Origin of the sequence: Streptomyces sp. NPDC088812 (genome assembly GCF_044750285.1) — a bacterium.
GTDB lineage: Bacteria > Actinomycetota > Actinomycetes > Streptomycetales > Streptomycetaceae > Streptomyces.
Window position 1 is genome coordinate 115,344 of the sequence record NZ_JBIVJP010000020.1, and the last position, 57,671, is coordinate 173,014.

Here is a 57,671-nt window from a genome sequence, read left to right on the forward strand (position 1 = left end):
CGGACTGCCGTCCGTCTCCGCCGCGGCGGCCTGGGCCCAGGACACCGACCTCGCGTCCCGCGCCTTCACCCACCCCGGACTGCTGCACAGCGCCGCCGACCTCGCCCGGACGAAGGCCGCGGTCGCCGCCCAGGAAACCCCCATCCACGACGGTTACCTGGTGTTCTCCGCCCACGCCCGCTCGAAGTCGACGTACCCGGTCCAGAACACCGGGCAGATCACCTCCTGGGGCCGCGGCCCCACCAACTTCATGAACCAGGCCGTCGCGGACTCGGCCGCCGCCTACCAGAACGCCCTCATGTGGGCCGTCACCGGCAACCGGGCGCACGCGGACAAGGCCCGGGACATCCCCAACGCCTGGTCGGCCTCGCTGACCATGGTCACCGGTGCCGACGGCCCGCTCGGCGCGGGACTTCAGGCCTTCAAGCTCGTCAACGCCGCCGAACTGCTGCGCCACACCGGCTACGACGGCTGGAACGCGGGGGACATCGCCCGCTGCGAGGCGTCCTTCCTCGATGTCTGGTATCCGGCGATCTCCGGCTACATGCTCTACGCCGACGGCAACTGGGACCTGGCGGCCATTCAGTCCGTCCTCGCCATCGGCGTGTTCTGCGAGGAGCCCACCCTCTTCGAGGACGCCCTGCGGTTCGTGGCCGCCGGTGCCGGCAACGGCAGTGTCCGCAACCGGGTCGTCAGCGACGACGGCCAGGGGCAGGAGTCCGGCCGCGACCAGGGCCACGAGCAGCTCGCCGCCGGCCTGATGGGCGACGCCGCCCAGGTCGCCTGGAACCAGGGCGTCGACTTGTGGGGCTTCGCCGGCCACCGCATCCTCGCCGACGCCGAGTACGCGGCGCGGTACAACCTCGGCGGCGACGTCCCCTTCACCCCGACCTCGACCGCACCGGCAAGTACATCAAGACGACCGTCTCCGACGGCCCGCGGCACACTGCCGACGATCTACGAGATGTACTACGCCCACTACGCGGTGTCCGTGGCCTCGACACCTCGTACACCAAGGCGGCCGTCTTCCGCGGCACCGAAGGCGCCCGCGTCGTCGAGGGCGGCAACGACGACCTGCCGGGCTTCGGCACCTTCGCCTACGCGTGCACCGAGGCCCGTCGCCGACCGTGCCGACGGCACCGGCGGGAGTCACCGCGGCGCGCGACGGCAAGAGCGTCACGGTGTCCTGGCTGCCCTCCGCGTGGGCGACGACGTACACCGTCCGCCGGGCGACCCGCCCCGAGGGACCGTACGAGGAGATCGCGGCGGCCGTCGAGGGGGCGACCTGCACAGACGCCGACGCGCAGGGCGGGCGAACCTACTACTACACCGCAACCGCCGCCAACTCCCAGGGATGTAGCGCCGATTCGGGTCTCGCCGCAGCCTCCGCCGAACTGCCCGAACCGTGGTCCACGCGGGACGTCGGTGACGTGAGAGTCCCCCCTGGCGGCGCCGCCTTCGACGGTGAGCGGTTCGTGCTGGAGGCGTCCGGCACCGCCGACGCCTACCGGATCGCCCACCTGCCGCTGCCGGGGGACGGCAGCTCACCGGTCTCCTCGACGCTGCACTCACACATCGATGCATCTCCCCTAGCTTGCTCGAGCTTGCTTGTCGGTGGCTTGCCCGTCGGTCTGATACAGGCGGAGGCTCCACCTCCCTCGCCCGCCGGCGGGGCCGCGCGGAGCACGGCGGCTTATGGTCCCGCTTCGCCGCCGTGCGTGTCCGCCACGTTCCACACAGACCTGATGGAGTCCTACTGGCCGATCACGGTCAGAGGGCGAGTCAGGCTCATCAGCAGAACCACCAATCACATGATCACTGTCAGAGGGTGATGACGTCCAGGTCCGAGGGGGCGATGATCGAGCCCCGGTAGCCGATCGCGTCGGCTGCCGCCTGTGCCTTCGCGGCGAACACCGAGGGGGCCTGCGGGATCGGCGTGTAGTGGCAGAAGACGAGTCGCTGCGCACCGGCGGCCTTCGCCACAGCGGGCAGGTCCGACACGTCGGAGTGGGCCTGGATCATGTGGGTGCGCAGTTCCTCGGCCTGGGCCTGCGGCAGCGAGGCGGTGATCTTGTCGATGAGAGAGGTGTCCATCGCCTCGTGCACGAGGACATCGCTGTTGCGCGCGAGGCGGATGAGGTTGGCGTCGGGGGCGGCGGTGTCACCGGAGAAGACGACGGTCTTGCCGCTCGCCTTGATGGTGAAGCGGTAGGCGTAGGCGTCCTTCACCTCCGAGCCGTGGAAGACACGGGTCGCGTCCACGATGACGTTGTCGTCCTCCATGATCCGGACGATCGCGGAGGAGCCCGCCACCTTCACGTCGTGTGCACGCAGGGTGGGGTAGTCGGCGAAGCCGCCGCCGGCTTCGTAGAGCCGCACGTCCTGGCCGAACATGGTCTGCAGTCCCGTGACCTTCTGCTTGGTGCCGGGCGGCCCCCACAGGGTGAGTCCTGCGAGGGCGCTGCGCGCGTAGGTCCAGCCGTGCAGGACCAGGTCGGGGAGGCCGGAGGTGTGGTCGACGTGCTGGTGGGTGAGGAACAGGTGCTTGACGTTCGCGAAGCCCAGGCCCGACGCCACCAGCTGCCGGGCCGTGTCGAGTCCGCAGTCCACGAGGTAGACGCTGCCGCCGGCCACCAGGGCCAGGGCGGGCTTGGCGTGTCCGGCGTTGATGGCGGGCCCGCCGTCGACGCCGAGCATGACGAGCCGGTCGGCGCCGGAGTCGGCGGTTGCCGCCGTTTGGGCCGCGGCGGGCGCCGCCGCCCACAGACCGGACGCCGTCAGGCCGCCGGCCACCACCAGGCCCGTCTGCACGAGTCGGCGCCTGGACACCGTTGACGCGTCGGCTCCGGTGCTCGTGCCGTCGGGTGACGTTTCGGACGGCGCGGTGTGGCGGGACGGGTCATTGCACATGTCGGCTCTTCTTCCTTGGGCCGTCTTCGACGGCGGGGACGATGCGGGGGCGGTCGGTCCCGGGCAGGGCGCGGCGAGAGCCCTCGGCTGGGCAGGGGGCGGCTCCGCCGGTCGCGGACACCACCGCTTCAACGGGCGGGGGCTTCCGGCGGCGCTGTGAGGGACTGCCCGTCAGTACGAAGGATCTCGGCGGCTCCGCTTTTCCCGCCCCGGTTCATTTTGCGTTGGAATGCCAGGAGACCGAGGAATCCTGCGAGGAATCCGCTGATCAGTCCGGAGACGGCGTGATTGGCCGCGTTGGCTGCTGGGCTGGAGGGCAGGCCGACGACGATGTAGTTGGCCAGTGCGCTCATGACCGCACCTATGACGCCTCCGATCAGGCCACTGGTCAGCGCAGCGGATGTCGGCCTCGTCCGGTGCCCGGCACGCAGGTGCGCGGCGTCGGCGCAGGGCGCGGGTTCGGAGCGTGGCGGCTCGAAGGCGGAGGCAGACGTTTCGTCGGGCGGGATCATCGTTGATTCCTTGGGTGTGCGGGTGTATCTCGGAGCCGGGCCGCGCCACCGTCGCCGTGGCGGCGCGGCTGCCGAGGCCACCGTCCGGGGGTGGGCATGGTGACCGAACGCTCAACGGTGGGCTTCCGGCAGCGCCGGACGCTCGCGTGCGGTCAGGCTGATGTCGAACCACGGCAGACAACCGTTGCGGGAGCCGCCACGGTGGGTGGTGGCTACGGCGGCGGCAGGGGGTGGTGCGCCGCGTGTGCTCCCGGCCCTTCGGCGGGCTGCAATGTCAGCAAGACTGACATGGCTTTCGGTGCTTCGACAAGATGTGCGGCGAACGAAGTCCCAGTTTCTGCGCTCGCACGGCGGCCCGCACGGGGCCGGGTGGCGTACCGCGTGCTGACCTGGTGGCTGCTGGCAGGGCTGCGCCGCGAACGACGTCCGCCTGCGCCTGGGCGCCTCCGGTGATCGTCGGTGGGACGGGCCCCAGGCGTTGTGTGCGCAGGACCGCACCCGCCGCCTCCGCAGGCCGCGCCGGCGCATCCCGTCCACCCAGGAGGACTCCGGACCCGCGACGTACGTCACCACCCGGTGCCCGAGCGCGGGCAGGTGGTCCACGGTCAGGCGCGCGCCGTGCAGGTTGTCGGTGACGATGCTCGACACGTCGGTGATGTCCCGGTTGAGTACGACCGTGGGCCCTCTGTTCGGCGACCATCCGGATCGCCGAGTCCGACATCCGGGTGCCGGCCGGCGCGATGCCTTCGACGCTCAGTAGCGCTCGTTCGATGTTCTTGCGCTCGATCCGGTCGTCCTCCTGGGCGTCGATGAGCAGGATCGTGTTGTCCGCCTCGGCGACTGCGGCTTCCGCCCCGCGGATGATCTCGGCGTAGGAGGGGTTGGTGACGTCGGAGGTCACCAGTGCCGGCATCGAGGTGCGGCCGGTGGGCAGCGCACGGGCCAGACAGTTGGTGCGGTAGCCCATTTCGGCCGCGACGGCACGTATCCGTTCGGCTGTCTCGGCGTTCACACGGCCGGGGCGGGAGAACGCCCGGGAGACTACGAGGAGCGCAAGCTGCGGCCGGCTGCTCAACGGCGGCCGTTCGCTGCTGGCCTACGCCGGATCCGGTGGGTGACCAGCCGAGGCACACCGCGTCGGCCAGGAAGAACACCGGCAGGCCCTGCAGCGCCTCAGCCCCGGCTCGTTCCTCCCCCCTGACCCGGCGACCGCCGCCGACGAATCCGCCGAGCCTGGGCGAGACCGAGCCTCGCCCAGTTGTCCTGGGTCTCCGCGACCTCACGACGGACGATCTCGATGGTGCGGCCGCCGTTCCACCCTAGCCACTCGCCCACCGTCTGGTCCGCGCTCCACAGCGTCAGCGCCGTGCCGTCCCAGCCGTACGCACGGCAGTAGCCGATCCGGTGCAGTACTAGGCCGTACGCAGCGCCTCGGTGGGTTGCATGCGGGCCGCGCGGAGGGCGGGGAGCAGACCGGCGACCGCGCCGATGACGACCGCCGCAATGAGTCCGCCGCCCCAGGCGAGCGGTGGAACGACCGTGGTCCAGCCCTTGATCTGGGCGTAGACGATCGTGGACGCGGCGCCGAGTGCGACGCCTGCCAGGCCGCCCAGGGCGGACAGCAGCACCGCCTCGGACAGGAACTGCAGGCGGATATGTCCCTTGGTGGCGCCGAGGGCTCGCCGTAGTCCGATCTCCGAGCGGCGTTCGAGGACGGAGATGACCATGGTGTTGGCCACTCCGATCCCGCCGACGAGCAGGGCGACGGCACCGAGGCCCAGGAAGAGGCCGTTGAGCGCGGACTCGGCGGCGGCGCGCGCTTCGAGCGCGGCGGAGGGCTGAGTGACGCTGACCTCGCCGGGAGCTGTCGGGTTGGTCGTCGCGGCCAGCAGCTTCTGGACGTCGGCGACGTGGTCGGTCGCGGCCCGTACATAGATCGTGGTCGGGTAGCCGTCGAAGTTCAGCCACTTGCGGGCGGCCTGGTAGCCCACCAGTACCGAGGAGTTGATCTCGGGCGTGAGTGCCGCCGGCTCAAGGATGCCCACGACGTAGAACCACTGTCCGCCGACCCGGATCCGCGTACCGGGGTGGACCCGGGAGAAGCCGAGCCGGCTGGCGGCGGCCGAGCCGAGGACGGCCACGGGCTGCTCGGAGGTGGCGGCGTTGAGATACCGGCCCTCGGCAATGCCGGTGCGCACCGCCTCGGGCAGCTCGAGGCTGGCCGCGGTGACGGTGAGCGCGTTGGTGTTGACGGCCGGGATGTCCTGGTTGCGGTATGCCTGAGCCTCGGTCGCCCCGGTGCTCTGCACCATCTCGACCTCGTCCAGCCGGTCGATCATCGAGGGGGCCTTGGTCGGAAGCTTGGCGTCCTCGCCGCTCAGTGTCTGGCCCGGCGTCACCTTGAGCAGGTTGGTACCGAGTTTGTCGATCTCGGACAGCAGGCCCGCCTGGGAGGAGGAGGACAGTCCGAGCACCGCCACCATGGCCGCCACGCCGATGGCGATGCCCAGCGCCGACAACGCGGCCCGCATCCGCCGGGTACGCAGTCCCACGCCGGCCGTGCGGGCGAGGTCGCTGGGGTGCATCCGGACGGCGGGACGAGGCGTGGCCGTAGTCATGACAGTCCCTTCTCGGAGGAGGCGAGACCGTCCGGCTCGCTGATGTCGGAGACGATGCGACCGTCGAGCACCTCGATACGGCGTGGCAACTGCGTGGCCAGTCCGCGGTCGTGGGTGATCACGACGATGGTGGCTCCTTCGGTGTTCAGTTCTTTGATCAGCTTGAAGATCGCGGCACCGTTGACGCTGTCGAGGTTGCCGGTGGGCTCGTCGGCCAGCACGATCGCCGGGTTGCCGGCGAGGGCTCGGGCGATCGCGACCCGCTGCCGTTCACCGCCGGACAGCTGGGTCGGGCGGTGGTCGATCCGGTGTCCGAGTCCGACGCGCTCCAGCGCCCGGGCCGCGGCCTTCATCCGGTCCTTGTGGCGGACGCCCGAGTAGAGCAGTCCGTCGGCGACGTTCTCCAGGGCGGTGGCGTGCTGCGCCAGGAAGAACTGTTGGAACACGAAGCCGATCCGGGTGGCCCGCATCACCGCCAGGGCCCGGTCCGGCATGTCGGCGACGTTCTGGCCAACGATGCGGACGGTTCCCGACGAGGGCCGGTCGAGGCTTCCCATCACCTGCAGGAGCGTCGACTTGCCGGAGCCCGACGGGCCCACGATGGCCACCAGTTCGCCCCGGTGAATGGTGAAGGTGGCCTTGTTCAGCGCCACCACCGGTGTCGCTCCGGGATAGACCTTGGTGACCTCGCTCAGTTGCATGACCGGTTCACCGCTGTGCCGGCCGGACGTCACCCTTGTGTCCGTATATGCCTCTGTCATGAGCCCGGCACCACGACCTTCTGCCCGGCACTCAGACCGCTGCCCGAGACTTCGACGGTGCCGGCGCTGTCGTCGAACAGCCCGGTCTTCACCGGGACCAGGCGGTGCACGCCCTCGCCGTCGACGACCTCGACGGCGTAGCCGCCGCCGGCCCGGGCCAGCAGCGCCTCCACCGGGACCGACAGCACGTCCTCGGTGGTGTCGCTGACGATGGCCACCTGCACCGGCGCCTGGTCGAGCTCGCCGGTCTCCTCTGGCCTCAGTGGCTTGATCTTGACCTCGACGGTGATGTTGTTCTCGTCCTTCGTGGCCACCTTGCCCACCGAGGACACCGTGCCCGCGGTGGTCTTTCCGTTGGGCAGGGTGATGGTCACCTCGTCGCCGACGGCCACCTGTGACTGCCGGGAGGCGTTGAGGGCGACGGTGACCTGCCGGCCGGTCGAGGACGCGGACAGGACGGCCTGTCCCGGCACCGCCCTGCCTCCTCGCACGCCGTCCACCTTGGTGACCCTGATCTCATCGGTGGAGAGGAACACCGCGTCGCCCAGGGCCAGTCTGCCGGTCTCCTCCAGCCCCAGGTCGTCCTGGAGCTCCATCAGGGCCCAGCGGGTCTGCCGGCTGAAGTAGTCCGAGTCGGGGTCGATCTCGGACTTCTCGGCGTATCCGAGAGCGACGAGCGCGGCGTTCAGCTGCCGGACGTCGGCTCCTTCCAGGCCGCGCGATAGTTCGCGGTAGAGCGGGACGGAGCCCTTCAGCAGGAACACCGGCTTTCCGTCCACCCGGTACAGCACGTCGCCCTGACGGATGACCTCGCCCACGGACGGCAGATGCGTGAGCGTGCCGCTGCTGTTGCCGACGACGTCGTACGAGCCCGAGTAGCCCAGCGTTCCGTTCTCCTGGGTGCGCTCGGAGAGGCTGCCCCGGACGACCTCGGCGAGCGAGGTCGACGTCTCGGTGTCCGCGATGGCGGTGTTGTCCTGGGCCCGCCCCTCGAAGGGGTCCGTGACGGCCACCGCGGTCGCGCCGCCCGCCGCGATCAACGCCACGGTGACCGCGGCGATCCGGCCCCGGCGGATCCGGCGCGGGCGCCGCCGCCGCTGCTCTTCCCCGACCTCGGGGGGCTCCGCCCTCATCTCCGGCACGGGAACCCGCGTCGCGGTCAATTCGACCCTCCGCCCTGCTTGTTGGGAACCTGGTTCTGCATGCCCTGGGGCTGGTACTTCGCGCACTTCTCGGCTGCCTTCTTGAACGCGGACGAGTCGGGGTCGACACCGGAACCCTGGCCGATGACGCTGCCCTTGCCGTTGGGGTCGGGGTCCGGGAACTTCGGCACGCCGTTCTCCCGCATGCACTCGGCGTACTTGACCTGGTCCTCGGAGGACCAGCCGCTGTTGCCGCCCGAGCCGGCCGACCCCGTGTCCGGCCGGTACTCGGCACACGCCTTGTCGGCCTTCTTGTAGGCGTCGGAGTTCGGGTCGACTCCGGCCGGCACCACGAGTCCGCCGTTGGAGTCCGGGTCCGGGAAGTCGGAGATCCCGTTCTTCCGCATGCACTTCGCATAGGCCACCAGGTCGCCTTCCCCGCTGCTGGCGGAGGAGAAGGACGCCGAGGCTTCGTCGTCACCGCCGGAACAAGCACCGGCGAAGACGGCGACGGCCGCCAGCAGTACGGCCATGGTGGTGCCGCGGCGTCGCTTCACGGCACGGACCGGATTCCGGTCCGCGGGACGGCTGTCGATCACGGGGATTCACCCTTCACTGGTCATGCGGTACTGGTCATGTGATGCCGGCAGGGCCATGTCTACGGGTGAGGTGGTTTCGGCAGGGTTTCGCTGCACGCGGAGACCGGAGACGTTCGCCGGACGGGCGTCGAAAGGCCGCCAGGTGTTCCTCCCGTACGGCCGCGCGTGCGGGCGTACCGGGACCGTGGACCGGACGAGCCGCATCGTCCGGCTCTCCCTCTCCCTACTGACGCCGAACGCCCCTCGGACGACCGCGCGCATCCGCCGGGGCGCAGCCGCGGAGAGTGACTGGCGCACTGCCTTGGGCTGGGCGGCGCCCCGGTGCGGGCCCGTACGGGGCCCGGGACGTCGTGCGCGACGAAACTTTGTGGAAACCGGCGGAGAGGGAAGATCCTTGCTGCAGTGTCGGGGTGCGGGGCGAGTATGCGGAGAGCGAGGCACAGGGTGCGGGTACTCGTGATCGAGGACGACGAGGAGATGGCGCAGACGGTCGCGATCGGTCTGCGGCGGGCGCAGATGGCCGTGGACGTGGCTTTCGACGGTCAGGACGGACTGGCGCGGGCGCTGCTCAGCGACTACGACGTGGTCGTGCTCGACCGGGACCTGCCCCGGATGCACGGAGACGACGTGTGCGCGGAACTGATTGCGGCGGGATGCCGCTGCCGGACGCTGATGCTGACCGCCGCGGCCAGCGCCGACGATCTCGTCGACGGGCTGAGCCTGGGAGCAGACGACTACTTGCCCAAGCCCTTCGACTTCCCCGTGCTCGTCGCGCGGATCCGGGCGCTGGGACGGCGCGCGCATCCCGCCGTGCCGCCGGTGCTGCGGCACGGGGACCTCGTGGTCGACACGGCGCGGCGCCGGGCGGGCCGCGGGGAGCGGCCGCTGGAGCTGTCGCCCAAGGAGTTCGGGGTCCTGGAGTCGCTGCTGACCGCCGAGGGGCGGGTCGTGTCAGCCGAGGAACTGCTCGAACGCGTCTGGGACGAAGCAGCCGACCCCTTCACCAGCGCGGTGAAGATCACAGTCAGCAGGCTGCGGGCCAAGCTCGGTGATCCGCCGGTCATCGAGACCGTGCCCAAGCGCGGCTACCGGATCTGAGGACGCCCATGTCGCTGTTGTCCGCCCGGCTCACCCGCCGCATCGTCCGTCCGCGGCTGCCGCGCCGTTCCCTGCGCCTCCGGCTGACCCTTGTCTACAGCGGCCTGTTCCTGCTCTCGGGGGCCGCGCTGCTGACGGTGACCTGGTTCCTGCTGGGGGACGCCATCAGCGGATCGCTGGCCAAGGACATCATCCCCGCTCCCGGGTCCCCGACCGCGGAGGCGTCCGCCCACCCCCCGCCGGGTACACCGCCCGGCGGGCAGCGGCAGGTGAAGGTGCTCTCCGAGCAACAGCGGCAGACGCTGCTGCGTCAGAAGTCCGCCGTCATGGACCAGTTGGTGGTCCAGTCCTGCACCGCGCTCGGACTCATGCTCGTGCTCTCGATCGTCCTCGGCTGGGTGGTCGCCGGCCGGATCCTGCGTCCGGTGCGCATGATCACGTCGGCGGCGAGGGAGATCTCCGCGACGAACCTGCACCGCAGACTGGATCTCGACGGCCCGGCCGACGAACTCAAGGAACTCGGCGACACCTTCGACAGCCTCCTCGGCCGACTGGAAGCGTCCTTCCAGGCACAGCGCCGTTTCGTCGCCAACGCCTCCCACGAGTTGCGCACCCCCCTGGCGCGGCAGCGGACCCTCGGACAGGTCGCACTGGGCGACCCGAACGCGACCGTGGACTCGCTGCGGTCGGCGCACCAGCGGATCCTCGCCGGCGGCGTGCAACAGGAACGGCTCATCGAGGCCCTGCTCACCCTCGCGCGCAGCCAGGGAGGCATCGACGTACGAGAGCCGCTCGACCTGACGCGGCTGGCCGGGGAGGCAGTGGACCCGCGCCGGGCCGAGGCACGGGACCGGCAGGTGACGTTCCACCTGGCGACCGGTCCGGCGCTCGCCCTGGGCCACCGCAGCCTCGCCGAACGGCTGGTGGTGAACCTGGTGGACAACGCGCTGCGCTACAACGTGCCCGGCGGCCGGGTCGAGGTGGCCACCGGCACGGACGGCGACAAGGCGACGATCACCGTGTCCAACACCGGTCCGGCGGTTCCGCAGGAAGAGGTGGAGCGGCTGTTCCAGCCCTTCCAACGGCTGGAGGACACCCGTGCCGCGCGACGCGAGGGGCTGGGGCTCGGCCTGTCGATCGTGCGGGCCGTCGCAGAGGCCCACGACGCCGCGATCGACACACGGGTACGAGCGGGCGGCGGCCTGCGTGTCACGGTCGCGTTCCCCGCAGCAGCCCACAGTACCGGAACGCGAAGCGCTTGATCTCCTGCACCACATGGTGCACCCATGGTGGGACACGACACGACCCCAGGAGCGCGATGCTGATCGTCAGCGCCCGGGGTGAGCATGGCCCGGGTCCGGGGTGCGGGTTGCGGGGGTCAGGGAGCAGTCGGGATGGCTTCGTACCGGCGGACGCGTACGTCGCCCTCGCGGGCATACACGCCGGCGACGCGACCGGTGAACGACTCGGTGGTCTCGAAGCAACCGCCCGTCAAGCTCGACGAGCGCGACGCGGCCGGCGGACGTCTCGGCCGAGAGCGCTATGCGATCGCCTCTGACCGAAGGTGCGCCGTTTCCGGCATGGCCGGTGGGCGGCGTGCTGAACCGTGCAATGAGGCGCAGGTTGTCGCCGACGATGCTGGCCGCCCATACCCGCTCGAGTCCGGTGAGGGAGGCACGGGCGGTCAGATGCCTGCTTCCCCGCGCCTGCCGGCCTCGATCGCGATCCAGTGCTTCTCCGAGTGGCGGATGACGAGCCCGCCGGCGCCTCCGCTGACGTCGACCGACACGGCCACGGTGCAGTCGTGGGCTGTGAGTCGACGGGCGATCAGCGGGGTGCCGAGATCGGTGAGCTCTGCCCCCGCGCGGGGAGGAGCGGCTGCCGGGGTTCGCTGCTCATCGCGTTTCCTCGCAGGCCAGGCGTATGCCGTGCCCCAGCCTGAACAGGGGGTTCTCGGTCGCTGCGCCGACATCGGGCAGGCTGGCGTCGACTGCTTCCTCGCTGCGCGGCACCTCGATCGGGAGGGTCCCGGCCGGCGCTGCTTCGCTCAATACGGCGTCGAGCCATGCGGCGTCCGAGGTGCCCCAGTTCGCCGTGACCGCGGCGGCCTCGGCGGTGATCGCCTCGAGCATCGCTGGACGGTCGAGGTACACGTCCACGATCGTCGGCAGCGTGCTCGCCACGGCAAGGACGTGCTCCTGCAGCTCCTTGTCGAAGGTGAGCGTGCCCGCGTGGAAGAACGCCTCGAGCGCGTAGTCGTCGCGGGGGGTGTACGGCGCGCTCAGGCGTACCAGGGCGAAGTCCGCATCCTGCGGGGACCGCACGCAGACGAGGCCGCGATCGCGCAATGCGCTCTCGTCCATGCCCTCGGTGTAGACCTTCTGGCCAGGAGTCGGACGAAGGGGCAGAACCGGCGCGGATTCAGCCGTGTCCGCCCGGTTGGTGAGGACGGTCACGGATCTGGACTGGGCCCTCAGTCCCGCACGCAGGAATTCTTCCCGCCCCACGATGCGGGCTGCGGCATCGACGTCGACGTACGGGTCGTCGAACAGCCCCAGCTCGAACTTCACTTTCAGAAGCCGCAGTACCGACTCGTCCAGCCGGGCTTCGCAGACCTGCCCCTCCTGGACCAGTTCCAGAAGCAGTTCGGTGCAGTGCTCGCCGCCGATCTGGTCCACTCCAGCATCCAGCAGGCGCTTGACGCGGTCGCGGTACGAGAGGTGCTCCACACCCCAGGCTCGGCCGATGGACCGGCGGCCGAACATGATGCCGTCGGTGACCACGGTGAAGTCCGTGAGTACGACCCCCTCGAAGCCGAGTTCGTCGCGCAGCAGGTCGCGGAGGATGGCCTCGTTGAAGGCGAAGCCGACTTCCGGCACCGGTTTGCCGTGCCGGGACAGGCCGACCGGCATGCCGTAGTACGGCATGATGCCGCTCGTTCCGGCGGCGATGGCTGCACGGAACGGTGCGAGGTGGTCCTCGAATCGTCCGCCCGGGTAGACCTGCTCGCGACCGTAGACGAAGTGCGGGTCCTCGCCGTCCTTCTGCGCGCCTCCGCCGGGGAAATGCTTGGTTGTGCACGCGACGCTGTCAGGTCCCAGCGCCGCCGAGCGCTGGAACCCGTCCAGGTAGGCGACGACCAGGCGCGATGCCAGCTCCGGGTCCGTGCCCAGGGTGTTGTACTGGCGCGCCCAGCGCGGGTGCGTGGGCAGGTCGACCTGCGGGTGAAGCGCCGCGCGGATGCCCGTTGCCACGTACTCCTGCCTGGCGATGTCCGCGTAGCAGCGAACTGTCTCCTCGTCTCGTAGAGCAGCCAGCCCCAGCGTTTCCGGCCACATCGAGAAACCGCGCGACCGCATACCCGCACCGGGGTTCGAGCCGAACGAGTTGCGCGGATCGGTCGACACCGTCACCGGAATGCCCAGACGGGTCGAAGCCGCGACGTCCTGGAGGCGGTTGTTCCAGGCCGCTCCGATCTCCGGGCTCGCGAAGTCGAAGGTGTAGAGGTGGTTGATATGGCGGTCGACGATGAAGGCGGCCGTGTCGACGTCGCCGGCCGGAGTCGGCCCGGTGACCAGATCGCCCTCCGGTCCTGCGGGGACGGGAGCCTGGAAGAGAAGCCCGACCTTCTCCTCGACCGTCATACGCCCGGTGAGGTCCGCTGCGCGGGCAGCCGCATCGAGCCGCGGATCCTCGTACGGCTCCATCGTGCCGTTGTGGTTGAGATCGCGGAACTCCACGCCCTCTGCCGTCTTCAGCTTCTTTGCCACCATGTAACCGAGCCTTTCGTTCGACGTCCTCGTCGATGCGGACCATAGAAGCACCGACCACTTGTAAGATCAATGCCTTACGCGTGGTCTGTGAAAAGGAGCCGGAGATGCCCTTGACCGAAGATGTGCCCGTCCGACGCCGCCGCAGCGTCCAGGAAGAGGCATCCGAGCGTCGGCGCGCGCAGATCCTCCTCGCCGCAGCCGAGGCGTTCGCCGAGCGAGGGTTCAATGCGACCTCGCTCCGCGACGTGGCAGGCCGCGCACAGATCTCGCACACCGGACTCCTGCATCACTACCCGCACAAGAACGCATTGCTCGAGGCTCTGCTCGACGACCGGATCAAGGGAGCCGGTTACCTCTACGGGCTCGACAGCCGCGACGGCGTGGCCTTCATACGGGGGCTCGCGGCGATCGCCGACCGCGACGAGCAGCAGCCGGACAACGTCCGCCTCCTGACGACCCTCACCGCGGAGGCCATCAGTCCCACGCACCCAGCTCACGGCTACTTCCGGAGGTGGCATGCCGAACTCCAGGAACTTGTCACCCAGGCACTGGACGATCTCGATCGCCGCGGCTTGTTCCGCGGACCGATGCCGACGAGCGAAGCCGCACGCCTCATCACAGCCCTGCACGAAGGCGCACACACACAGTGGCTGCTCTCGGAATGCGACTTCAGCCTGGCCGCCACGGTCCGCTCGCAGCTGCGGCTGTTCGTCGACATCGACCTGTAGCCCCGAGCCGGCCGGTGCGCATCAGGGGTGTGCAGTCCGGGTCGGTGATCGTTGTCGCGTGCCACGGGGTGTCCGCGTCGCCGACGAGTTGCTCCAGTCCGGCGCGTTCGGGCGGCTGTGGCTGTGTGGCGCGGAGCTCGGGCAGGGCCTCTTCGGCCTCGGTGCGCTCGGCCTGGTAGCGGGCGCGTTCCTGGGCCTGGTCCACGGAGGCGTTGTCGCCTCGCGACCATGGTCAGGCCTTCGTGACCGGGTCTCCGGTCGGGACGGGCTGCTGCTGCGACCGGTACACGCGGCGACCGGCGCCCCGGACGGGCCGCCGTTCCGCGCCGGCATCTCCGTCTTCGACGTGATGACCGGTCTGCACTCGGCCATCGGCATCCTCTCCGCGCTGCACCACCGCGACCTCACCGGTGAAGGCCAGCACGTGGAGACCAACCTGCTGTCCACCGCGCTCTCCGCGCTGGTCAACCAGACCTCGGCCTATGTCGCCGGCGGCGTCGTTCCCCACCGGATGGGCAACGCGCACCTGAGCCTGTTCCCCTACGAGCCGCTGCAAACCGGTGACGGCGAGCTCATCGTCGTGGCCGGCAACGACGGCCAGTTCCGCAAGCTCGCCGCGGTGATCGGCCGCCCGGAGCTGGCCGACGACCCGCGCTTCGACACCGTCGGCAAGCGCAACGACAACCGCGAGCAGCTGCGGCCGCTGCTGCTGGAGGCGCTGTCGACCAAGAGCGCGCTGGACTGGTTCGGCATCCTCACCGAGGCCGGGCTGCCCTGCGGGCCGATCAACACCGTCGCCGGCGGGGTCCGGCTCGCCGAGGACCTCGGCCTCGAACCGGTCGTGGAGGTCGGCGAGGGCGACCACGCGGTCCCCACGGTTCGCCATCCCATCCGGCTGTCGCGAACCCCGGCGAGCTACCGGCTCGCCCCGCCCGCGCTCGACGAGCACGGCGCCGACGTCCGCGCCTGGCTCTCCGCCCCGCGGGAGGACGACCGTGGTTGACGAGACCGACGTCCGGGAACTCATCGAACGCCCGGTGTACCCCACCGCGCTCGGCGCTTCCAGCCTGAAGACGATCACTCTGCTCGGCGCGGACCTGGCCCAGGACGTGATGGGCGAGGTGGGCTTCGGTGAGCTGGCGTTCTGGCTGGCCACCCAGCGAAGGCCCACTCCCGGAGAAACCCGGGTGTTCGAGGCGGTGCTCGCCGCACTGGCCGACCACGGCTTCACCCCCACGGCGATCGTCACCCGGCTGACCTACCTGTCCGCCCCGGACTCCGTCCAGGGCGCGCTCGCCGCCGGGCTGCTCGGCGGCGGCTCCCGCTTCCTGGGCGTCACCGAGGACTGCGGCCGGTTCCTGCACGACGTCCTCACCGGTGCGGAAGGCCCCCTGCCCACCGACGACGCCGGCTGGGACGCCCTCGCCCTCAAGACCGTGCGCGTGCAGCGGGAGGCCCGCCGGTTCGTTCCCGGCCTGGGACACCACGTACACAAGGAAGGCGACCCCCGCACACCGCGGTTGCTCGAAATCGCTGCGGAGGAGGGACTGTTCGGGCCGCACCTGTCACTGTTCGCGGCGATCGGCCGGGTCCACCCGCAGGTGCTGGGCAAGCAGCTGCCGCTCAACGGCGCCGGCGTATGCGGCGCGGCCCTGGCCGACCTCGGACTCCCCATGGAACTGCTGCGCGGCTTTGCCCTGCTGGCCCGCACCGCCGGACTGATCGGGCAGCTCGCCGAGGAGCTGCGCCACTCGGTCGCAAGCGGCGTCTTCCTGTCGGTGGACCTCAACAACCGGTCCGTCGACCCCGACCCCTACCTGTCGGACCCGCTCACCCACCACGACACCGACGGAGGTCGTCATGGCTGAACTGGCCGCGGTCATCGCGTCCACCCACCACCCCTTCTACTACCGGACCAGCATCTCCACAGGCGAGGACCGGCCGCCCTTCGCGGACGAGTGGGTGGCCAAGATCGAGCGCTTCCGCGAGACCCTGACCGCCGCGGAGCCCGACGTCCTGGTCATGATCGGCAGCGACCATTTCCACCAGCTGTGGCTGGACAACATGCCGCAGTTCCTGGTCGGCAAGGCGCCGGTGTTCGACGCCAACTGGTACAACGAAGAACGCGAGTTCGGCCTGCCGCGGATGCTGCTCAAGGGCGAGGAGGACCTTGCCGCGCACCTGCTGCGCGACGGCCTGGACCGTGATTTCGACCTGGCCTTCTCCAACGAGCTGCGGATCGACCACAGCATCACCTGCCCGATCATCACACTGCGGCCCGAGGCCGACCTGCCGATCGTGCCGATCTACACCAACATCTTCGCCCCGCCGTTGCCGCAGCCCAAGCGCTTCGTCCAGCTCGGCCAGGCCATCCGGGAGATGATCGAGTCCTGGGACAGCGACAAGCGGGTGGCCGTCATCGGCACCGGTCACCTGTCGCTGGAACTGGGCGGCCCGCGCCAGTTCGGCGAGCACGGTCCCGACCCCGAGTTCGACCGCAAGGCGGTGCAGTGGATCACCTCCGGTGACATCGAGGGATGCCTGGCCGAGGTGACTCTCGACAGCCTGCACGCCCCGGGCAACGCCACGCACGGGTTCATGGACTTCATGCTGATGATGGGCGTGGCCGGCGAGGGGACGAAGGCCGACCATGTCGACCCCCTCGACCTGTTCCACACGAGGGAGGCCTACTTCACCTGGTACCCGAACGGTACGCCGCAGCCGGTCGCCGTCCCGGCGAACGCGGCGGAGGTGGCCAAGTGAGCAAGTACCTGCTGAACACGTTCCTTTACACCATCGACCGTGACCCCGAACTGGTGGAGCGCTACCGCACCGACCCCTCTGCCACCGTCGAGTGGTGGGAAGGCGAGATCGCCGGCAAGCTGCTCAACTGCATCGACGCCGAGAAGACCACCTGGCTGGCCTTCACCGAGGACGAACGCCGCGCGCTGCGCCAGCATGACCACGTCACCCTGTTCGAGATGGGCGCCCACCCGTTCCTCACGCTCACCCTCTTCATCGCCATGTTCGAGCGCGACCACGGCCCGCTGGAGTACCAGAAGGCGTACGCCGAGCGCATGCAGCACATCCAGATGCCCTACCCCGACATCGCCACCTGATCCGACGACACCCGGCGACACCTGGCGGCCCGGACCACCCCGGCCCGGGCCGCCAGGAAACCGGCAACGTCCATCCGGCCGTCTCGAAGACGCTGCTCTCCGGACCCGGGACATCGCAGTCCGCGCCAGGCCGCCGGGCGGACGAGCCGCAGGAACGGCAGCGCGTGGCACTCCAGCCGGACTGCGCCAACCGGCCTGCCGGGTCCCCGAACTCGGTGCAGCCAGGTGACCAGCAGCGAAGGGCAGTGAACAGCACTTCATCCGACTGCTCGGCCGGCTGGTGCTTCTTCGCCGTTCCTCGACGTCCAAGAACATCGAATCGCGGACGGCCACGCTCCGAAACCCCACACCCACCGCCGCTCCTTGACCGGCGCGCCGCCCGCAGCGCGGTCGGCGACCACGGCCAGATGCCCTACCACGCCGCGCGCCCCCGCCGCTTCCGCGCATCTGCGGCGCCCACATACCCCGTGCGGCACGACAACAACAGCACCACGTCGGCGACGCTCACCTCCCGAAGGGAAACCGCCCGTGACAGCAGCTCCAGCGGAGCCACCCGGCTCCCGCGACCGAACCCCGGCCATGCCGTCATTTCTCCTGCTCACCGCTCTGATCGCCTTGTTCGAGGGATAGGACCTGTCGGTGTACGGCACTACGGTGCCGTCGCTGCTGGCCACGCCGTCGTGGCGTCTTTCCGAGGCAGAGGCCGGCGACATCGGATCCCTGGCGGCGCTCGGCATGCTCATCGGCGTCGGCGTCGCCGGGGCGATGGGCCGCCGCGTCGGGCCCCGCCGGCTCCTGCTGAGCGGCCTGTCGTCCTTCTCCCTGTGCACGCTCGCCTCCGGTGCGGCGGGCGGTCCCGGCACCTTCGCCGCCTCCCGCTTCCTCGCCGGCGTGGGCCTGGGCGTGGTGCTGCCCACGCTGATGTCCGTCGTCGCCGAGTTGACCCCAGCCGGGCGCCGGTCCCGCAACATCGGCGTCGTCATGGCGGCTTCCTGCCTGGGCTCTCTCAGCGCACCACTGCTCGGAGCCCGGCTGCTGCCCGACGTCTCCTTCCGCGTCCTGTACTTCGTGGGCGCTGCGGCGCTTGTCACCGTGGTCCCCTGGGCCCTGCTGCGGCTGCCCGACAGCCCTCTTCATCTGTTGCGCACCGGGCGCCCCGAACAGGCGGCAGGCATCACCGCCCGGTTCGGCCTGCCCGCAACGCAGCTGCCGACGGAAGTCCCGAGAGACCGTCTGCTGGGACTGGGGCTGCTGCTCTCGCGCCAGCTGGCTCTCACCACCGCGCTGTTCTGGCTGATGGCGTTCTGCGGACTGCATGTCAGCACAAAACATACACATGCGGTCGAGGTGGGTTCCCTTCCTGTCAGTGGTGTCCGACCCCCGTCACGGAGAAGTGGGGCTCGACCGTGCGCTACGTCAGCCTCCGCCGTAGGCCCGCACCTGCCGCTCCGTACGCGCTCCGCGACCGGCTTCTTCACGGCGGCATTCCTGGCCCGCAGCATCTCGTGCACGTCGGCGTCCTCGCCGCGTGAGGCCTTGGCCCGCTGCACGGATTCGTTCAGGGCGGGCCATCAGATGGAGGACCTCGGCGGGCTTTCCCGGCGCCGGCACATCGGGCGGCTCGCGGCTCGCCCGCTTCGCCTCGACGCTCTTGCCCATGGCCTCGGTGTACTCGTCGCGGAACTCGGGGTCGTCGCGGCTCATCGTCTCCATCAGTACCAGCGCCCGCTCGATCTCCGCCTCAGAGACTTCCACCGGCGGCGGGACCAGCCCGGCCGGGTCACGGATCTCATCCGGTCAGCGCAGCGCGTGCAGGACGATCGCGGCCCGGGACGGAAGCCGTTCCGACGGAAGGGTGGAGCGAAGGCCCGAGCGAAGGTCCGACGGAAGCCTTGCGATTCCTGGAGCGGTGCGATGCGTTGTCGCACCGCTCCACAGGGTCGGCCGCCTACGACTCGACTCCTCCCTCTGTATGCCTACTTGAGGGAGATCGTCGTCGTGCCGGAGGCGATCGGGCCGACGCGCAGGACTGTTCCGGTGAGGTCGGTGAACGACGTCGCCTTCACCTTCCTCTCGGCCGTGGCGCCGGTCCAGGGGACACCGCTGATTCCGCGCAGGGCGGGGAATGCCGATGCGCTGGGTGTCACCTTGTACGCCGACGGCTGGGCGTCGCCGATCTCGACCTCCACCACCGCCTGGGTGTTCGGCGGCAGCGTGACCTGGACGGAGTGCTGGCCCGGCGTGCGCCGTACGGACACCTTCACCGGGCCGCGCAGCGAGGGGACTGTCCCGTCGACCCGGGTCAGCGCGCCTGTGCGGGGCCGGATGCGGAACCCGGCCGCGCCCGCTTCGGTGATCTGGACGCCCAGCACATGGCGGGCGACCGCGTTGGCGGGGGCGGAGGCCCACGCGTGCGAGAAGGTCATGTTCGACTTCAGGGCGGGGTCCCAGGCCTCGGTGACGATCGTGGCCTTCAGGTCGTCGATCATGTGCAGCCAGGAGTTGGTGGCCTTCGACGTCATCAGTGCGAGCGCGGAGTCGGCGCGGCCGAGCCGGAACAGGGCGTCGAGGAGGAACTGGGCGCCGTACACGCTGACCTTCATGCCGCCGGCGGCGAGGGTGTCGCCGAGCCTGGTCAGCACCGTGTCGTCGAGGGTGTCGGCGACGCCGAGCGCCACCGGGAAGGCGGTGGCGTGCTGGGCGCTGTGGTCGGTGCCGACGCCGTCGATGAAGCGGCCTGCCGTGCTGTCGAGGAGGGTGGCGCGCATGGCGGCGGCGAGGGTGTCCGCCTGTCCGCGCAGGGTTTCGGCCTCGCCCTGCTTGCCGAGGACGTCCGCGCACTTGGCGAGGGCGTCGAAGGCCGCGTACTGGAAGGCGTTGACCACGGTGTTGACGGTAGTGAAGACGTAGCCGTCGCGGCTGGCGGTCGGCCAGTCGACCAGGTCGCCGAGGTCCTGGCTGCTCTTGCCGGGGTCCTTGCGGACGAGGCCGTCCGAGCCCAGGTAGGCGGTGAGGTTCTTGGCCGCGAGGAGGTCGTAGTCCTTGGCGAGCTGCCGGTCGTCGCCGGTGGCGAGGTAGTCCTCCCAGGCGGAGATCGCGCACATCAGCCGGTACTCGGTGGGCCAGGTGCCGCGGCGTGCCAGGTAGTCGTCGGACCAGCGGGCGAGGGCGTAGGAGCGCTGGACGGCGTACTCGGAGAGCTGGTTGATCAGGGCGTCGCCCTCGTAGGGGCCGCGCTCGCGGGTGGGGGTGTCCTGGTAGAGGTCGGCGCGGGTGGCCTCGATGGAGTAGCGGCACAGCTCCCACACCCGGTCGAGGTCGGCGTCGGAGCTGGTGAAGGAGGAGTGCGAGTCGTCCCAGTCGGCCTTCCAGGCGCGGCCCTTGAGCGTCGCGCCGGTCAGGTCGACGGTGGTGCGCAGCTCGGCCCAGCGGAAGCCGCGGTAGCCCCAGTGCTCGAAGCGCTGTGTGCCGTCGCGCAGGGTCCACACCTCCCTGTAGGTGTTGCCGGTGCGCAGGGCGTGTCTGACGGTGCCGTCGGCGTTCAGCTCCTCGCCCAGCCGGACCTCCACGGTGTCGCCGGCCTTGCCGGTGACCTCCAGGGCCAGTCCGCCGACGATCTCCCGGCCGAGGTCCACGAGCCAGCGGCCGTCGGCGGCCTCGGTGACGGCGGCGGGGGTGACGTCATGGAGGCGTACGGCTTCGAGAGGGGCCGGGACCAGGTCGGCGATGGCCTCGCGGGTTGCGGGGGTGTACCAGTCGGTGTCGTCGAAGCCGGGTGCGGTCCAGCCGACGGGTTCCTTGCGCAGGTCCCAGTACTCCTGGGGGACGGTGAAGTAGCTGGTGCCCGCGCTGCCCCGGGCGGGCAGCAGACCGGCTTGGCGGCGGGCCTTCCAGGTGTCTCCAGAGCCGACGGTGTCCTGGCTGCCGTCGGTGTAGGTGATCTCGAGCTGGGCCAGGAACTTCTGTTCCGAGGTGGTGTGGCACAGCGCGGCCAGCGCGTTGGCGGCACCGGTGCGCAGGGTGGGTGTGATGTCGAAGGACTGGTACGCGGTTCCGGTGCCGGAACGCACGGACGCGTAGCCGACAACGCCGCCGTTGCTCCACACCTTGGCCACGTACTGGCGGGTGGGTGTGGCGGAGGTCGCGGCGACGTGGAGTACGGCGGCGGCGACCTCCTTGCCCTTCTCCAGACGGTATTCGTGGCGCAGCAGAGCCCAGGTGTCGTCAGTGCCGTAGGAGGACAGGGAGGCCGCGCCGGTGGGGAAGGTGAGTTCGCCGTTCGCGACGGTGCCGGCGGCGAAGGTGCCCTCGTCGGAGTCGAAATCGTCCCGGATCAGCACGGTGCCGTCGGCCGCGGTGAAGCGGACGCTGTCGTACACCTGGGACTCCGTGAGGCCGTTGCGCAGGCCGACGTTGCCCGTCGTGTACCGGGTGTGGGTGGTGGTGTCGACAACGGTGCCGTTGACGGTGGTGGTGAAGGTGGAGCCGGTCATGGTGATCGAGAGGTCCACCCATGTGGCGGTGGTGACCGGGAAGGGCAGGGCGACCTCGCCGAGCACGGTGTAGGTCCCGTTGACGCACACGTGCTTGCGGAGCACTCCCGCAGTGGTGCCGGCGCGCAGTTGCCACATGTAGTTGTTGGAGGTGTCGGCGGCGCGGAACCAGAACCCGGCGGCGACCGTGGTGATCTTGAACCGGGCGGCGAAGGTGCCGTCGGTCATGGTGGGTCCGGCCGGGGCCCAGATGGGCTCGGCCGTCCACTGATTTTCCACCGACGTGGCCATCAGGACCGGTTCCGACCAGGTCGACCATCCCTGCGCCAAGGTCCTGACCCGCCACCAGTAGGCGGTACGGGGCTGGAGGGAGGGGCCGCCGTAGGGCAGGGCGGTCGACTGGGCGGAAGCGACCCTGTGGCTGTCCCAGACCAGCCGGCCTTTGCGGAAGCCGTCCGGGGTGACGGCGAGTTGCACCTGGTAGGCCCGCTGGACCGTGGCGGCGCCGACGTCGGGGACCTGCCAGCTGAAGCGGGGGCGTTGTGCGGCCGTGGCGCCCAGCCCCTGCGGCAGGAGGTCGGTCAACAGACCGGTGGGAGCGTCGGTAGCACCCGGGCCGCGCCCGGCGCGCGACACCGCCGCGGCCCGGGTTCCGGTGAGCACGACGGACGCGGCAGCGACGCTGCCCGCTTGGAGGACTCTCCGGCGTGACAAGGGTCTGGACATGAGTCCTCCGGGTGAAAGGTTTCAATCAGGTTTCCCGGAGGCTAAATGTCCGACGGAAAGCACGTCAACAGGTAGGACAAAACTATGGGAGGTCTGATTGAAACGATCCACTGAGGCGGTTCAGTTGACACCTGGGCCAGCGTCCCGCGCCACTTCGGGCAGCATGCGGACGACGATGACGGCCCGGCTGGCCACGAAGATCACCCACCTGCCTCGCCCGGCTCGCGTGACTCTCGGGTTCGAGAGGCGGGCCGTGTCTCGTCACGGTCAACGGCCGTGCCCGGCCCACGGGTTGGAGTGAGAACCGTGCCCGAGGAGATCGAGAAGACCGGCGACGGCGACAGGGTCGGCAGTGTCAGCGCGAGCCGGTACGCCCAGATCGTGGCGGAGCTGCGGAAGCTGGTGGAGACGGCCAGCCGCATCCAGTTCGCGATCGGCGACTACGCGCTGGAGGTCGAGCCGATGCGCGAGTACGGCGGCCAGGAGCGGAGCGAGCCGCCGTTCACGGTGAAGGAGTCGCTGTTCCGGCTGGCCGAGGACATCGGGGTGTCGTACTCGATGGTGAACCAGACGAGGTGGACGGCGTCCCGGTGGCCGAAGGATCGCCGGGGCGCAGGTGTCTCCTGCACGGTCCACCGGATCCTGGCGGGGATCGCGGACGAGGAGGAGCGGTTCGAGGCGATCGGCACCCCGCCGGCGGTGCCGAGTACATCAACACCTGACCGGGTTGGGGACGGCCCAGCCGTCCCCAACCCCCGCCGCAGGGAGGGAGGTTCGAGTTGTCCCGGCACCGCTGCTATCCCTCCGACACCTACGACGACGAATGGGCCCTCATCGAGCCCCTTCTCCCGCCGCCGGCCTGCGAGTCCCCCAAGGGGGGACGCCCCGAGAAGCACCCGCGCCGCGAGGTCGTCGACGCGATCCGCTACGTCGTGGACACCGGATGCAAGTGGAGGGCCCTGCCCCGGGATTTCCCGCCCTGGCGGACCTGCTACAACTTCATGGCCTGCTGGGCGGCCGCCGGAGTCGTCGGACAGATCCGCGACCAGCTGCGCAAACGCATCCGCCGCGAGATGGGCCGGGCCCCGGCGCGGTCGCCACCGTCATCGACTCCCAGTCAGTCAAGGCCGCCGGGACCGTCGGACGCGACTCGCGAGGCTACGACGGAGCGAAGAAGATCAATGGCCGCAAGCGGCACCTGGTCGTGGACACCAGGGGCCTGCCGCTGTTCGTCATGGTCACCCCGGCCGACATGACCGACCGCGACGCGGCGAAGGAAGTGCTGTTCCGGCTGCGGCTGATGCACCCTGAGATCACCGTCGTCCGGTCCGAATCCGGCTATACCGGACAGCTCGTGACCTGGGCGAAGAAGCACCTAAGCCTGACGCTCAAGACCATCAGCCGTCCGAAGGGCGCTGTCGGGTTCGTCATCCTGCCCCGCCGCTGGGTGGTCGAACGGTCGCTCGCCTGGATCATGCACGCCCGCCGTCACGCCCGGGACTACGAACGTCTCATCCAGCGCTCGGAATCTCTGATCACCTGGGCCGCGATCACGCTGATGACCAGGCGCATCACCCGCCGGTCCTCCCGCCGGGAGCTCACAGCCGCCTCCCGCGAGGCCAACCGGGACTGATCGTTCTCAAGTTCACCCTCGGTAACTCCGCCCGGACCGGCCCGTGCTCCCGGCGGGAGAACACTTTCCCACGAGGTAGGTCAGCTGGTCAGGATCCGCGACACCGATTCCCTGACCTCCGGCTTGCACACTGCGGCAGCAGGCCAGAACACGATGCCTGTGGAGGACAGCGAGGTCGATTCATCTCTGCGAGCACAGCGCGCGAGCGATGCTCCGTGTCTACATCACGCTGCCAGAACACGATCGAGCGCTGCCCGGCCTGCGGGCCCCCAGGTCGGCTTGCCGCCCGGAAGGCCCCGATCTCCGGCCTGGCCCATGAGGATGAGGAAGAGGCTCTTCATGGCGGCCAGCCCTCGGGCGCGCCGGATCGTCGTCTCGTCCGCATGCGCGTACACGTCGAAGAATCGAGAGGCGGCGCCCGAAGGAAGGAGCACCCATGCGGCCGCGAGGTCCCACGCCGGGTCGCCGGCGAACATGGCATCGAAATCGATCACACCCGACAGCGTTCCGTCCGAGACGACGACATTCGCCGGGTGGAGGTCACCGTGCAGCCATACCGGCGGGCCCTCCCACTCGGGGGCCGCAACGGCATCGTCCCAGACGGCCCGGACGGCCCGGACGGCCCGGACGGCCCGGACGGCCCGGACGTCGGCGGCAATGCCGCCGGGGGCAACGCCTTGCAAGAACTTCTCGAAGCCGTCCGTGCACTTCTTGGGGTGAGCGCCGCGGTCCGACATGGTGGGCGCCTCGGCGGGTGCCTCCACATGGAGCGCTCTGAGGAAGCCCGCCAGGGTGTCGGCCGCGTGGTCGCCGCGGCTGATCGAGGTGTAGTCCAGCGGCTCGCCGTGAACCCACGTCATCACAGTCCAGTGCTTGGGGAAGCGCGCAGACGGTTCACCGATCCGCACCGGGGTCGGCACCGGGAGCGGCAGGCGTGGGGCCAAGACAGGCAGCCATCGGCGCTCCTTGAGCTGGAGCTCCGGGGTGGGGGCCATGCGCTGCATGCGCACGGCCAACTCGTCCCCGAGCCGCCACATCTGGTTGCCCCAGCCGCCAGCCACCTCGCGGATGGCCAGCCCCGCAAGGTCGGGATGCTGTTCCTGCAGCAGCTCGCGAACCAGGTCAGCGGTGATCTCGATCTCAGAGTCGGTCATCGAAGCCACAGTACTGGGGCAAGCAGAGCGGCTCTCGCTCTCCAGAAGATCTAGCCAAACGACCTCCGCTGCGAGAGATCACAAAAGCACGCCTGGCATGTTCTGATCAGGAACAGGCACTGATCCCCGAGCGTTGCTCGACGGCGAGGGGATGGTCGGTGGGTTCGAGCTCGACGAAGGGGCGCTCACCGACCGGGCGGGTGTGGACGTGCGTCTTCAGGTTGAGTGTGGTGGTCGGGTAGACCGGCAGGTCGGTGGTGAGCCAGCCGAAGTACGGCTTCTCGGCTTCGCGGCCGGGGGTGTCCCACAGGTCCGCGGCCCGGGAGAAGCTCTCGCGGCTGAGCGAGACCCAGACGCCCCAGGAGAACACGTCGTTGCTGCCGATGACGGGTATCTCGATCAGGCCCTTGACGAAGTAGTGCTGTGCACGGACCACGCACTGGTCGGACGAGAGCAAGCAGTCGTCGGCGCCGGCGAAGGCCGGTTCCCATACGGCGGGGGCCTCGGCCGTGTAGTTCATCGGCAGCTCAGGGTGGTGGGCTCCGCAGCACGCGCAGGTGAACCCGAGATCACTGGTCATAGGGCTGGAGCCTGGTGACGGGCTTCGGTACCGCCTCCGGCGGGAGCCCCGCCCGCCGCCCTGCAGGGCCAGCTATCGCGCTCAGGCGCCAACCGGCGTGCTCAGAGGCCAACCATCGTGCTCAGTCTCAGCTTGTGTGACTGAGCACGACATCTGGCCTGGCAGGACAACTTCGATGCACAGCGCCTGCTGGCTCGCCCGGCGTGCGAACCGGGTCACCACCGGGCGCGCAGTACGCCGTCGCTGTCCGGGAGGGCAGCACAGAGCAGCGGGTGGTGTTCGGCGAGGGACAGGGGCAGCGCGCAGGCGGCTCGGGCATCGGCCACGTGGGCGCTGAGCGCCTGGTAGTCGGTGTCGTCGACGATCGCGTGGCTGATCGTCCCGTCCTGCGCCTCCCAGACGAACTCGATGGATTCCTCCTGGGGCAATGCGGCGAGGACGGCGCCGACGTCCGGGGTCAGGTCGGGCCAGACGGTCAGCAAGGCGCGTGGGCCGAGACCGGCGCGCACTGTGCCGAGGTTCTCTGGCGTGATTCGGTGCCAGCGTGCGGCGTTGCGAACGTAGCTCTCCTCGAGGAGCAACACATGCCGTGAGGCCAGCGCAGTGTGCACGCGTATCCAGAAGTGCTCGTCGGCTGGCTCCGTCACTTCCGCTTCGTCGACCTCGGCCGCGTAGGGCGAGGCCGTAAGCGGTTCCGGGAAGAGGCCGAGTTCCCGCGTACGGGCCACGGCGTCCGCACAGGGCCGGTCACTGCCCACGTACACATACTGGTCCCATCCGACGTGCACGGTGAACAAATCCCCCACCTCCAGTCGGCACCAAGCGCCTTGGTCGCGGAGCATGGCCCGGACCAGTTCCAAGGCGACCGGAAGAGACACCTCGGCCCCGTCGTGGTAGCCGGTGAGGTCGGGCGGGAAGAGCCCGCCGAGGCCGTGCCCCTCAACCGGTGGCTGCACACCGAAGTGGACGAAGCCGGTGACCGCAGGTTCGCGGATCTCCAACCGGTCGATGTCCGATGCCTCCGCGAAAGCGGTGATCGCCGCCAGGTACGCCGCTTCGAGAGGTCCGTGGTCGCTGACCGCGTCCTCGGCGCCGGTGTAGTGGCCATGCTCGTCGCGGTCGGCAGGGTCGTATGTGGTGATCCGGTGGACTAAGGCCGGCGGCACGCTACTCCTCGGACGGGGCGGAGGAGTGCCCAGCTTAGTGGCGGTGGCAGCCGCAGATCCGCGCGAAGGCGAAGAAGCGGGCCGCGTCCACGGGCGGTCTGGTCGTCTCCACCCGCGCAAGGTTCGGGTTCACCGCCGCACCGGGCACGACCAACGACGTCCGGTTCCGCGACATCACCCAGGCCCTGCCGCCGTGCTGGGCGGACCGGTTGTTCGAGGCCCGCGACGCCGGCGCCAGCGAGCGGCAGCTCCAGCGCATCGCCGCCGAAGGCCTCGCTGAGATGTACTTCCGGAACAACAACACCCGCGCCCACGACCAGGGCGTGGAGTGCACCGGCGTGGAGCACATCGACATCCAGCTCTGACACACGCAAGCGCCCTGCCCCTGGCATTCCAGCTGCCGGGGACAGGGCGCTTGCGCATCCTACGAGACCGTCCGGGCCGGGCGGCGCCGCGCCCACCAGGACAGGCACGGGGCGGTGGCCGCGCGGACGGCCTGCCCGAGCGCCTCGAGGGCCGCCTTCAGGCGCTCGGTGTTCTCCACGTCCGCGCAGCACCCAGCAGTTGCTCGGTGGTGGCGGCGACGGGCGCGTCGGTGGAGCGCATCAGCGGGGCCGCCGCGGTGGCGACCCGGGTGAGCGGCTCCCGTACGGCGGCCGCGTTCTGCTTGCTCGCCCGTCGGTCCCGGCTCAGCAGTTCTGCCGCCTGCCCCATGCCCACCTGAGCGCTCAGATGGTCCGAGCCACCGGCGATCCGGGCCAGGGCGGCTCCACCGAAGAACGCGAACGTGGCCAGCAGGAACGACCGTGCCCGCTCAGCGTTGGGTTCAGCGGGGGGCATGCCTACTCCACGAGCCCGAGACTCGCCTTCGTTTGCCGACAGGCTGGGGTCGACTGTCCCGGCGCCTGAGCGCGGAGCCGCCAGGCGAGGATGGTAAGGACCGCGTTCGTCACGAATCCGGTGTGCGCCGAGGTCCGTGGGGCCGTGAGGGCCGGCCGGAGGGCGTGGCGGCGTTCCGGCCGGCCCCTGGGGGCTTCAGGCCGTCGGGCGCTTGGCACGGGCGGTGAGGCGTTCCCAGTTGCGGTGGCCGATGTCGGCCTTCTGCTCGTCGGTGAAGGGCGAGTTCTCCAGGAAGGAGCGGGCTTCACCGTTGCTGGTGTCGACGTAGGGGAAACCGCCGGGGCGGAAGCCGTAGGTGAAGGGGTAGTCGGTGGAGTACAGCATTCGGTCGGTGCCCATCACTTCGGCGGTCCAGCGCAGGTAGCGGGGGCTGTTGGTGCCGCTGCCAGCGACCCAGAAGTTCTGCTTGAAGTAGTCCGCCAAGGGCTGACGCAGGCGGCCTGCTTCGCCGAAGAAGCCGGTGTGGTCGAGGTAGAACAGCGCGACCTCGCCCCAGTGCCCGGCGATTACCTGCAGGTCGGGGAACCGGTCGAAGACCCCCGAGAAGATCATGCGCAGGTACTGGACACCGAGGTCGTAGTACCAGCCGAGCCCGGCTCCGGCCAGAACGGGGCCCATGGGCTCGGGGAGGTTGGAGTAGTAGGCGTCGATGACGGGCTGGACCGGTGTCTGCGGGTGGAAGTGCAGCGGCACGGCCAGCCGCTCGGCCATGGCGTACAGCTCGTCGTTGTCCGGGTGGTCGGCCAGCTTGTCCCCGGTACGCCCGTACAGCATGGCGCCGGGGAAGCCCAGCTCGCACACGGCTCGCTCCAGTTCGGCCGCGGCCGCGGCCGGCGCCTGGGTGGGAATCGCGGCGAACGCCTGGAAGCGGTCGGGCCGGGAGGCGACGATCTCGGCAAGCTGGTCGTTGGCCTCGCGGGCCACCGCGACCGCGTCGGCCTCGGACAGATCCTGTACACCCGGGGACGACAGGGAGAGCACGGCGACGTCGATGCCCTGGTCGTCCATGTGGGCCAGCCGCTGCTCGCCGACCTCGTGCAGGTTCTTGGCGATGGGGTTGTCGCCGAAGCCGCGGGCGGGGATCTGCGGCGATCCGGCCCGCTGGTACGCCTCATGGACGGCCGGTACCACGGCGGTCTCTTCCACCCCGATGATCCGCAAACGGTCGGACATGGCGGTTCTCCTCGTACTGGTGTTTCCAGTGAAACTCCTTCAACGATACCATTGATACGTTCAATGGAAACATAAAAGCGATATCAGCGATAGCATCCAGGTTTCGGCGACGCTACCGTTGCTTCCATGGCTGTTGAACCGACCCAACCGATCCCCACCCGGCGCGCCGCGGAGCCCGCTACCGCCGCACGAGAACAGACGCGCCGCCGGATCATCGAGGCCGCGACCGGCCTGCTGGAGCAAGGGGGCCGCGACTCGATCACCACCCGGGCGGTCGCTGACGCCGCCGGACTGCAACCGCCCGCCCTTTACCGGCTGTTCGGCGACAAGGAGGGTCTGCTGGATGCAGTGGCCGAGCACGGTTTCACCCGGTTCCTGGCAGCCAAGCAGCAGATCGAACCCTCGCCTACGACCCGGTCAAGGAACTGCGCGTCGGCTGGGACACCGTGGTCGAGTTCGGACTGACCAACCCCGTGCTGTACACGCTCTCGCACGGCGAACCCGCCCGGTCCACGACCGTCTTCCGGATCGGCCTCGAACACCTCATGGACACAATCCGCCGCATCGCCGCTGCGGGACTCCTGCGCACAGAAGAGGGACTCGCGGCCCAGATGGTCCAGGCGAACGGAACCCGTGCTCTTGCCGCTCACCTGCCGGCCGCGATGAAGGGCACCGAATGGATCGGCGTGCTCACGCCTCGTCCCCGTCGTCCTCATCCAGCTCCGACGCGTCCGGATCGCGCAACGGGCGCAGGGCACCGGCTGCCGGAGTGGAGGCGGTGAAGCTGTAGCGGCCGAGCAGGTTCAGGTTGCGGTGCTTGAACGGGGAGAGCCGAGCGATGTCCTCCTCGCGAAGTTCGTGGCCCTCGGCCTGTAGCTGGGCGACTGCGGCGTCGATGTACTTCGTCGTCCACAGCACGATGGCGTTGAGGACCAGGCCGAGCGCGCCGAGCTGGTCCTCCATCCCGTCCCGGTACGCCTGGTGGATGGTGCCGCGCTTGCCGTGGCACACGTCGCGGGCGAGCTTGTGGCGGGACCCCTGCACGGTGAGCTGCCGGTTCATCTGCCTTCGGTAGGTGTCGTCGACCGGGTCGACCACCCGCAGCAGGTGCTCGGTCTTCGCGATCCGCTCGTACTCCGCGAAGGCCGCACCCAGCGGGGTGGGGCGCCCGTCGCGTCCGAACATGCGCAGCAGGTCGTAGGCGCGGACCTGGTTGGTGACCGGGGAACCGGCGACCTTCAGCATGCCGGTCTCGACGCCGGGCATCGTGGCCCGCCAGAACCGCTGGTCGTCCAGGTCGCGGAACCGCGGGCTGAAGTTGTAGCCGAGGATCTTGAACAGGCCGAACACCATGTCGGAGTACGAGGCGTTGTCCGTGGCCACCCTCTCCGGCTTGACTCCGCCGTCCAGGTTCAGCAGCGCGTCCAGGATGTGCAGCGAGTCGCGAGGGGTGCCGGGGACGACCATCTGCCGGATGCCCGCGACCTGGTCGTTGACGGCGTTGAGCCAGGTGATGCCCCGCTTGAACCCGAAGTACTTCGGCGACGGCGCCGTGCTGATCGTGCGGACGGGGACGACGAACCGCAGCCCGTCCACCGACGCGAGCAGCCCCTCGCCCCAGAACTTCACGATGGGCACCTCGGCCTGCGCGGCGATGAGTGCGACGATGGGGAGGCTCGTGTGAGCACCCCCGCACCCCGATCCCACCGGCGCCCGCGCGGGCCCGCCCACCGCACGGCCGTGCCCCGCGAGCCGATCGACTGGGCGAAGGCCGGGCGCCGCTCGGTCCGCCGGCGGGCCTGCGGCATGACTCACCCGGAGGCGGCGGCCGTCCTCGAGGAAGCCGAGCTGCAGCTGCACCTGTCTGCGACCACGAGGACCTGGTCAGCGATGAGCGAGGCCCGGCCGAAGTCGCTGAGTGGGCGCGCATCGTGCATCTGCTCGCCGACGTGGGCGGCGTGTACGACCCGGACGCCGACGCCGTGGTCCAGGACGAGCTCGCCGCCGCCGCCGAACGCGAGCGCGACCGGCAGCTGGAGGACGAGCGGCGCCGCCAGGAGGAGGAAGCCGAAGCCGCCCGCCGTGCCGCCCTCGCCCCCGACGTCCTGCGTCACGCCCTGCTGAGCACCCTCGCCCGCACCGGCCTCCTGGACGGGCTGAGCGAGGACGAGCGGGTCGCCGTCGACCGGCTGCCCGACTCCGACCCCGCGGCCGCGCTCGCCGTCAACGCACTGCTCGCCCGCGCCCATGAAGCCGGAGCCGGTCTGCGTCCGGGGGCCGCGCCGTGACCGGCGACCAGGACACGTTCGTCGCCGTACTGAAGTCGACCTGGTGCGGCAGGCACGCGGCACGAAGCGCTCACCGGCGACGGCTGGCCCCCGCTGGGGGAGCCGTGGTTCGAGGGCGAGGACGACCCTTTACTGTGTGTCGAGGGTCTGTTGCGTGAGCGCGAGGTTGTCGTCTCCCGCGCTGCCCCAGGCGTACACGATGGTGCTGGTCCCGCTGGTGAGGTCCAGGTCGGCGGGTCCGATGGCCACGGTGTCGGTGTTGGCGAGCACGACGTCGGTGTCGACGGTGCCGGCGTCGACGGTGGCGCCTTCCTGCTTCGGGTTGGTGAGGTCGACGAAGATGGGCCGGCCGCCCGCACGGACGTCGACGGCCGGGGCGGCGGCGACGTGCCGTACGGTCAGCCGTGTCTTGCCGTCGGCCACCGGGGCCACGTCGTCGGTGAACGCGGTCAGCTGGGGCTCGCCGTCGGTCGACAGGTGAGCGGCGACGGTCGCCTCGGCGCCTGCGGCCACCTTGAAGGAGGGGCCGCAGCCGACTCACGGCCCGACGTCATGGGCTGTGCCTTCAGTGGTGGCGGGTGCGGTGTCGAAGACTGTGCCGCAGCAGCCTGCGGATGTGGCGGAGTGACGGCATCGCGGGGGTGGGCTGGCCTGTCTTTCCCGGCCGCAGTGCCGTCTCTGAGGTTCCCCCGAGATGCGGGAAGAGGTGACAGAGGGTCAGATGGGTTTCACGAGAGGAGCCCAGACGATGCCTCGCTGGCGAAGCTCACCGCGTCCGAGACGCACCGCCTGGACCGCGTGATCGTCGCGATCGGCGTCAACCCCGCGCTCGGCACCGAGGTGCCCGGCACCCTGCTGCGCGACTACGTCGACGAGATCGACGGCGTGCGGGTGATCTACTAGGTGACCGCCCTGGGGTCGATCACGATCGTCGCGTACGTTGAGGCGTAGGGCCTCCCGAGAACCCCGCAGCAGCGCCCCGGACACCACCCTCGTCCGGGGCGCTGCTGCATGTGCTGCACGGTGAGTCCGCGCAAGACCCACGCCTACCGCACTCCGGCAGAGGTCTAAGCTGACCTCCTGAACAGCAGTGATGCGCTGAGCGCTTGAGCTCGCCATCGTTTGCCGACAGATACGCTGACCGCCGCATCCGGCCGGGGCCAGTTGTTGTACTCCCCGGGGCCCCGCCACCCTGGCGGGTGAGGCGGGCCCTCTGGGCGGCGATCGACGTCGGCGGTGAGACCATGCCGAGCTCGGTCGAGGTCATGGGGTTGGCCGAAGAGGCTGAGCAGCAGCTTCACGCCTCGACGATGATGGTGCCTATGGTCGATTCCGGGCCGGGCCCCTCCGGACGGTCGACCTTCCACCAACCCAGCACGTCCTGGTACTCCGGCTGTGAGATCGCACGTCCTTCGGCAGTCATCAGGCGTCCCTGATACGCCTGGGCGTAACGTGCTCGAACCGAGTAGACGCCGGGTTCGTCGGGAACAACGAGGTCGCACGACACATTTACCCACTCCGCCGGACCTGGGTTGTCTTCCGCCAGCGCCTCAACGTGCGTGTCGGCATTGACCACCTTCAAGCCGCCCCCGCTGCGCTGCTTGCCGTTCCATACCGAAGCCTGGGCTCGATCCTGGCCCGCCAGACCAACGATCACCTGGTTGATGGCGTTGCCACACTCCGAGCAATCATGCAGCACGTCGAAACTGACCTTGTGCGAACCTCCTCCGCGGACGTGTAACACGTCGGCCTGGCCATCGATCATCACGTTGCGGATCTTGAACCGAAATCCCGTCCCGCCTCCGTATGGCTCGACCATCTCGGTGTCGGAAGTGATAGCCGTGGTTCGGTGGACATCGCTGTGACTCATCTTGTCGGTCATATGCCAAGTAAACAGGTGGCCACTGACAAGGGCGGGCCCGCCCTTGAACGAGGTTGACACGTCAGCGTCAGAACACAGCTTCTGAGCCGTCGTACAGTACGACGCCGCGTTGGTGCCCGCCGGCTGACAACCCGCTTCAGCCGGCAGCCGGCAGCCGGCAGCCGACCCGTCCTCGTCTTCGTCCAGTTCCAGTGCGTCTGGATCGCGCAGCGGGCGCAGGGCGCCGGCGGCCGGGAAGCTGTAGCAGCCGAGCCAGGAAGCCGTCGACATCCGCCACGCCCTGGTCAATGCGAACCCCGACGTGCCGTTGGGCGGGCCGCAGCAGAAGGCACCGCCAACGTCCCCTGTATCGCGTCCTTGCGGTGCCAGGCGGGCGGGTCCGCGACGGCGCGGGCGGGCTGGACGGAGCTTCCGGGCGTTGACGGTTACGGGCCGGGGTGGACGGCCTGGACGCCGGTGCCCGCGTACGCCTTCGGCGTCAGAGTGAGCAGGAACCGGCCGCTGGGATGGGCGGGGGAGGGCCGGGCGGAGTGGATGGCGTGGACAGCGGCCCAGGAGTGCCCGAAGCGCAGCAGCTCCGTGGCGGTGACGGCTGCGTCGGTGTCGAACGCCTCGATCCGGATGAACCGCAGCCCCTTGACGTAGCTGAGCAAACCCGGCCGCTCGGCGTCACCGGCCGTCAGCGACAGCACCGGCGCATACAGATCACCGAGCCCGCCGGATGCCTGGACATGGAACGCGGCGACCGCCTCATTGAACGGATCCTTCGGGTCGTACAACGCTGCGGCTGTCGTGTGGTCCAGGACGACCGCGATCGCCGCCACTACGCGGGCGGCCGCCCGCGGACCGTGCGCGGTGGCGCCCAGACGCTCCAGCAGAGCCCGGGCCTTCGCCTCGGCCTCCGGGCTCGGCGCGCTGCCCAGGGCGGCAGCGCGCTCGGCGCGGGCCAGCTCGGCCCGCTCGGCGTACTCGGTCTGGGTCGGCGTGCTCTGCGCGAGATCCTCGACCAGGCTGCGGATGAAGACCGTCTATGAACGCCATCGCCTGTGGTCGGCCGACGGAACCTGGGAACGTCTGCTCCAGCAGGTCCAGGCCGCGGCCGACGCCGCAGGCGAGATCGACTGGGACATCTCGATCGACTCCACCATTGTCCGCGCGCACCAGCATGCGGCCGGCGCCCGCACCGACCCGCCTCCGGCCTCGGGATCACAGGGGGCCGACGAGATGGAACACTCAGGACGAGACGCCATGGCAGAGCCTCGTCGCCCGCCTGGTGGAGGTGGTGCTGGAGGTGAGGGCCTGGGCCGCTCGCGGGGTGGGTTCACCAGCAAGCTCCACCTGAGCGCGGACGGCCGCTGCCGCCGGTTGTTCCTGATCGTCACTCCAGGGCAGCGGGCAGGCTGCACCCAGTTCAAGCCGGTCCTGGAGAAGATCCGGGTGCCTAGACCTGGCCCGGGACGACCACGCAAGAAGCCGGACAGCCTCGCGGCCGACAAGGCCTACAGCAACGGCCCCATTCGTGAGTACCTGCGACGGCGGGGAATCCGCCACACCATCCCGGAGAAGACCGACAGCCAGGCCGCCCGCTTGCGCAAAGGCTCACGCGGCGGACGGCCGCCAGGCTTCGACGAGCACCGCTACAAGGAGCGCAACACCATCGAGCGTGCGATCAACCGCCTGAAACAGTCCCGGGCCGTCGCCACTCGCTACGACAAACGCGGTTACGTCTTCCTCGGCACCGCCACCGTCGCAGCCCTCACCATCTGGCTCCGCACGTGATCGGCCGGACAAGTCCTAGCCGGAACGTCGATGCCGCTGATCCGCCTGGTGGCGGACGCCGGAGCGCCAGCCGGGGGGCGGTGTCCTGCGGGTGTGCCAGGGACGGGAGCCGGTGTGCATCCGCACCGCGCAGACGTCAGCCTGGCACGAACAGGCGGTGCCGTTCCAGGTCGGCCACGACCATCCGGCCGGATGCCCGGTAGAGCCGTCGCCAAGCCCGCATCCCCGTACCCAGAGCATGCTCCCAGTCCGCAGCGGTGAGGTGGGGAGCAGCGTGGTGGGTCAGCCGGGCCACCGCCGTGATGAGGTCCGGATCCAGGAGGTCCTCCACGTCGGTGCCCAGCCGGTCGACTGCGAAGACATGAGTGAGGGCGGCGGCGGCCTGTTCGGCGGCTTCGCCGTCGGCGCTGTCGGCGCTGTCGACGCCGACGGGGTGATCGGGGAGGAACGCCCCGGCGTGGAGGCTTCGTAGTGTGGGTGACCAGCCCAGACAGACTGCATGGGCGAGAAAGAACACCGGGAGATACCGGTAGCCCGGGACCGCCGACGGGGTCTCGGTGTAGGGGTGGCCCAGCACCCGGCCGTCGTGCAGCAGTTCCGTCACGCGACGGCCCGAGCCGTCCACGCGCTCCCGGAACTCGACGCGGTACATGGCCGGCGGCTCGTTCGTGGAGCTGCGCGGCAGGCCCGCAGGGTCGTGGCGGGCGGTGTCCCTCAGGCGGCTCGTCATGCGTTCACCACGTGACCTCTCTCGGCGTACGCGGTCACGGCCGCCCGCAACTCCTCGTCGTGCGCCAGGGCGGGGTCGAGGAGATTGAGCACCCGGCGCGCGGCGTCGGGGAGCGGGCCGCGGGCCGCGGCCGTGGCAGTGTCCGCGGCGACGTCCTTGACCGGTGCCCCGGCGCCACGCAGGTGCAGCAGCCACGCCGCGATCACCTGTGCGGCGGCCTGCGGCACCCGGCCCCCGGCGCGTTCCGCGCGCAGCACCGGCAGGACGCGGACCGGGAGTTTCTGCGAGCCGTCGGCGGCGATCTGGGCGAGGGTGTGCCGTATCCGGGCGTTGGCGAAGCGGGTCAGCAGTGCCTGCTGATAGGCGGCGAGGTCGCCCGGGGGCAGCCGCAGGTGACGGGAGGCCTCCGCCCACCACCGCGTCAGCCGGTCGCGGCACCGCGCGTCGGAGACCGCCTCGGCCACCGTGTCGTGCCCCAGCGCGGAGCCGGTGTAGGCGAGCAGCGAGTGGCCGCCGTTGAGCAGCCACAGCTTGCGCTCCTCGTGGGGTGAGACGTCGGAGACGATCCGCGCGCCCACCTCGTCCCAGGCGGGACGCCCCGCGGGGAACTCTCCTTCCAGCACCCACTCGGAGAACGGTTCGGTCATCACCGGCGCGGCGTCCTCGCCGCCGCCGGCGGCGCGCAGTGCGATGACGTCCTCGTCGGTGGTGCCGGGCGTGATGCGGTCCACCATCGTCGTCACGTACGAGGCATCGCCTGCGGCGGCGACGAGTTCGGGCCGCCCGGTCGCCTCGGCGAACTCCCGCACCACGCGGTGCAGCACGCGCCCGTTGCCGGGCAGGTTGTCGCAGGAGACGAGGGCGACCGGACCGTGTCCGGCCGCCCTGCGCGCCGCCAGACCGCCGAGCAGCCGGGCGGCGGCGGTGGCGCCGGGAGCCCGCACGTCCGCGCGCAGCGCGGCGATGTCCGCGGCGACGTCCGCCCGGCCGGTGTCGAGACTGTCGGCGACACCGCCGGCGCGGGTGTAGCCGGCCTCGGTGACCGTCAGGGTGACCACGGCGAGCGCGGGCCGCTCCCAGTACGCGAGCCACGCGGCGTGGTCCCCGCCCGGATGCGCGGCCGACAGCGAACTCACCAGTTCGTGGCGGTCCCGGTCGGAGTCCCGGGTGACGAGGGTGTAGAGGCCGTCCTGGGCGGCCAGCGCGTGGGCGAGTTCGGGACGGCGGCCGGAGAAGGCGGCGATGCCCCATCGATCGGCGTCCGGTGCGCGGTCGGTGTACCACGCCTGGTGCGCGCGGAAGAACCCGCCGAGCCCGAGGTGGAGGATGCGGACGGGGGCTGCCTGCCGGGCGTCGCGGCTGCGCGAGCGGGAGAGGCGGGGGACGGCGGTGCCGGGTGCCGGGCTCACAGTTTGAACGCCTTCCGCGGGTTGACGGTCACCAGTTCGGTCGCGGTCTCGAACGCCTCGTCTTCCGTGAGGCGGTGCTCGGCGACGAGTTCGGCGAGGAATCCGCAGTCCAGACGGCGGGACATGTCGTGGCGGGCCGGGATGGAGCAGAAGGCGCGGGTGTCGTCGACGAAGCCCGAGGTGCGGGTGAAACCGGCGGTCTCGGTCACCGCACGGCGGAAGCGGCCGATGGCGTCCGGCGCGTCGAGGAACCACCAGGGGGCGCCCGCGTACACCGACGGATAGAACCCGGCCAGCGGGGCGATCTCCCGGGAGAAGACGCTCTCGTCGAGGGTGAACAGGACGAGCCGGAAACCGGGACGGGTGCCGTGACGCTCCAGCAGGGGCCGCAGCGCCCGGGTGAACTCGGCCCGTACGGGGAGGTCGTGGCCGGTGTCCGGGCCGTACCGGTGGAACGTGGGGCCGTGGTGGTCGCGCAGGACGCCCGGGTGCAGGGTCATCGCCAGGCCGTCCTCGCAGGACATCCGGGCCATCTCCAGCAGCATGTTCCGGCGGAAGGCGGTGGTCTCCGCCTCGGACGCCTCGCCCGCGAGGGCGGCCCGGTAGATGCGGGCGGCCTCGGCGGGCGTCAGCGGGTCGGTCCGTACGTCGGCATGGCTGTGGTCGGCGGACGTGGCGCCGTGCTCGACGAAGTAGCGGCGGCGGGCCTCGAGCGCCCGCAGGTATCCGTCGTAGTCCCCGGTGTCGAGGCCGGCGGCCTCAGCCAGCCGCGCCACGTTCTCGGTCCAGTCCGCGCGGCCCGGCTCCAGATAGCGGTCCGGGCGGAAGGTCGGCACGACCCGCCCCCGCCAGTGGGGGTCCTCGGCGAGCTCCCGGTGCGCCGCGAGGTCGTCGCACGGGTCGTCGGTGGTGGCCAGAACGTCGATGCCGAAGCGCCGGAAGAGGGCGCGGGGCCGGAAAGCGTCCTCGGTGAGCCGCTCGGCGATCCGGTCGTAGATCCGGTCCGCGCTGTCCGGACCCGGCCGTTCCGTGACCCCGAAGATCTCGGCCAGTTCCGACTCCAGCCAGTGGCGTACCGGGGTGCCCCGGAAGACGGCCCAGTGCTCGCAGAGCCTGCGCCACACCGCACGCGCCTCGGGCTCCGCCAGGGTGCCGTGGCCCACCCCCAGCTCCTCCAGGGGCACACCGTCGGCGTGGAGCAGACGGGTCACGTAGTGGTCCGGGGTGATCAGCAGGCTCGCCGGGTCGCTGAAGGGCGTGTCGTCGGCGAGCATGCGGGCGTCGACATGGCCGTGGGGGGAGAGGATCGGCAGCTCGCGCACACTGTCGTAGAGCCGGCGGGCGAGCGCGCGCACCCCCGGATCGGCGGGCAGCAGACGGTCGGGCGACAGCTGGAGGGGGGTGGTGGAACCTGACATGCGGTGAAGTGTCGATCGTTCAGGAGCAGGACAGCAATCGGTTGCCATGAGTTGCCTCGGGTGCTTGCCTCCCGGGGGAGGACCGTGGTCGGCTGACGGTCATGACCACGCACCTCACCCCGACGCCCGGCGGAGCCGGCCCCCGGCCCGCCGCGCGGATCGGGAGCCCGGACGAGATCCTGACCGAGGAACGGCTGAGGCGGTTCGTCGGTGAACAGCTCGCCGGCGAGGATTTGGACGGGCGCAGGGTCTGCCTGGTGGTGCCCGACGGCACCCGCAGCTGCCCGCTGCCGCTGCTGCTCTCCGCCCTCCACGCCGCGCTCCACGGACGGGTGAGCCGGCTCACCGTGCTGATCGCGCTCGGCACCCACGCTCCCATGGCGGAGCCCGAACTGGCCGCCCACCTCGGCTACCGGGAAGGGCACCTGGAGCAGACCTATCCGGGCATGACCGTCGTCAACCACGAGTGGTGGGAGCCCGGTACCTTCACGTCGGTGGGCGCCATCCCCGCCGACCGGGTCGCGGAGCTCTCCGGCGGCCGTCTGCGCCAGGACGTCGACGTCCGGCTGAACCGGGCGGTGGTGGAGGCCGACGTGGCGCTCGTCGTCGGACCGGTGTTCCCGCACGAGGTGGTCGGCTTCTCCGGCGGCAACAAGTACTTCTTCCCCGGCGTGGCCGGCCCCGAGATCATCGACGTCTCCCACTGGCTCGGAGCGCTCATCACCAGCGCCGAGATCATCGGCACCCGCGGCATCACCCCCGTCCGCGCGCTGATCGACGAGGCCTCCGCGCTCATCCCGAGCCGCCGGCGCGCGCTGTGCGTCGTCGTCCGCTCCGGCACGGGCGACCTGCACGCCGCCGCGTACGGCGCCCCGGAGGACGCGTGGTCGGCGGCGGCCGACGTCTCCGCCGAGACCCATGTGCGCTACCTCGACGCTCCCGTACGGCGGGTGCTGTCGCTCATGCCCGCCAAGTACGACGACATCTGGACCGCCGCCAAGGGCTTCTACAAACTCGAACCGGTGGTCGCCGACGGCGGCGAGGTGATCCTCTACGCCCCGCACGTGAGCCGGATCTCCGAGATGCATCCGGAGATCGAACAGGTGGGATACCACTGCCGCGACTACTTCACCGGCCAGTGGGACCGCTTCAAGGACCTCCACTGGGGCGTCCTCGCGCACTCCACCCATCTGCGCGGGGCCGGCACCTGGGACCCGGAGAACGGGGAGCGCTGCCGGGTGACCGTCACCCTGGCCACCGGCATCCCGGAGGACGTTGTCCGCGCCGCCAACCTCAACCACCTCGACCCCGCAGAGGTGGACGCGGCGGCGTTCGCCGCCGACCCGGACACCCTGGTGGTGCCGGAGGCCGGCGAGGTCCTGTACCGGCTGCGCAGGCCCGGCGCGGGTGGGGACCGCTGAGATGCGGACGGCGTGGCTGGACGTGTCCGCAGGCGTCGCCGGGGACATGCTGCTCGGCGCCCTGCTCGACGCCGGCGCCCCCCTGGACGGCGTACGCGCCGCGGTGGACGCGGTGCTCCCGGACACCGTGCGGCTGACCTGCGAACAAGTCGTCCGGGCCGGGATGCGCGCGACCCGGGCGGTGGTCTCGCCCACGGCTGCCGACCAGCCGCACCGCACCTGGAGCACCATCCGCGCCCTGATCGAACAGGCGCCGCCGGCTCTGCCGGAGCGGGTGCGCGGGCACGCCCTCGCCGTCTTCGCCCGGCTGGCCGAGGCCGAGGCGCATGTCCACGGGGTGGACCCGGAGGACGTCCACTTCCACGAGGTGGGCGCCTGGGACTCGGTGGCCGACGTGGTCGGGGTCTGCGTGGCACTCGACCTGCTCGGCGTGGGCCGGATCACCGCGAGTCGCCTCGCCGTCGGGGCCGGCACGGTGCGGACCGCGCACGGCGAGATCCCGGTGCCCGTCCCCGCCGTCGCACGGCTCGCCACCGGCTGGCAGGTGTTCGCCGGCGGCAGGGGCGAACGGGCCACACCCACCGGAGCCGCTCTGGTCACCGCGCTGTCCGAAGAGTGCTCAGACCTGCCGCCGATGCGCCTGGAGGCCACCGGCGTGGGCGCGGGCACCCGAGACACTCCGGGGCGCCCCAATGTGGTCCGCGTCCTGATCGGCACGACGGCACCGGCGGGCAGCGACCCCGGCGACCCGGGGGAGGAGGTGGTCCTGGAGGCGAACGTGGACGACCTCGACCCCCGTCTGTGGCCCGGCGTGCTCGCGGCGCTGCTGGCGGCGGGCGCCTCGGACGCCTGGCTGGTGCCGGTGCTGATGAAGAAGGGGCGGCCGGCCCACACCCTCCGCGTGCTCGCGCCGTCCGGGCGGGCGGGCGCGCTGCGCGACACGGTCTTCCACCAGACCAGCACCCTCGGGGTGCGCGAGCACCGGGTGCGCAAGACGGCGCTGGACCGCGGCTGGTGCGACGTCGACGTGCTGGGAAGCCGCATGCCCGTGAAGGTCGGCCACCACGACGGGACCATCGTGCAGGCCACGCCCGAGTTCGAGGACGCCGCCCAGCTGGCCGCCGGCCTGGGCCTGGCGCCCCGGGTGGTGCTCGCCGCCGTCGCCGCCGCCGCGGCGGAGCGAGGGCTGACCCCCGGGGCACCGGTACCGGCGGACCTCGGACCCCGTGAACCGTACGGCGGTGCTGCGGCGGACTGATCCGCGGCCGGCGCCCCGACACGACGTCGCCGGCCGTGGTGGAGGGGCGGCGGTGGCGGCACGGCGGTGGCGGCACGCCAACGGCGCCGCACGGCGGAGCGAGTCGGCGCGCGAGCCGCCGGGCGGCTCGCCCGGTCAGTCGGAGGAGGGCGCCGCGATCTGCGCTGCGAGATGCCCCGCCCCGTAGCCGTTGTCGATGTTGACCACGGCGACCCCGGGCGAGCACGAGTTGAGCATCGACAGCAGCGGCGCGACGCCGCCCAGTGCCGCGCCGTACCCGACGGAGGTCGGCACCGCCACCACCGGTGCCGCGATCAGACCCGCCACCACACTGGGCAGCGCCCCGTCCATCCCGGCGGCCACCACCACGACCCGGGCCCCCCGCAGCCGGTCGAGATGGGCCAGCACCCGGTGCAGACCGGCCACCCCCACATCGACCACCAGTTCACAGGGCCGGCCCAGGTGACGGGCGGTGAGTTCCGCCTCACGGGCCACCGGCAGATCGGACGTCCCCGCCGCCAGCACCATGACCCGGCCGCCGGAGGGCTCCGGCGGCTCGGGGGGCCAGACCAGCAGGCGTGCTTCCGGATCGTGCGTGGCGTCCGGCAGTTCGGCCAGGACGGCGGCCGCGTGCTCGTCCGAGGCCCGGGTGAAGAGCGTTGCCGCGGCACGGGAACGCACCGCCGCCGCGATGGCACCCACCTGCCGCGCCGTCTTCCCCTCGCAGTACACCGCTTCCGGGTAGCCGCGCCGCGCGGCCCGGTCGTGGTCGAGCCGGGCGAAGGCCTCCAGCTCCGTCGGCGGCGTCCAGGCCTCAGCCATGGGACACCTCCACCAGCGGCAGGGTGAACGCGCCGGACTGGATGCCCGCCAGGTCCACCGCCACCATCCGGAAACCCGCCTCGCGCACCGCGGCCAGCAGTTCCTCGCGGAGCGGCCCGGCTGCCCGAGCGATGTCCGCGACCGGCAGCTCGATCCGTGCGACGTCGCCGTGGTGCCGCACCCGGCAGTCGCCGAAGCCGAGTCGGCGCAGCGCCTGCTCGGCCTGCTCGATCTGGCCCAGCTTCCCCGGGGACACCTCCTCGTGATGCGGGACACGGGAGGCCAGGCACGGCGCGGCGGGCTTGTCCGCGCACGGCAGTCGAAGGGCGCGGGCGACGCTCCGCACCGCCTCCTTGTCCAGGCCGGCGTCGGCGAGCGGTCGCAGCACGCCGTGCCGGACCGCCGCACGGCTGCCCGGCCGGTCGGGGCGGCGCACGTCGTCGGCGTTCTCGCCGTACGCGACGGCTGTCAGCCCGTGTGCCGCCGCGACCTCGTCGGAGATACGGGTGAACAGCTCGTTCTTGCAGTGGAAGCAGCGGTCGGGACCGTTGGCCCGGTAGGCGGGCAGTTCGCCCTCGTGGGTGCGGACCTCCACCACCTCGGCACCGATGTGCGCGGCGACCCGGTGAGCGGCGGCGCGCTCGTCGGCGGCGAGGCTGGGGGAGACACCCAGTACGGCGACGACCCGGTCGCCGCCCAGCGCGCGCACCGCGAGCGCCAGCAGGACGGAGGAGTCCACCCCACCGGAGAAGGCCACCCCCAGCCTTCCCGAAGTGGGCAGCAGCGCGCCGACGCGATCGGCTGCCCGGGCGTCGGCCCCCGTGAGGGAGGCGCTTTGCACGACTGTCATGACTGTTTCCTTCGTTCGTCCGCGGGTGAGTCCCCGCACCGGGTGCGCGATGTGCCGGCCTCACGTGGTCGGTGGCGGGGGCGGCGGTGGCCGCCGCGGACCGCCGCGGCGGCGGCGCCCCAGGGGGCCCCGCCGCCATCGGTGCCGCTCGTCGCGATCACGCCGGCCCGGGTTCGTCCGCGGGGCCTGCGGACGGCGTTTTCCGTGCCCCGCGTTCGGCCAGTTCCGCCACGATCTCCCGGAAACGGGCGTCGCTGAGAGGGTAGAACCGCATCACCAGAGCGGCGACCAGCGCGCAGAGCGCGGGCACCACACCGGCCGCCAGCCGGATCGAGGTCAGCGCCCCGTCGGACTGCACCGCGGCCGTGCCGGAGTAGCCGCCGAAGGCGAGGAGGTACCCCAGTGCCGCTCCGGCCAGCGCCTGGCCGATCTTCCGGGTGAAGGAGAAGACGGCGTACGTCGCACCCTCCGTCCGGTAGCCGGTGCGCCACTGCCCGTACTCCACGGCGTCCGCCTCGAAACTCATCGTCAGCGTGTTCAACGTGTTCATGCCCAGGTTCATGACCACCCAGGCCGCCACGGCCAGAGCCACCGAGGCGCCCGGCGCCAGCACCACTCCGACACCGCCGACACAGGTCAGCCCGGCACCCCAGCCGAAGAGGAACTTCTTGCCGTACCGGCGGACCAGCCGTGGCGCCAGCGGGACGATCAGCAGCAGGGTGGCCGCGCTGCACAGGTTGAGCACCAGGTAGAGGCTGGAATCGCCGAGGACGTCACGGGCGTAGTAGGCCGCGATGCCGATCACGGTCGAGTAGCCGGTGAGGAAGACCAGCGTGCTCAGCGACAGCAGCATCAGCGGACGGTTGACCCGCAGCACGGTCAGGGTCTGCCGCAGGGTGACCCGCTCCCGGTCGCGCCGCACCGTCTCCCGGCACGTGAAGAAGGTCAGCAGGTAGAACGCCACGCCCAGCGGTACGAACCACCAGGTCAGCGTCGAGAACAGGCTCTGCATGTCGACCTTGCCGAGCTGCGAGCCGACCAGTGCGCCCAGGGCGATGATGATCGTGACGGCACCGACGCCGCGGGCCGCGCCGAGCCGGGTCCGCTGGTCGGGCGCCTGGGTCATCACGGTGGCCAGCGCGCCGTAGGGGATGTTGACGAGGCTGTAGGCCAGACCGATCAGCGCATAGGTGACGTAGGCGTAGACCAGCTGGAGGCCGGAGGGCAGGTCCGGGACGTGGAAGAGGGCCACGTTGAGGAGCAGCAGCGGGAGGCAGCCGAACAGGATGAACGGGCGGAACTTGCCCCAGCGGGTCTGCACACGGTCCACCAGGCGTCCGGCGATGAGGTCGGTGACCGCGTCCCAGGCGCGGATCACCAGGAACATCGTGCCCACCGCCGCCGGGCTCAGCCCGACCACGTCGGTGTAGTACAGCAGCAGGAACATCGCGGAGAACTGGAAGGCGACGTTGTTCCCGGCGTCGCCCGCACCGTAGCCGATGACCCGGAGGAGGCTCAGGCGCTCCGTCGGGCCGGCGTTCCGTGCCCCGGTCGCGGATTTCTGGCGGGCTTGCGTCTCAGACATCGTTCCTCCAACGGCGGCGCACGGAGAACGCGGCGCTCTTCGGGCGCCGGTCGCGGGTGAACAGGCCCTTCTTGTTGCCGTCGACACGGCCGGTCTCGACGCGGGTGGCGAAGTCCGCGAAATTCCAGATGTGCTCGCCGACGACGGCGTCGACCCGGTCGAACACCCGGTGGTACATGGCGAGGAACCGCTCCTGGTACTCCTCGGACCACGGCACGTCCGTCACGCTGTGCAGACCGGACAGCGTGTCGACGCCGTACTCGGTGACGATGACCGGCTTGCGGTGCAGCCGCGCCCAGTCGTTCAGCTCGGCTTCCAGGGCGGCCTCGGCCGCCTCCAGGTCGCCGGCGTTCACGTACCAGCCGTAGTACCGGTTGATCATGACCACGTCGGCCAGTTCGGACACCAGGCACTGCCGTGCGGCGTCGTGCATGACGTTGACGAAGCCCACCGGACGGGTGGGGTCGAGCTTGCGGGCCTCCTCGAACAGCGGGGCGAAGTACTCCCGGGCGGCGGGCACGGCCGACTCGGGCTCGTTGGCGATGCTCCACAGCACCACGCTCGGGTGGTTGCGGTCCCGCTCGATCAGCTCGCGCAGGGCCCGCAGATGGGTGCGCCGGGTGTCCGGGCCGATCGTCTCGTCGGTGTAGGTGGCCCGCGCCGGTCCGTGTCCCGCGATGGCCGGCAGCTTGAGGTTCATGCCGACGGCCGCCGTCTCGTCGATGACGACGACGCCGTGCCGGTCCGCGTACTCCAGGACCTCCTCGGCGTACGGGTAGTGGGCGGTGCGGAAGGAGTTGGCACCGATCCACTCCATCAGCTCGAAGTCGTGGACCATGAGCGCGTCGTCGTGGCCCTTGCCGCGCACCGGCGCGTCCTCGTGCTTGCCGAAGCCCTTGAAGTAGAACGGCTCGCCGTTGATCAGGAACTCGGTGCCGCGTACCTCGACGGTCCGCACGCCGACGGGCAGGACGTAGGAGTCGCTCACCCGGCCACCGTCGTCGAGGAGCAGTGCCTCCAGGGCGTAGAGGTATCCGTCGCCGGGCGCCCACGGGTGGACGTCCGGCACCCGCAGCACGCCCTCGGGCCCCTCGGCGGAGGCGACCTCGGCGCCCTCCGCGTCCCGCAGGACGACCCGCACCCGGTCCAACTGGTCGGCTGCGCCGTGCACGGCGTAGCCGACCGTGCCGGTGGTGCCCTCCAACCCGGTGTCGACCGTGATGTCACCGATCCACGCGGCCGGGGTGGAGTACAGCCAGACCGAACGGTGCAGGCCGGCGTAGTTGAAGAAGTCGTGGAAGTACCGCTGGCGGCGGCCCCGTGCCGTCTCCTCGACATAGCCGGGCGGCACGGAGGCCCAGGTCAGCTCGTTGTTGACGACCACGGTCACACGTGCCTCGGCCCCCGGCGCCGCCTGGCTGGTGACATCGGCCTCGAAGGGGGTGTAGCCGCCCTCGTGCTCGGCGACCAGGGTGTCGTTCACCCAGACCGCAGCACGGTGGGTGGCGGCGTCGAAACGCAGCACGATCCGCTGCCCCGACCATCCGGCCGGGACGCGCACGGTGGTCTGGTACCAGGCGTCGCCGACGTGATCGCGTACGGCGGTGTCCGGAACGACATCGTTGTAGCTGGCCGGAACCGGCATCTCCCGGGCCTCGGGCAACCGTGAGCGCCACCAGCCCGCGTCCCGCCCGACACCTTGCGGATCGAGGCGGAAGGCCCACAGGCCGTTGAGGGACCTGCGTTCTCGCGTCGAGGTGTCCCGGGGAGGAAGCATGGGGGCTCCTTGGCTGCGCGGCGACGATGCCGACGTCTCGAGGTGGATACCGGGACATTAAGCTGCCGTGAAATTCGCCTGGCAAGCGGTTGCCACCAGTTGCCGCGAGGCCCGGCGCGACGAGCGGAGGCGACACCCATGGCACAACCCCCTCACCCACCCGGAAACGGGGAAGGCGCTCGGGCACGGACCCGCCCGCCGACGATCTACGATGTCGCACGCGCTGCAGGTGTCGCGGCCTCTACCGTGTCCCGGGCGTTCTCCCGGCCCGGGCGGGTCAACGCCGAGACGGCCGAGCGCATCCGCGCCGTAGCCACTGAGATGGGCTACCGCACCAACTACCTGGCCAGGGCGCTGCCCACCGGCCGGACCTCGATGCTCGCGCTGGTGACCTCCGACGTCACCAACCCCTTCCACGCCGAGATCATCCGCGGTGCCGAGGCGGCCGCCACGGAGGCGGACTACAGCATCCTCCTGATCAACGCGCAGGAGGACGACCGGATCGAACGCCGCAACATCGAACGCGCGGTGCCGAGCGTCGAGGGGATCGTGCTGGCCAGCACCCGCATGTCGGACTCGGCGATCCGGATGATCGCCAAGCAGCGGCCCACCGTGGTGCTCAACCGCGACATCGCCGACGTGTCCAGCATCGTCACCGACAACCTGCACGGCGCCCGGCTGGCCATGGACCACCTGGCCGGGCTCGGGCACCGGGCCGTGGTCTATCTCGCCGGACCGGAGCCGTCGTGGGTCGACGGGATGCGCTGGCGGGGCCTGAGGGAGGCGGCCGGTACCGGCCTGCGCGTACAGCGCGCCGGACCCGTCCCGCCGACGATCAGCGGAGGCGCCCAGGCGGTCGCGGAAATCCTGCACTGCGGCGCCGGCGCGGTCGTCGCCTACAACGATCAGGTCGCCATCGGGCTGATACGGGGGCTCCAGGCCGCCGGGGTACGCGTCCCGGAGGACATCAGCGTCATCGGATTCGACGACATCTTCGTGGCGGACCTGGTGCAACCGGGCCTGACCACGGTGGCGGCACCGCTGCGCGCCGAGGGCCACATCGCGGTGCGCGTGGTGCTCGGTCTGATCAACGGAGCCGTCGTCCGTGCCGACCAGCCGCGGACGCTTCCCGTGCAACTGATCACCCGCCGTTCCACCGCGGCGCCGAGGGGCTCCGGACGAAAACGGCGACACCGGTGACACCCGTGGGGCACGGCATGGCAGTCGGGCGACCAACGCAGGGAGATCGGGGCCGCAGTAGCTGACCGGGCCGTCATGGACGGCATCATCACGGCCGGCACGGACACCGATGCGACGAGTGCGATGCCGACGGTGCCGCCGATGCCGTAGTACTCCAAGCAGTACTTCGATGCCTGACCTGGGGGAACGGCGAGCGGTGGGAGTGTCGGCGGGCAGTTGGCCGTCTCGGGCGGCTTCTGCCCGCACACCCCTCGAAGGAGTGCCCACGACGGCGGTAGTGGCAGGAGGTGTTTCATGTCCGAGTTGTTCGACGCGGTCGACGCGCTGGTCGCGTCCCGTTCTCCGCTGCCGCCGGTGGAGGAGCGTAAGCGGCTGCGGGTCGCGCACGGCCTGACGCTGGACGAGGTCGCCGCCGCGCTGAAGGTGCGGCGGGCCACGGTGTCCGGCTGGGAGTCGGTGAAGAAGCCGACCGAGCCGCGTGGCCCGGAGCGTGAGGCCTATGCCCGGCTGCTGCGGCAGCTCGCCGAGCTCTACCCCGTCCCTCAGGAGCCGGCCCTCGCCACGTTCACCGGCACGCCGGAACCGGCGGAAGCGCGGACTCCGTCCACAGGCCCGGCCCCCGGGGCTGCGGTCATGACTGCACCTGCAACCGAGAACACCCAGAGCCCTGCCGCTGCTCCCGTCGCCGCTGTCCCGGCGGCCGCGCCCCGTCCGGCGCGCACCGCCAGGCCGTCGTCGACGTCGTGCCGCCCGGGTGCACGGAAGGCGGCCCCGGCCGGTACCCCGGCGGGCGGCACCGACCCGCGGTTCGAGAACGGACCGCTCGCGGTCGTCGACGTCGAGGACGGGAAGGTGCTGGCGTACTGCACCGGCGGCCTGGTCCTGGACGTACCGGCCAAGAGCATCCCGGCCCTGGTCGACTGGACGCTGCGCGAGGCCAGCTCGGTCAGCCGAAGCTCGCCGGACCCGGCAAGGACGCCGACCCGCTGCTCGTGCTCACCGAGGTCGCGCTGGAGCGCTACGGCCTCCCCACGACGCTCACGGAGGAGGAGCGCCTCGCCGGGCGTCTGCCGGAGGGCCACAAGGTCATCAAGCAGCTGGCGCGTGCGGAGTGGAAGCTGACCAACCGCGGCTTCGGCCCGTGGGCGAGGATCTACCGCCCCGCCCAGGGGGCGGAGCGGGCCTGCGTGCAGCTGTGCATCCCGTCGTGGCACGCGCTGGACACCCGGCACTGGGGTGAGGCCGGGCAGCTCCCGCCGGCCGAACTCGCCCGTGTCCTGGGCATGTACGCGTCCCGGGTCATGACGCCGCGCGGATCCACCGCCGTGACCGGCCTGGAGTTGATGACCGCGCTGCACCCGCCGACCCGGGCGTCCGAGCCGGACGCCGACGGCCGTCGGCAGTCCGAGCACAACCCCGGCAGCCTGGGCAAGGACCCGGTCGAACCGGCGCCGTGCGAGGCCCCCGACGGCCACCCCGTCCTCAAGGACCTGCCCCGGTTCCACGTCCGCGGCCCCGGCGAGAAGCTGTTCGAGGAGGCGTACGACTGGGCGCGGCCGATGACCGATGCGGAGTGCACCCTGCGCCACCTGGTCGGCATCGACGTCAACATGGCCTTCGCGGCCGGTGCCAACGGCTTGACCGTCGGCCTCGGTGCGCCGACGCACGTCAAGGCGCCGGTGTTCGACCCGAAGCTGCCTGGCTCGTGGCTGGTCGACCTGTCCCACGTAGATCTGTCCCGCGTGAAGGTCGGCAAGGAGTGGGCGGAGCTGGACGGCAGCCTGCTGCCCTCCCCGTTCACGCCGAAGGGCGAGCGCCCGACCGGCCCGGCCTGGTACGCGACGCCGACCGTGGCGTACGCGGTGGAGCTGGGCTACGAGGTGCGGCCGCTGGAGGCGTGGGTGCGCTACGAGAACGGCCGTTACCTGGACGGCTGGTACAACCGGCTGCGCGACGCCTACCTCGCCACGATGGCCGACCTCGGCGTCGACGCCGACCTGTCGCCGGCTGACTTCCTCGCGGCGATGGACGGCTACAAGGCCCGCGACCCGGAGCTGGCGATCGTCACCACGGCGATCAAGGCGACGGTCAAGGGCGGCCTGGGCAAGCTCCGCGAGCGCCCCCGCGGCGAGGGCTGGCGGCGGGGCGAGCCGTGGCGCGCCCTGTCCCGCCCGACGTGGCGGCCGGACATCCGGGCGGCGGTCATCTCCCGCACCCGGATCAACCTGCACCGCAAGATCGTCAAGCACGCCGCCTTCACCGGGCAGTACCCCATCGCGATCCTGTCCGACTGCATCGTCTACGCCGCCAACGGCACCAGCCCGCTGGACTTCCTGCCCTACCGGGAGGGCAAGCCGCTGCCCGGCGGCTTCAAGCTCGGCATCAACCCCGGCCTGGTAAAGCACGAGGGCACCCAGTCCGTGCTGTGGGGCGAGGAAGTCCGGGAGCGGTTCAACGCCCCGGAGCTCAACCTCGCCCGCTACATCAAGGACGGCACCGTCACCGACGTCGACAACGGAGAGTAGGAGAAGGCCACGATGAGCCTGTTCGGGGACGGCCTGGACGCCGCCGTGCAGAAGGCGTTCACGCGCCCGGCGCCCAAGAACGCGGGCCCGCAGATGCGGTACCTGGTCAAGCAGCTCAAGAGCACCAAGGCGGTCGCCCAGATGCTGCGGATCTCCCAGCGCACCGTCGAGCGGTACGTGAAGGACCAGATCAAGAAGCCCCGCCCCGACCTCGCCGCGCGCCTGGAGCGCGAGGTGAAGAAGCGGTGGCAGCCCCAGATGCGGGCCAAGGCCAAGGCGAAGGCGGCCAGCACGGGCGGCATCGTCATCGACACCCGCGCCCGCATGGGCTACACCGCGCCGATCGGGTCGACGGACCAGGACCGCATCCGGCACCTGACCGTCGCCCTGCCGCCCGTCTACGCCGCCCGCCTCTTCGACGCCCAGGAGGCCGGCGCCACCGACCAGCAGCTCCAGGAGATCGCGGCCGAAGCGCTCAGGGAGGTCTACTTCCAGGACGGCGGCCGCCGCGCCGGAAGCCTGGAAGAGGTCTGGTTCACGGACATCGAGCACCTCGAGTTCGACCTGTAGCAGCCGCGCCCGAACAGCTGTGAGGCCCGGACCAGATGAGCCGAGGCGCGATCGGTGTCACCAAGGCAGGCTCGTTGTCACTTCGCGTCGGAGCCTGGCTGTGCCAGGGGCGCGGTCGGTGCAGGCCGGTCACCTCGTACCGCACGATGTGTCGGGTGCCGTTGGCAGACCGGACGCTGTACCCGAAATCCAGCACGGTGTCCCGGCGTTCACCGCCGTCGGTCACAGGGCAGTGGCGGCGCGAACCAGCCCTGCGACCGCCGTTGAGCGGCTGTGTGGGGGCCAGGCGATGACCGTGGTGACGTGGGGGGCGTCGGGGACCGGTACGGCGGTGAGGCCCTCGCGCAGGCCGGTGCGGCCCGACTCCGGCACGACCGCGCAGGCGCGGCCGAGGGCGATGAGCTGGGTGAGTTGCGTGTGGTCGCGCACCTGCGGTCCGGGGCCGTCCGGGAAGGTGCCGTCAGGGCGAGGCCAGCGGGGCAGAGGCAGGTCGGGAAGGTCGGTGACCTCGGCGAGCCGCACGTGGGGGCGGGCGCTGAGAGGGTGGCCCGCCGGGAGGATCGCGACCTGACCCTCGGAGTGCAGGTCCTCGGTGTCGAAGCCGGCCGTGTCGTCGAATGGCCGGTGCAGCAGGGCTGCATCGGCCCGGCCGTCGTGCAGGAACCGTGCCTGCTCGCCCGGCCCGCACAGCACGACGTCCACGGCGACGGCGCCGGGCTCGGCGGCGTAGGCGTCGAGGAGTTTCGCCAGCAGTTCACCGGATGCGCCCGCCTTCGCGGCCAGGACCACGGCGGGGCGGCCGGTCGCCGCGAGAGCGGCCCGGCGGGTGCGCCGTTCGGCGGCCTCGACGGCGTCCAGCGCCGCCCGCGCCTCCCGCAGCAGCACCGCCCCTGCCCCGGTCAGGGCGACACCCCGGCTGCCGCGCTCCAGCAGGAGGGTGCCCAGGCGCCGTTCGAGCCCGGCGATCGCCCGCGACAGCGGGGGTTGGGCGATCCCGAGCCGCTGCGCGGCCCGGCCGAAGTGCAGCTCTTCGGCGACCGCGACGAAGTACCGCAGCTCACGTGTCTCCACTCCGCCAGCCTAACCGGGACGGCCAGGAGCGATACCCGGGCGGTATCGCCGTCCACCCGGTCGGTCTTGGACACCGTGCCCGGCGGGGGAGAAGTATCGATGTCATGAGTGAGACGAACACCGTGAACCACCACAAGGTCGCGCTGGTGACCGGCGCCAACAAGGGCATCGGGTACGAGATCGCCGCCGGGCTCGGCGCCCTCGGCTGGTCCGTCGGAATCGGCGCGCGGAACGAGGAGCGGCGCGAGGCCGCTGTGGACAAGCTGCGCGCGGCCGGAGCCGACGCGTTCGGCGTGCCGCTGGATGTGACCGACGACGCCGGCGTGACAGCGGCGGCCCGGCTGATGGAGGAGCGGGCCGGGCGACTCGACGCGCTCGTCAACAATGCGGGGATCACCGGCGGTGGACCGCAGGAGCCCACCACGGTCGACGTGAACCGGGTACGGGCGGCCGTGGAGACCAACGTGATCGGCGTCATCCGCGTCACCAACGCCCTGCTCCCTCTGCTGCGCCGCTCGCCGTCGCCGCGGATCGTGAACGTCTCCAGCAGCGTCGGCTCCCTCACACTCCAGACCACGCCCGGCGCCGAGACGGGCCCCATCGCCATCGCCTACGCTCCGTCGAAGACGTTCCTCAACGCCGTCACCGTGCAGTACGCCAAGGAACTGGCCGACACCCACATCCTGATCAATGCCGTCTGCCCCGGCTTCACGGCGACCGACCTCAACGGCTTCCGGGGAGTGCGCACCCCCCAGCAGGGCGCAGCCGCCGCGATCCGGCTGGCCACCGTATCGGCCGACGGGCCGACGGGCCGCTTCTTCGACGACGAGGGAGAGGTGCCCTGGTGACACGCTTCCGGTTCGCGCCACCCCGGGGAGATGGCGCATGCGCGTCCTCGTGACCGGCGCCGTCACGCCATGTCGGTACGGCCGTCGAGCCCGAGCCGTCGGCGGACCACGAGGTGAGGGATCGAAAGGCACCGAGCGTCTGTGACAAGTGGCCTGCCTTCCGGGTGACAACCAGGCTGCTTCAGCCCGGCCTTCTGCCGGCTTCTGCCGGCCTTTTTCGGCTCCGCCGGTGACAACTGTCGAGCCTCGACACACAATCACCCGTTCCCGAACCCGAAGGCGCGCGGCCGGCGAGAACGGTACCGGTTCCGGCTGAGACGCGGCTCGCCCCTCGTCCCGGCGGGGGCACGGGGCGAGGGGCGAGGGCCGGCGAGGCGGGGCCTCGGGCCGGTCAGACGCGGGTCCGGTCCTGGGCCGGCCGGGTCCGGACCACGGCCACCGGCGCGGCGGCGCGGTCCGCCCGGCCGTTGATGGCCAGGAGCAGCGCCACGACGATCAGCTGCGTGCCGATGATCATGGCCTGGGTGACGGGGGTGTCCACGTCCAGCAGGACCATCGTGGTGTTGACCGCGAAGTGCGTGGCGATCGCGGCGACCACACCGGCCCGCTGGTAGGCGCAGGTGACCAGCATGGCCATCGGGACGTTGCTGGCGACGAAGAGGACCCCGCTCGGGGTGAACAGGCCCAGGCCGTTCTGTACGGTGCCGTCGATGAAGAACAGCGGCAGGTGCCACACGGCCCAGACGACACCCAGGATCAGGGCGATCCGGAAGGGGCCCATCGTGGCGCGCATCCTCGGGTAGGCGGTGCCGCGCCAGCCCGGCTCCTCCGACAGCGGCCCGGAGACGATCATGCTGACCAGGAAGGCCGCGGGGCCGCCCATGTCGTTCATCACGTCCTTGGCGTCCGTCCAGCTCACCGCCGGACCGCCGGCCGCGTGCCCGATCACGGCGGCGACCAGTACGGCCCCGGCGGACAGCGCGATCAGCAGCAGCGCCCACAGCCACGCCGAGGGGCGGTAGCGCACCGCGTGCGGCGGGACCGGTTCGCCTCGGCGGCGCCGGCGTATCCGGATCACCAGGGCGCCGATCAGCGGGCCGAAGGCGCCGAGCAGGAAGGGGGCGTAGGTGGGCTCGCCGTTCTTCGCCGGTCCGCCGATCGCGATCGCCGCGCCCCAGGAGGCCCAGCTCACGCCGAAGGCGAGGACCATGAAGAGGATCAGGTCGGCGCGGCGGCGGGCGGGGGAGACTGCGGCGGCCTGATGTGTAGTGGGCATGCCAAATCGTCCTTTGTCGGGAGTCTTCGAAAGGTCTTCGGGAGTCTGTGGATTTTCCACCGGCTCATCGAGGAGCACAGCGCCGATGTGTCCTACCAGATGGTCCGGCGCTACGTCTCCGACCGGAAGCCGGAGATCCTTGCTGCCTCCGGCAAGGCCCCGATGGAAGCATTCGTGCCGCAGACCCATCTGCCGGGTCACGAGGCGGAGGTCGACTTCGGCGACGTGACCGTACGCCTGGCCGGCGAGCTGGTGATTTGCTACCTGGTCTCGCTCCGTCTGTCCTACTCGGGCAAGGCCGTCCACCGGGTCTTCGCCTCCTGCGGCCAGGAAGCCTTCTTCGAGGGGCACGTGCACGCGCTACGCACGCTGGGCGGTGTCCCGCGAAGCAAGATCCGCTACGACAACCTGAAGTCGGCCGTCGCCCAGGTGCTGGGCCTGAACCGGGCCCGGGTGGAGACCGACCGGTGGATCGCCTTCCGCTCGCACTTCAACATCGAGAGCTTCTACTGCCGCCCCGGCATCGAAGGCGCCCACGAGAAGGGCGGAGTCGAAGGAATGATCGGGTACTTCCGCCGCAACCACTTCACACCGGTCCCGGAAGTCGACTCCCTGGCTGAGCTGAACGAGCTGGTCGACCAGTGGGACCTGCACGACGGGCATCGCCGGATCGGTTCGCGGCCGCGGACCGTCAACGAGTACTTCGCGATCGAGCTACCTCTGCTGATGCCGCTTCCTGAAGAACCGTTCGAGACCGGCCGGCTGTTCACGCCACGGGTCGACCGCTCCAGCCAGATCGCCGTCCGCACCAACCGCTACTCGGTTCCGACCCGTCTGATCGGCAAGCGGGTGCGAGTCGTCCTGCACGCCTCCCACCTTGTGGTTTATGACAGGAACATCGAGGTGGCCCGGCACGAGAGGCTGATCGCGAAGGGCAGCTGCCGCCTGGACCTGGACCACTACCTCGAAGCCCTCATCCGCAAGCCCGGCGCCTTCCCCGGTGCCACAGCCCTGGAGCAGGCCCGGTCCGCAGGCAAGTTCACTCCGGTCCACGACGCCTGGTGGGCCCAGGCCCGCAAGATGCACGGCGAGCGGGACGGCACTCGGGCGTTGATCGAGGTCCTGCTGCTGAACAGACACCTCGCCCACGAGCACGTGGTCGCGGGCCTGGCCACCGCACTGCGGGCCGGCGCTCTAACCGCCGACGCCGTTGCCCTGGAGGCCCGCAAGGCTGCCCAGACGGAAGACGAGCCAGCCATCGGCGCATCCAACCCGTCGGTTCCCGGGCAGACACCGGCCACCGTCACGTCGCTGCACGAGTGGCGCCTCGCGCACCTCCCGCCGGACACCAGGCCGCTGCCGTCCGTGACCCCCTACGACCAACTGCTCCGACGCCGCCACACCAGCGGCAGCGACCACCGTGAGGGAGAAGCACAGTGACCACCCTGCCCCGCCAGCGAGGCTTGACCGAGCAGGCCGCCGACGCCGCGATCGACACCGCCTGCCGCCTGCTGCGGCTGCCCTCGATCCGCAACGAGTTCAACGACATCGCCGACAGGGCGGTCAAGGACCAGATGACCTACCGCGGCTTCCTCGCCGAACTGTTGATGACCGAGTGCGACGACCGGTCCCGACGCCGTTCGGAACGACGGATCAAGGCAGCCGGCTTCCCCCGGGAGAAGTCCCTTCGGGCCTTCGACTTCGACGCCAACCCGAACATCGACGCGGCAACCGTCCACACCCTCGCCAGCTGCGAATGGATCAAGAAGAGCCAGCCGCTCTGCCTGATCGGCGACTCCGGCACCGGCAAGTCCCACATGCTCATCGCCCTGGGCACCGAGGCGGCCATGAAGGGCTACCGCGTCCGCTATACGCTCGCCACCAAGCTGGTGAACGAGCTGGTCGAGGCCGCCGACGAGAAGCAGCTCAACAAGACCATCGCCCGCTACGGCCGCGTCGATCTCCTCTGCATCGACGAACTCGGCTACATGGAACTCGACCGGCACGGCGCCGAACTCCTCTTCCAGGTCCTGACCGAGCGCGAGGAAAAGAACAGCGTCGCCATCGCCTCCAACGAGTCCTTCGGCGGCTGGACCAAGACCTTCACCGACCCCAGGCTCTGCGCGGCCATCGTCGACCGCCTCACCTTCAACGGCACCATCATCGAGACCGGCACCGACTCCTACCGCCTCGCCAGCACCCGGGCCCGAGCAGAAGAACCCGCTTGATGGTTCTGAGCTGTCGCCTCCATAGTTGCGGACTGCAATCACGCAAGACGCTACCCACAGGAGGCACGCGCTGATGCGCACTCTTTACGTCATCACCCACCCCGAGGCGACCCACCACGTCGAGGGAGTCGTCGGAGGATGGCATGACTCGCAGCTGACGCCCGCCGGCATCCGTGCAGCGGTCTCCATTGCCCAAGCGCTGCGGGCCCAGATCCCGCACGGCACCGAGGTGGAGCTGCATTCCTCGGATCTGCGGCGCACCCTGCGGACGGCCGATGAAGTGGCTGAACTGTTCGGGGTGAAGCCGATCCTGGATCACAGGCTGCGGGAGAAGTCCTACGGTGAGGCAGGGGGAAAGCCACAGGAGTGGCTGGACCGGCGCTTCGTCCCACCGCCGGCTGTCGGGGAGCGGATGGACCACGACGAAGGCGTGGAGGGCGCAGAGACCAAGGCGACATGGGCGAAGCGCATCTACGCGGCCATGGACGAGATCTTGCAGAGTCCTTGCGAACAACAGATCATCGTGACGCACGGCGGCTCCCTGACATGCGTCGTGGCGTCCTGGATCAAGATGCCGATCGAGTCGGCTGGCTATGCCAGTTTCCGTGCCCCCTCCGGCAGCATCACCACGCTCCGCGAAGATGACTTCTTCCACAACCGGCAAGTCGTCAGCCTCGGTGACACCCACCATCTCGACTCCGCCCAAGCCGGCTGACCTGACCCAGCCCGCCCGACGGCCCGCCGCCCTCACGGGCTGCGGGCCGTGCCATGCGCTGACGTCAATTCTCGTGAACATTCCCGAGCCCGCCGGCCTACACCTGCTGCCCAAAGTGCCGGACAAACGCTGCTGCTAAACGCGAACGAAGCCAAACGCCTGAGCGCCGAAGGCCCCGGGGCGGGCCCGCGACACGTGGATCGCCCTGGATCACCGCGGCGGTCAGTCCGCCGACGACCGCGGTCACTCCCAGGTAGGTGGACAACCGCAGAGGCGCGGCGGAATGGGCTAGCAGGCCACGTCGGGCGAGGGCGATCATCTTGCGCAGGGTGTACTTAGACTCACCGGCGAGGCGCTCGTCCCGGTCGTAAAAGACGCTGGTCTCTGGGAGGCCGAGCCAGCTGACCGCGCCGCGCAGATAGAGCTCCTTCTCCGGCAGTGTGGCGAGCAGCATGACCACTTCGCGGTCCAGGAGACGGAAGTCCCCCGTGTCCAGGGGAAGGGAGTGCTCGGAGAGTGCGCTCAGCAGCCTGTAGTAGGCGTAGGCACTGGCTTTCTTGAAGAAGGTCTCGCCCTGGCGGACACGGCGCCGGGCGGACACCACGCTCCATCCGGCGCGCCACAGGTCCACCATCTCGGGTATCAGTTCCGGCGGGTCTTGCAGGTCGGCGTCGATGACCACGACGGCATCGCCGGTGGACTCCCTAAGGCCGGCCAGACAGGCCGCCTGGTGGCCGAATTCCGGCTGAACCGCAGACTGCGCACCGTGCTGAAGGTACGTGTGCAGGCGGACATGACGTCCCAGGTGCCGTCGGTGGAACCGTCATCCACGTAGATCAGCTCGTACTGGAATCCGTCGCATGTGCGGAGTACTTGGGTGAGACGCTTGTGTGTCTCAGCCAGAATCTCCGATTCATTGTAGCAGGGTATGACG

At 70.7% G+C, this 57,671-nt stretch carries 45 protein-coding genes and 8 pseudogenes (2 of these 53 cut by a window edge); 23 read left to right on the forward strand and 30 right to left on the reverse strand.

All coding sequences use genetic code 11. The features are described 5' to 3' along the window. Positions 1-1,628 (forward strand): annotated as a pseudogene (locus ACIP67_RS30840) (alginate lyase family protein) (its annotated part extends 74 nt beyond the left edge of the window); the annotation flags it as partial. A gap of 193 nt (positions 1,629-1,821) precedes the next feature. Here ACIP67_RS30840 and ACIP67_RS30845 read toward each other — a convergent pair. The 7 genes from ACIP67_RS30845 to ACIP67_RS30875 all read right to left on the reverse strand — a co-directional run bounded on the left by ACIP67_RS30845 (position 1,822) and on the right by ACIP67_RS30875 (position 8,500). Beyond that, positions 1,822-2,829, reverse strand: coding sequence for an MBL fold metallo-hydrolase (locus ACIP67_RS30845; protein WP_401696180.1), 1,008 nt, complete (start codon positions 2,827-2,829; stop codon positions 1,822-1,824). Between the two features lie 209 nt (positions 2,830-3,038). Further along, positions 3,039-3,422, reverse strand: coding sequence for a hypothetical protein (locus ACIP67_RS30850; RefSeq protein WP_401696181.1), 384 nt, complete (start codon positions 3,420-3,422; stop codon positions 3,039-3,041). A 274-nt stretch (positions 3,423-3,696) separates the two neighbouring features. After that, positions 3,697-4,434, reverse strand: a complete 738-nt coding sequence (locus ACIP67_RS30855) for a hypothetical protein (protein ID WP_401696183.1) — start codon at positions 4,432-4,434, stop codon at positions 3,697-3,699. A gap of 400 nt (positions 4,435-4,834) precedes the next feature. Further along, positions 4,835-6,040: an ABC transporter permease gene (locus ACIP67_RS30860; RefSeq protein WP_401696184.1), complete on the reverse strand. Its 1,206-nt coding sequence runs from the start codon at positions 6,038-6,040 to the stop codon at positions 4,835-4,837. Then, positions 6,037-6,801 (reverse strand): ABC transporter ATP-binding protein, encoded by a 765-nt coding sequence (locus ACIP67_RS30865; protein WP_401696185.1) that lies wholly within the window; start codon positions 6,799-6,801, stop codon positions 6,037-6,039. The genes ACIP67_RS30860 and ACIP67_RS30865 overlap by 4 nt, the downstream gene beginning before the upstream one ends. Further along, positions 6,798-7,934 carry an efflux RND transporter periplasmic adaptor subunit gene (locus ACIP67_RS30870; protein ID WP_401696186.1) on the reverse strand — a complete coding sequence of 379 codons (1,137 nt, stop codon included), beginning with the start codon at positions 7,932-7,934 and terminating at the stop codon, positions 6,798-6,800. The genes ACIP67_RS30865 and ACIP67_RS30870 overlap by 4 nt, the downstream gene beginning before the upstream one ends. A 26-nt stretch (positions 7,935-7,960) precedes the next feature. Next, positions 7,961-8,500 (reverse strand): hypothetical protein, encoded by a 540-nt coding sequence (locus tag ACIP67_RS30875; protein WP_401696187.1) that lies wholly within the window; start codon positions 8,498-8,500, stop codon positions 7,961-7,963. A 486-nt stretch (positions 8,501-8,986) separates the two neighbouring features. Between ACIP67_RS30875 and ACIP67_RS30880 the strand changes: the two genes are divergently transcribed. Both ACIP67_RS30880 and ACIP67_RS30885 read left to right on the forward strand, forming a co-directional pair. After that, entirely contained in the window at positions 8,987-9,640 is a 654-nt protein-coding gene (locus ACIP67_RS30880) for a response regulator transcription factor (RefSeq protein WP_401696188.1), read from the forward strand. A gap of 8 nt (positions 9,641-9,648) precedes the next feature. Continuing rightward, the gene (locus ACIP67_RS30885) at positions 9,649-10,902 is read left to right on the forward strand and encodes an ATP-binding protein (RefSeq protein WP_401696189.1); all 1,254 of its coding nucleotides are present in this window, start codon (positions 9,649-9,651) and stop codon (positions 10,900-10,902) included. Positions 10,903-11,535: 633 nt separating this feature from the next. Here the strand turns inward: ACIP67_RS30885 and ACIP67_RS30890 are convergent. Beyond that, complete coding sequence (locus ACIP67_RS30890; protein WP_401696190.1) at positions 11,536-13,413, reverse strand: glycoside hydrolase family 3 protein; 1,878 nt, start codon at positions 13,411-13,413, stop codon at positions 11,536-11,538. Between the two features lie 104 nt (positions 13,414-13,517). On the opposite strand from ACIP67_RS30890, the gene ACIP67_RS30895 reads away from it, so the two are divergent. The 6 genes and pseudogenes from ACIP67_RS30895 to ACIP67_RS30920 all read left to right on the forward strand — a co-directional run. Beyond that, entirely contained in the window at positions 13,518-14,141 is a 624-nt protein-coding gene (locus ACIP67_RS30895) for a TetR/AcrR family transcriptional regulator (protein WP_401696191.1), read from the forward strand. Positions 14,142-14,199: 58 nt separating this feature from the next. Then, complete coding sequence (locus ACIP67_RS30900; protein WP_401696192.1) at positions 14,200-15,144, forward strand: CaiB/BaiF CoA transferase family protein; 945 nt, start codon at positions 14,200-14,202, stop codon at positions 15,142-15,144. Then, entirely contained in the window at positions 15,137-16,009 is an 873-nt protein-coding gene (locus ACIP67_RS30905) for a citryl-CoA lyase (RefSeq protein ID WP_401696193.1), read from the forward strand. The genes ACIP67_RS30900 and ACIP67_RS30905 overlap by 8 nt, the downstream gene beginning before the upstream one ends. After that, entirely contained in the window at positions 16,002-16,904 is a 903-nt protein-coding gene (locus ACIP67_RS30910; protein WP_401696195.1) for an extradiol ring-cleavage dioxygenase, read from the forward strand. The genes ACIP67_RS30905 and ACIP67_RS30910 overlap by 8 nt, the downstream gene beginning before the upstream one ends. Beyond that, positions 16,901-17,260, forward strand: coding sequence for a hypothetical protein (locus ACIP67_RS30915; RefSeq protein ID WP_401696196.1), 360 nt, complete (start codon positions 16,901-16,903; stop codon positions 17,258-17,260). Before ACIP67_RS30910 ends, ACIP67_RS30915 begins: the two co-directional genes overlap by 4 nt. A gap of 639 nt (positions 17,261-17,899) precedes the next feature. Beyond that, positions 17,900-18,553, forward strand: a pseudogene (locus ACIP67_RS30920) (MFS transporter); the annotation flags it as partial. Positions 18,554-18,676: 123 nt separating this feature from the next. On the opposite strand, the gene ACIP67_RS30925 reads toward ACIP67_RS30920, so the two are convergent. From ACIP67_RS30925 to ACIP67_RS30935, 3 genes are all read right to left on the reverse strand, one after another. Further along, positions 18,677-19,015 (reverse strand): hypothetical protein, encoded by a 339-nt coding sequence (locus ACIP67_RS30925; protein WP_401696197.1) that lies wholly within the window; start codon positions 19,013-19,015, stop codon positions 18,677-18,679. Between the two features lie 221 nt (positions 19,016-19,236). Next, positions 19,237-22,338 (reverse strand): family 78 glycoside hydrolase catalytic domain, encoded by a 3,102-nt coding sequence (locus tag ACIP67_RS30930; protein ID WP_401696198.1) that lies wholly within the window; start codon positions 22,336-22,338, stop codon positions 19,237-19,239. 581 nt (positions 22,339-22,919) lie between these two features. Further along, complete coding sequence (locus ACIP67_RS30935; protein ID WP_401696199.1) at positions 22,920-23,108, reverse strand: hypothetical protein; 189 nt, start codon at positions 23,106-23,108, stop codon at positions 22,920-22,922. Between the two features lie 150 nt (positions 23,109-23,258). Here ACIP67_RS30935 and ACIP67_RS30940 point away from each other — a divergent pair. Further along, positions 23,259-24,112, forward strand: a pseudogene (locus ACIP67_RS30940) (IS5 family transposase). Between the two features lie 224 nt (positions 24,113-24,336). On the opposite strand, the gene ACIP67_RS30945 reads toward ACIP67_RS30940, so the two are convergent. The 3 genes from ACIP67_RS30945 to ACIP67_RS30955 all read right to left on the reverse strand — a co-directional run bounded on the left by ACIP67_RS30945 (position 24,337) and on the right by ACIP67_RS30955 (position 27,012). Beyond that, entirely contained in the window at positions 24,337-25,266 is a 930-nt protein-coding gene (locus ACIP67_RS30945) for an aminoglycoside phosphotransferase family protein (RefSeq protein ID WP_401696200.1), read from the reverse strand. Positions 25,267-25,372: 106 nt separating this feature from the next. Further along, a complete protein-coding gene (locus ACIP67_RS30950; protein WP_401696269.1) occupies positions 25,373-25,786 on the reverse strand; it encodes a DUF2199 domain-containing protein in 414 nt (137 codons plus the stop codon). Between the two features lie 275 nt (positions 25,787-26,061). After that, positions 26,062-27,012, reverse strand: coding sequence for an RNA-binding protein (locus ACIP67_RS30955; RefSeq protein ID WP_401696201.1), 951 nt, complete (start codon positions 27,010-27,012; stop codon positions 26,062-26,064). Between the two features lie 98 nt (positions 27,013-27,110). On the opposite strand from ACIP67_RS30955, the gene tpg (ACIP67_RS30960) reads away from it, so the two are divergent. Continuing rightward, entirely contained in the window at positions 27,111-27,377 is a 267-nt protein-coding gene (gene tpg / locus ACIP67_RS30960) for a telomere-protecting terminal protein Tpg (RefSeq protein WP_401696270.1), read from the forward strand. Positions 27,378-27,534: 157 nt separating this feature from the next. Here tpg (ACIP67_RS30960) and ACIP67_RS30965 read toward each other — a convergent pair whose 3' ends face one another. Together ACIP67_RS30965 and ACIP67_RS30970 are read right to left on the reverse strand one after the other, a co-directional pair. Then, entirely contained in the window at positions 27,535-27,852 is a 318-nt protein-coding gene (locus ACIP67_RS30965) for a hypothetical protein (RefSeq protein ID WP_401696202.1), read from the reverse strand. Between the two features lie 195 nt (positions 27,853-28,047). Further along, positions 28,048-29,085, reverse strand: coding sequence for an amidohydrolase family protein (locus tag ACIP67_RS30970; RefSeq protein ID WP_401696203.1), 1,038 nt, complete (start codon positions 29,083-29,085; stop codon positions 28,048-28,050). A gap of 126 nt (positions 29,086-29,211) precedes the next feature. Here ACIP67_RS30970 and ACIP67_RS30975 point away from each other — a divergent pair, with 126 nt between their 5' ends. Continuing rightward, entirely contained in the window at positions 29,212-29,550 is a 339-nt protein-coding gene (locus ACIP67_RS30975; protein ID WP_401696205.1) for a TetR/AcrR family transcriptional regulator, read from the forward strand. 225 nt (positions 29,551-29,775) lie between these two features. Here ACIP67_RS30975 and ACIP67_RS30980 read toward each other — a convergent pair. Continuing rightward, positions 29,776-30,744 (reverse strand): annotated as a pseudogene (locus ACIP67_RS30980) (Tn3 family transposase); the annotation flags it as partial. Between the two features lie 272 nt (positions 30,745-31,016). On the opposite strand from ACIP67_RS30980, the gene ACIP67_RS30985 reads away from it, so the two are divergent. After that, entirely contained in the window at positions 31,017-31,373 is a 357-nt protein-coding gene (locus ACIP67_RS30985) for a hypothetical protein (protein ID WP_401696207.1), read from the forward strand. A 144-nt stretch (positions 31,374-31,517) separates the two neighbouring features. Here ACIP67_RS30985 and ACIP67_RS30990 read toward each other — a convergent pair. The 3 genes and pseudogenes from ACIP67_RS30990 to ACIP67_RS31000 all read right to left on the reverse strand — a co-directional run. Next, a pseudogene (locus ACIP67_RS30990) lies at positions 31,518-31,889 on the reverse strand (DUF4397 domain-containing protein); the annotation flags it as partial. A gap of 781 nt (positions 31,890-32,670) precedes the next feature. After that, entirely contained in the window at positions 32,671-33,525 is an 855-nt protein-coding gene (locus tag ACIP67_RS30995; protein ID WP_401696272.1) for a hypothetical protein, read from the reverse strand. 155 nt (positions 33,526-33,680) lie between these two features. After that, positions 33,681-34,079, reverse strand: coding sequence for a hypothetical protein (locus ACIP67_RS31000; RefSeq protein ID WP_401696209.1), 399 nt, complete (start codon positions 34,077-34,079; stop codon positions 33,681-33,683). Positions 34,080-34,275: 196 nt separating this feature from the next. Between ACIP67_RS31000 and ACIP67_RS31005 the strand changes: the two are divergent. After that, a pseudogene (locus ACIP67_RS31005) lies at positions 34,276-35,034 on the forward strand (IS5 family transposase); the annotation flags it as partial. Between the two features lie 136 nt (positions 35,035-35,170). Here ACIP67_RS31005 and ACIP67_RS31010 read toward each other — a convergent pair. The 3 genes from ACIP67_RS31010 to uxaC are packed head-to-tail and all read right to left on the reverse strand — an operon-like array spanning position 35,171 to position 38,591. Next, a complete protein-coding gene (locus tag ACIP67_RS31010) occupies positions 35,171-35,764 on the reverse strand; it encodes a hypothetical protein (protein WP_401696210.1) in 594 nt (197 codons plus the stop codon). Beyond that, positions 35,761-37,173 (reverse strand): mannitol dehydrogenase family protein, encoded by a 1,413-nt coding sequence (locus ACIP67_RS31015; RefSeq protein ID WP_401696211.1) that lies wholly within the window; start codon positions 37,171-37,173, stop codon positions 35,761-35,763. Before ACIP67_RS31015 ends, ACIP67_RS31010 begins: the two co-directional genes overlap by 4 nt. Then, the gene (uxaC, locus tag ACIP67_RS31020; RefSeq protein WP_401696212.1) at positions 37,170-38,591 is read right to left on the reverse strand and encodes a glucuronate isomerase; all 1,422 of its coding nucleotides are present in this window, start codon (positions 38,589-38,591) and stop codon (positions 37,170-37,172) included. Before uxaC ends, ACIP67_RS31015 begins: the two co-directional genes overlap by 4 nt. 101 nt (positions 38,592-38,692) lie before the next feature. On the opposite strand from uxaC, the gene ACIP67_RS31025 reads away from it, so the two are divergent. Both ACIP67_RS31025 and larC read left to right on the forward strand, forming a co-directional pair. Continuing rightward, a complete protein-coding gene (locus ACIP67_RS31025) occupies positions 38,693-40,012 on the forward strand; it encodes a lactate racemase domain-containing protein (RefSeq protein ID WP_401696213.1) in 1,320 nt (439 codons plus the stop codon). A 1-nt stretch (position 40,013) separates the two neighbouring features. Then, positions 40,014-41,270 carry a nickel pincer cofactor biosynthesis protein LarC gene (gene larC, locus ACIP67_RS31030; RefSeq protein ID WP_401696214.1) on the forward strand — a complete coding sequence of 419 codons (1,257 nt, stop codon included), beginning with the start codon at positions 40,014-40,016 and terminating at the stop codon, positions 41,268-41,270. A 135-nt stretch (positions 41,271-41,405) separates the two neighbouring features. Here the strand turns inward: larC and larB are convergent, their stop codons facing one another. The 4 genes from larB to uidA form a co-directional block, all read right to left on the reverse strand. Further along, positions 41,406-42,092, reverse strand: coding sequence for a nickel pincer cofactor biosynthesis protein LarB (larB, locus tag ACIP67_RS31035; protein ID WP_401696216.1), 687 nt, complete (start codon positions 42,090-42,092; stop codon positions 41,406-41,408). Next, positions 42,085-42,942: an ATP-dependent sacrificial sulfur transferase LarE gene (gene larE / locus ACIP67_RS31040; RefSeq protein WP_401696217.1), complete on the reverse strand. Its 858-nt coding sequence runs from the start codon at positions 42,940-42,942 to the stop codon at positions 42,085-42,087. Before larE ends, larB begins: the two co-directional genes overlap by 8 nt. A gap of 157 nt (positions 42,943-43,099) precedes the next feature. Then, positions 43,100-44,527, reverse strand: a complete 1,428-nt coding sequence (locus ACIP67_RS31045) for a glycoside-pentoside-hexuronide (GPH):cation symporter (protein ID WP_401696218.1) — start codon at positions 44,525-44,527, stop codon at positions 43,100-43,102. Further along, positions 44,520-46,304 (reverse strand): beta-glucuronidase, encoded by a 1,785-nt coding sequence (uidA, locus tag ACIP67_RS31050; protein WP_401696219.1) that lies wholly within the window; start codon positions 46,302-46,304, stop codon positions 44,520-44,522. Before uidA ends, ACIP67_RS31045 begins: the two co-directional genes overlap by 8 nt. 138 nt (positions 46,305-46,442) lie before the next feature. On the opposite strand from uidA, the gene ACIP67_RS31055 reads away from it, so the two are divergent. From ACIP67_RS31055 to tpg (ACIP67_RS31065), 3 genes and pseudogenes are all read left to right on the forward strand, one after another. Next, entirely contained in the window at positions 46,443-47,504 is a 1,062-nt protein-coding gene (locus ACIP67_RS31055; protein WP_401696220.1) for a LacI family DNA-binding transcriptional regulator, read from the forward strand. Between the two features lie 294 nt (positions 47,505-47,798). After that, positions 47,799-50,029: pseudogene (gene tap, locus ACIP67_RS31060) on the forward strand (telomere-associated protein Tap). Between the two features lie 12 nt (positions 50,030-50,041). Then, complete coding sequence (gene tpg, locus ACIP67_RS31065) at positions 50,042-50,599, forward strand: telomere-protecting terminal protein Tpg (protein WP_401696221.1); 558 nt, start codon at positions 50,042-50,044, stop codon at positions 50,597-50,599. Positions 50,600-50,821: 222 nt separating this feature from the next. Here the strand turns inward: tpg (ACIP67_RS31065) and ACIP67_RS31070 are convergent, their stop codons facing one another. Then, positions 50,822-51,670 (reverse strand): LysR family transcriptional regulator, encoded by an 849-nt coding sequence (locus ACIP67_RS31070; RefSeq protein WP_401696222.1) that lies wholly within the window; start codon positions 51,668-51,670, stop codon positions 50,822-50,824. Positions 51,671-51,774: 104 nt separating this feature from the next. Between ACIP67_RS31070 and ACIP67_RS31075 the strand changes: the two genes are divergently transcribed. Beyond that, entirely contained in the window at positions 51,775-52,518 is a 744-nt protein-coding gene (locus tag ACIP67_RS31075) for an SDR family oxidoreductase (RefSeq protein WP_401696223.1), read from the forward strand. A 391-nt stretch (positions 52,519-52,909) separates the two neighbouring features. Here ACIP67_RS31075 and ACIP67_RS31080 read toward each other — a convergent pair whose 3' ends face one another. After that, positions 52,910-53,794 carry a CPBP family intramembrane glutamic endopeptidase gene (locus tag ACIP67_RS31080; protein WP_401696224.1) on the reverse strand — a complete coding sequence of 295 codons (885 nt, stop codon included), beginning with the start codon at positions 53,792-53,794 and terminating at the stop codon, positions 52,910-52,912. Between the two features lie 87 nt (positions 53,795-53,881). On the opposite strand from ACIP67_RS31080, the gene ACIP67_RS31085 reads away from it, so the two are divergent. From ACIP67_RS31085 to ACIP67_RS31095, 3 genes are all read left to right on the forward strand, one after another. Further along, positions 53,882-55,234 (forward strand): transposase, encoded by a 1,353-nt coding sequence (locus tag ACIP67_RS31085; protein ID WP_401696225.1) that lies wholly within the window; start codon positions 53,882-53,884, stop codon positions 55,232-55,234. After that, positions 55,231-56,022, forward strand: coding sequence for an IS21-like element helper ATPase IstB (gene istB, locus ACIP67_RS31090; protein ID WP_401696226.1), 792 nt, complete (start codon positions 55,231-55,233; stop codon positions 56,020-56,022). The genes ACIP67_RS31085 and istB overlap by 4 nt, the downstream gene beginning before the upstream one ends. A gap of 73 nt (positions 56,023-56,095) precedes the next feature. Then, a complete protein-coding gene (locus tag ACIP67_RS31095) occupies positions 56,096-56,737 on the forward strand; it encodes a histidine phosphatase family protein (RefSeq protein ID WP_401696227.1) in 642 nt (213 codons plus the stop codon). Between the two features lie 97 nt (positions 56,738-56,834). On the opposite strand, the pseudogene ACIP67_RS31100 reads toward ACIP67_RS31095, so the two are convergent. Then, positions 56,835-57,671: pseudogene (locus tag ACIP67_RS31100) on the reverse strand (glycosyltransferase family 2 protein); it runs 23 nt beyond the window's last position.

Coding starts and splice junctions, on each gene's coding strand:
- ACIP67_RS30850 (WP_401696181.1), bottom strand. CDS start 3,422: ATGATCCCGCCCGACGAAACGTCTGCCTCCGCCTTCGAGCCGCCACGC.
- ACIP67_RS30860 (WP_401696184.1), bottom strand. CDS start 6,040: ATGACTACGGCCACGCCTCGTCCCGCCGTCCGGATGCACCCCAGCGAC.
- ACIP67_RS30865 (WP_401696185.1), bottom strand. CDS start 6,801: ATGACAGAGGCATATACGGACACAAGGGTGACGTCCGGCCGGCACAGC.
- ACIP67_RS30870 (WP_401696186.1), bottom strand. CDS start 7,934: ATGAGGGCGGAGCCCCCCGAGGTCGGGGAAGAGCAGCGGCGGCGGCGC.
- ACIP67_RS30885 (WP_401696189.1), top strand. CDS start 9,649: ATGTCGCTGTTGTCCGCCCGGCTCACCCGCCGCATCGTCCGTCCGCGG.
- ACIP67_RS30890 (WP_401696190.1), bottom strand. CDS start 13,413: ATGGTGGCAAAGAAGCTGAAGACGGCAGAGGGCGTGGAGTTCCGCGAT.
- ACIP67_RS30895 (WP_401696191.1), top strand. CDS start 13,518: ATGCCCTTGACCGAAGATGTGCCCGTCCGACGCCGCCGCAGCGTCCAG.
- ACIP67_RS30910 (WP_401696195.1), top strand. CDS start 16,002: ATGGCTGAACTGGCCGCGGTCATCGCGTCCACCCACCACCCCTTCTAC.
- ACIP67_RS30945 (WP_401696200.1), bottom strand. CDS start 25,266: ATGACCGACTCTGAGATCGAGATCACCGCTGACCTGGTTCGCGAGCTG.
- ACIP67_RS30950 (WP_401696269.1), bottom strand. CDS start 25,786: ATGAACTACACGGCCGAGGCCCCCGCCGTATGGGAACCGGCCTTCGCC.
- ACIP67_RS30965 (WP_401696202.1), bottom strand. CDS start 27,852: ATGCCCCCCGCTGAACCCAACGCTGAGCGGGCACGGTCGTTCCTGCTG.
- ACIP67_RS30970 (WP_401696203.1), bottom strand. CDS start 29,085: ATGTCCGACCGTTTGCGGATCATCGGGGTGGAAGAGACCGCCGTGGTA.
- ACIP67_RS30975 (WP_401696205.1), top strand. CDS start 29,212: ATGGCTGTTGAACCGACCCAACCGATCCCCACCCGGCGCGCCGCGGAG.
- ACIP67_RS30995 (WP_401696272.1), bottom strand. CDS start 33,525: ATGTCGACGGCTTCCTGGCTCGGCTGCTACAGCTTCCCGGCCGCCGGC.
- ACIP67_RS31010 (WP_401696210.1), bottom strand. CDS start 35,764: ATGACGAGCCGCCTGAGGGACACCGCCCGCCACGACCCTGCGGGCCTG.
- uxaC (WP_401696212.1), bottom strand. CDS start 38,591: ATGTCAGGTTCCACCACCCCCCTCCAGCTGTCGCCCGACCGTCTGCTG.
- ACIP67_RS31025 (WP_401696213.1), top strand. CDS start 38,693: ATGACCACGCACCTCACCCCGACGCCCGGCGGAGCCGGCCCCCGGCCC.
- larC (WP_401696214.1), top strand. CDS start 40,014: ATGCGGACGGCGTGGCTGGACGTGTCCGCAGGCGTCGCCGGGGACATG.
- larB (WP_401696216.1), bottom strand. CDS start 42,092: ATGGCTGAGGCCTGGACGCCGCCGACGGAGCTGGAGGCCTTCGCCCGG.
- larE (WP_401696217.1), bottom strand. CDS start 42,942: ATGACAGTCGTGCAAAGCGCCTCCCTCACGGGGGCCGACGCCCGGGCA.
- ACIP67_RS31045 (WP_401696218.1), bottom strand. CDS start 44,527: ATGTCTGAGACGCAAGCCCGCCAGAAATCCGCGACCGGGGCACGGAAC.
- uidA (WP_401696219.1), bottom strand. CDS start 46,304: ATGCTTCCTCCCCGGGACACCTCGACGCGAGAACGCAGGTCCCTCAAC.
- ACIP67_RS31055 (WP_401696220.1), top strand. CDS start 46,443: ATGGCACAACCCCCTCACCCACCCGGAAACGGGGAAGGCGCTCGGGCA.
- tpg (WP_401696221.1), top strand. CDS start 50,042: ATGAGCCTGTTCGGGGACGGCCTGGACGCCGCCGTGCAGAAGGCGTTC.
- ACIP67_RS31075 (WP_401696223.1), top strand. CDS start 51,775: ATGAGTGAGACGAACACCGTGAACCACCACAAGGTCGCGCTGGTGACC.
- ACIP67_RS31080 (WP_401696224.1), bottom strand. CDS start 53,794: ATGCCCACTACACATCAGGCCGCCGCAGTCTCCCCCGCCCGCCGCCGC.
- ACIP67_RS31095 (WP_401696227.1), top strand. CDS start 56,096: ATGCGCACTCTTTACGTCATCACCCACCCCGAGGCGACCCACCACGTC.